The organism is Ruegeria sp. CH11 (genome assembly GCF_056537105.1).
Genome location: NZ_JBQFQX010000009.1, coordinates 55430 through 113100, shown reverse-complemented (window position 1 = coordinate 113100; position 57671 = coordinate 55430). Strand labels below are relative to the sequence as shown.

The window sequence follows — 57671 nt, the reverse complement described above, 5'->3', positions numbered from 1 at the left end:
ACAAGCGCTATCTCGAACAGCTTTACCCCGGGAAAACGGGTCATGGTCACCAGCCATGCCGCCCCGACGCCAATCGAAAACGTGCCGATCGACACCAGCGCCACCAGGATCATGGTGGTTACGGTGTATTCGGGCAGAACCGTTGCCAGCAGGTGCGAGATGGTATCCGTTCCACCGGTCACCGCCGCCAGAACCACGGCCACCATCGGCAACAGACAGGCGGCCGCCACCGCATAGGCGATGCCACCCACCAGCCGGGTGCCCAGCGCGCCGCGATTGCGTGTTCCGTGTTCCGCGTATTCGATTTCGGCCATTGACCCGGCTTTTGACAGATACTCTGTAAAGGTCCGTCTTTAATCGACCAAAATGCTCGGAAACGCCAGTGGGCAGACAAACAAATCCGACAACCTGATGCCGCAGGTCATTCGTAGACGCGCTGATCCTCGATTACCAATCCGTCCTTTGGCAAAGACCCGGGGGCGACCACTTCGATCGCGCCTTTCAGTTTCAGCACCTCGACCACGGATTTGGCATAGGCGGTTTCGTCCCCGCCCGGGCTTTCGATTTGTACCGTCATGGTGTCCATCTCGCCCTGTCGCGCGGCGATGACCCGCGCTTTGACGATTTCCGAGTGTTTATCGACCAGAACCGCCACCTGCTCGGGGCGCACGAACATACCCTTGATCTTGGTGGTCTGATCGGCGCGTCCCATCCAGCCCTTTATCCGCATATTGGTGCGCCCACAGGGGGATTGGCCCGGCATCACCGCCGACAGATCCCCGGTTGCAAAGCGGATCAGCGGATAGTCGGGATTCAGCGATGTGACCACGACCTCGCCCACATCCCCTTCGGCCACGGGCGATCCGGTGCCGGGGGTTACAATCTCGACGATCACGTGTTCGTCGATGATCATCCCCTCCATCGCGGGGCTTTCATAAGCGATGTTGCCCAGATCAGCGGTGGCATAGCATTGCAGGCAGGCGATGCCCCGATCCGCATATTCCTGCCGCAAGGACGGGAACAAAGCACCGCCGCCAACCACGGCCTTCGAGAAATCCAGGTCCACGCCCATCTCGTCGGCTTTGTCCAGAATGATCTTCAGATAATCCGGCGTGCCCGCATAGGCGGTACAGCCCACATCACGAGCGGCGGTCACCTGCAGTTCTGTTTGCCCGGTTCCCGCGGGCAGAACGGCAGCCCCAACGGCGCGTGCGCCGTTCTCAAAGATCATACCCGCGGGCGTCAGGTGATAGCCAAAGCAGTTCTGCACGATGTCACCCGGTCCGACCCCGGCCGCATGGACAAAGCGCCCCATCCGCCACCAGTCGCGATCTGTGCTGCCGGGTTCATAGATCGGCCCCGGCGATTGAAACACGTGATGGAAATGCCGAGCCGGTTTTACGGTGAACCCGCCAAAGGGCGGACGCTCGGCCTGGGCGCGGATCAGGTCCGATTTGCGCAGTACCGGCAAATTCACCAGATCCTCGACCGATTTCACGGCACTGGTATCCGCGCCAGCAAGATGGGCGGCAAAACCCGGCGCGGCTTTGGCCTGCTCGATCTGAACACGCAGGGCTTCGGCCTGATCGGCAGCGCGTTCGTCCGCTGATCGGATCTCGAGCGTATCGTAATGTTTTGACATCGTCAGATCCTCCATCCCGTTACAGCCACCGCTTACGGCGGCGATACGAACGCACGTCACGGAAACTCTTGCGCCCCTCGTCCGACATGCCGAGGTAGAATTCCTTTACATCCGGGTTTTCGCGAAGCTCGGCGGCGGGCCCATCCATCACCACGCGACCGGATTCCAGAATATAGCCATAATGCGCGAACCTCAGGGCCACGTTGGTGTTCTGCTCGGCCAGCAGAAATGACACGCCCTCTTTCTCGTTGAGGTCCTTCACGATGCCAAAAATCTCTTCGACCAGCTGCGGCGCCAGCCCCATTGACGGTTCGTCTAACAAAATCGTCTCGGGCCGCGACATCAGCGCCCGGCCCATCGCCACCATCTGCTGCTCTCCGCCCGAGGTGTAACCCGCTTGCGATTTGCGGCGTTCCTTGAGGCGGGGGAAATAGGAATACACAAGCTCAAGATCCTGCTGAATCGCAGCCGATCCGTCCTTGCGGGTATAGGCGCCTGTCAGCAGGTTTTCCTCGACCGTCAGGTGTTCGAAACAATGGCGGCCTTCCATCACCTGGATGACGCCCTTTTCCACCAGAGCGGCCGGATCGCTGGCGTGGATGCTTTGGCCGCGATATTCGATCGTGCCCTTTGTGACCTCGCCGCGTTCCGAATGCAGCAGGTTTGAAACCGCTTTGAGCGTTGTCGTCTTGCCCGCACCATTGCCCCCCAGCAACGCCGTGATGCCACCCTTGGGCACAGTGAGGCTGACGCCCTTCAGAACGAGAATGACGTGGTTGTAGATCACCTCGATATTGTTGACCTCAAGCAGGGTTTCTTGCGTCTTGCCGGCGTCCAGCATCAATCCGTCTTTCTTTTTTCAGAAATCGACCTCCCGGCGGACGATCCGCCGGGAGAGTAAATTGTTGATTACGAGCAATCCTCGTTCGTCGGCCAAGGTGCGTTCTCCTCGGCATAGGCCGCTGCCTTTTCGGTCTCGAGCGGCTGGATCGACGCGCGATCAGGGCTGAGGTGGTCAGAGGCCTGGACAAACTGATTGCCATCCCATTCCAGAATCCATCCGCCCGAATGACCGGTGTGGTCTGAACACGACGTGCTGAACGGGGCGACCATTCCGGTCATACCCAGCTCTTCCAGCCGCGCCTCGCTGATGTCGAGATTTTCAAGACCCCAGCGGAGTTGTTCCGCGTTGATATCGGCTTCTCCGAAATGGTCCTGCGCTGCCTTGATCCCTTCGGCCAGTATCATCGAGATGACAAGGCCGCGGTTATAGAAGACGCCCTGCATCTCTTCTTCGTTCGACTTGGTTTTGCCGGTGTCGACGACATGCTTCTTGATATCCGCAAGCAGAGGCGCGTCCAGAACCGGGCGCGAATAGCTGATGGACTTATAGCCCTTGCCCTGATCGCCAACCAGTTTCAGGTCAGCATCATGTCCGGACCACCAGACACCGACGAACTGGTCCATCGGATACTTCGTCTTGACCGCTTCGGTGATGGCGCCCGCATTCATCGCGCCCCAGCCCCACATGATGACATAGTCGGGGCGTTCTCGGCGAATCTGCAACCATTGCGCCGACTGGTTCTGCATTTCCTTCAGACCAACAGGAATTGGCAGAAACTCGAACCCATGCTCGGCAGCTTGCGCTTCGTAATAGGGGATCGGCTCTTTCCCGTAGGGGTGATCGAGGTGCAGAAATGCGACTTTCTTACCGTTGAGGTTACTCAGATCGCCGTCCGACACATATTGCAGGATCATCGAAGCCGCATCCCAATAAGACCCGGGCGCGTTGAAAGCCCACTGGAATACCTTGCCATCGGCCATCGGCGAAAAGCCATATCCCGGGGCAAGGATCGGTATCTTGTCGACATTGGTTTTTGGCAGAACCTGAAGGGTGATCCCTGTCGACCAGGGCTGCGTTACAACCGCAGATCCTTTGGTTTTTTCATAGCATTCGACGCCCTTTTCGGTCGAATACCCAGTTTCGCATTCCTCGAAATTGATCGGAACGCCTCCGATACCGCCATCACGTTCGTTCAACATGATGAAGTAATCCCGCTGGCCATTCATCAACGGGATACCCGTTGCCGCAAAAGGTCCGGTTCTATAGCTGAGGTTCGGCGCATAGATCTCTGCCGCCGAAGACCCCGCAGTCAGCGCCGCGACAAGCGACGCGGCAGCAAGGTTGACAAAGTGTTTCATTATTCTCCTCCCATTGATTATTCAGATTTATTGTCGTCTTCGCTCAGTGCGGGAAAGGCCAGGTGACAAGCTTTTCCCGTATCAACCCCCATAGCCGTGCCAGTCCGTGCGGTTCGATGATCAGGAAGAATATGATCAGAGAACCGACGATCATGATATTGAGATGCTCGACCGTGGCGGAACTGATGTGAATGCCCAATGCCGATGGCACGGTATTGAGGACAACCGGCAAGCCGACGATCAGGATTGCGCCCAGATAATTGCCAAGGATCGATCCCAATCCGCCGATGATCGCGATAAACAGGATGCGAAAACTCAACGGGATATCGAACAGGTTCGGTTCCGCGGCACCGCGCCACATGAACACAAACAGCGCGCCTGCGACGCCCACGATGTATGATGACACCGCAAAGGCCGTCAGTTTTGACTTCATCAGGTTGATACCGATCAGCTCGGCAGCAAAATCCATGTCGCGGGTTGCTTTCCAGGTCCGGCCCAGTTTGCCTCGGGTCAGATTGATCGCGATGATCGTGATCAAGGTCACGATGCCAAGCACGACATAATACTGCACCACCGACGAGGCCTGCGGCCCGGCCACAAAAACGCCGAAGACGTCCAGGTTTGGCACCTGAATCGCGCCGGAAGCGTTGTAGTTGTAGAGCCAACCCCACTTTTCAAACAACCACACCAGAAAGAACTGAGCCGCCAGCGTTGCGATTGCCAGATAAAACCCTTTGATACGCAGGCTGGGAATTCCAAAGACGACGCCGATACCGGCACTGAACACACCAGACAGCATGATGGCCACAATCGGGTTCATCCACGGCATGAGGGTGATCATCTTGTAGCAGGCATAGGCCCCGACACCCATGAATGCTGCCGTTCCCAGGCTAAGCTGTCCCGCATACCCGGTCAGGATATTCAGTCCCAATGCAGCCAGCGAATAGATCAGGATGGGTATCAGCAGGGTCTGAAGCGAGAACTCATTGGCGGTCAGCGGAAAGATGACCCAGGCACACAGCAGGACGATCCCCAGCAAAAATGCGTCCTGACGGATCGGAAACAGGGATTGATCAGAGCTGTAGGACGTCTTGAATTGCCCTGCGATCTTGTAGAACATCTGTTGGTTTCCTTCGGGTCGGCGGTCAGTATCCGCGGCAGTGATCAGGTCGAGATGGATTGGCAGCGCGCACCGCGCCGCCTCAGACCCTTTCGATGATTTTCTCTCCGAACAGGCCCTGAGGACGGAAAAGCAGCACAATCAGCGCAAAGACAAAGGCGAACCAGGTCTCGGTATTGCCGCCCATCAGCGGTTGACCCCAATAGATCTCGAATACCTTCTCAAGCAGGCCGATCATCAAGCCACCGATGATTGCGCCAGTTATGCTCTCAAGGCCGCCCAACATCAGCACCGGCAGCGCCTTGTAGGCGATCACCTCCAGCGCAAACGACACTCCTGCGCGCGCACCCCAGGCGATGCCGGTGACCAGGGCAATGATACCGGCGATGAACCAGACCAGAACCCAGATCGTCTGTGGCGAGATCCCGACCGACAACGCGGCCTGTGAATCGTCTCCCAGCGCGCGGATCGCCCGGCCCATGCGGGTCCCGTTCAGGAAGGCGAGCAAACCCACGACCAGCAGGCCGGCCACGACAACCGCCGTTACGTCCTTCTGCTCCAGTATCAGCAGCCCACCAAACGGTTCCAACGTCCATGAGCCGGTTGGAATGCCAAGCTCGCTTGTGATCATGACCTTGTTTTCGCCGCCAAAGATGGTCTCACCCAGCCCGATCAGAAACAGCGTAATTCCGATGGTTGCCATGAACAGGATGATGTCCGGCTGCCCGACCAGCGGTCGCAGTACGATGCGTTCAATGGCCGCCGCTAGGATATACATGACCCCAAGCGTCAAAAGCAGGCAGATCCAGGCCGGCACGCCCATCGCGTGCAAGCCGACAAGGGTCAGGGCCGCAAAAACAACCATGATCCCCTGAGCAAAGTTGAAGATGCGGCTGGACCGGAAGATCAGAACGAAACCAAGCGCAATGAGCGCGTAGAGGATGCCCGAAACCAGACCCTCCCACAGCACCTGCAGCAAAAAGTCAGGGGCCGCGATCATGTCTGCGAACGGAGCGATAAAGATATCGTGGAACATGTTGGTCAGGCCCTAATGCTGAACGCCCAGGTAGGCGTCGATGACTTCTTGGTTGTTGCGCACCTCGTCGGGGGTGCCGTCGCCGATCTTTTGGCCGTAATCCATCACGACCACCCGGTCGCTCAGATCCATCACCACGCCCATGTCATGTTCGATCAGGGCGATGGTGGTGCCGAACTCGTCATTCACGTCTAGGATAAAGCGGCTCATGTCCTCTTTCTCTTCGACATTCATCCCCGCCATCGGCTCATCCAGCAGCAGCAGCTTGGGCTCGGCGGCTAAGGCACGCGCCAGTTCGACCCGTTTCTTCAAGCCGTAAGGCAGGCGCGAAACGGGCGTCTTGCGGATGTGCTGGATCTCAAGGAAGTCGATGATCCTCTCGACCGCCTCGCGGTTCTCGGTCTCTTCCGCCTCGGCCCTGCCCTTCCAGATCGCTTGCTGGAAGATGTTGGTTTTCATGAAATTCAGCCGCCCGGTCATCACGTTGTCCAGCACACTCATACCTTCGAACAGGGCGATGTTCTGGAACGTCCGCGCGATCCCTTGCCGCGCCACCTCAAAGGGCCGCATCTGCGGGCGTCTGGCCCCGTGGAACCAGACCTCGCCTTCCTGCGGTACATAAAAGCCCGAGATCACGTTCAGCATCGAGGACTTGCCCGCCCCGTTCGGCCCGATGATGGCGCGAATCTCGCCCTCGCGAATATCGAACGAGATATCCTTGATTGCCACGACGCCGCCAAAACGCAGGGTGATGTTCTTCATCTCCATCACCACACCACCGATCTTGCGACCATCTTCGGTGACGTATCCTTCGGAATTATCCAGCATCAGTCACTCCCTGACTTACGCAAAAACGGGATGGCGGGCGGGGCGATGACCGCAGGTCGAGCGGCGCTCGGCGACCCCTCATTCCGCTGCCACCTTGTGCTGGGCGACCGGCACAACCGGTGCATCCACGATCTCAAGCGTTGCCGAAATCGAGCCCTTGCGGCCATCCTCATAGGTCACTTCGGTCGTGGTCGAGATATTCGGAGATCCATCATAAAGCGCTGCAATAATGTCGCTGAACTTGTCTTCGACAAACCCGCGCCGCACCTTGCGGGTTCGAGTCATCTCACCATCATCGGCGTCCAACTCCTTGTGCAGAACCACAAACCGATGCACCTGGCAGCCCGATAGCATCTCATCGGCCGCTACCGACTTGTTGACCTCTTCCACATGGCCTCGAATCGTCTCTAACACACGCGGATGTCCCGCCAATTCCTGGTAGGAAGCGTAGGCGACATTGTTGCGTTCAGCCCAGTTTCCGACCGCCGTAAGGTCGATATTGATGAAGGCCACGCAGCGGTCCTTACCGTTACCGAACAACACAACCTCAAGAATATCGGGATAGAACTTCAGCTTGTTCTCGACGTATTTGGGCGCGAACATCGATCCATCGGCCATCTTGCCCACATCCTTGGCGCGGTCGATGATCCGCAGATGGCCCGAGTTCTCTTCGATGAACCCGGCATCACCAGTGGCCACCCAGCCCTCGGCGTCCTTGGTCGAGGCCGTGGAATCAGGGTTGTTGTAATACTCGACGAATACTCCCGGCGAGCGGTAATGAATCTCGCCTTTGTCGTCGATCTTCAACTCGACCGCCGGTGCGGGTACGCCAACCGTATCGGCACGCACTTCGCCATCAGGCTGCTGCGTGATGAACACGGTCGCTTCGGTCTGCCCGTAAAGCTGTTTCAGGTTGATCCCAAGCGAGCGGTAAAAGTCGAAAATCTCCGGCCCGATCGCCTCGCCCGCGGTATAGCCCACGCGGAAACGGCCATAGCCCAGCGTGTCCTTGAGCGGCCCATAGACCAGCAGATTGCCCAATGCATATTTCAGCTTGTCGCCAACGCCCACCGGCTTGCCGTCCAACAGCAGGCCGCCGACCTTCTTGGCATGGGCCATGAAGTGGTGGAACATGCGCTGCTTCAGCTTGCCCGCATCCTCCATCCGGATCATCACATTGGTCAGCTGCGTTTCGAACACCCGCGGCGGGGCAAAGAAATAGGTCGGCCCAATCTCGCGCAGGTCGGTCATCATCGTGTCGGCGCTTTCGGGGCAGTTCACGCAAAATCCGCACCAATAGGCCTGGCCAATGGAAAAGATGAAATCACCTACCCAGGCCATCGGCAGGTAGGACAGGATGTCTTCGTTGCGGGTCAGATGATCGAAATCGGCGGAATTCTTGGCGCTTTCAATGACATTGCGGTTCGACAGCACCACGCCCTTGGGCTTTCCCGTGGTGCCCGAAGTATAGAGCATCACACAGGTATCGTCATAGGAGATCGCGGCGATGCGTTTGTCCAACTCGGCGTCGAACCGCGCGTGACCGGCGCTGCCCTCGGCCATAATGTCCTCGAGCGCGTTCATCTGGGAATGGTCGTATTTCCGCATCCCGCGCTTGTCGGTATAGAGGATGTGCTTGACCTGATGCAGGTTCTGCTGAATCTCGATGACCTTGTCGACCTGTTCCTGATCGCCGCAGACCACGTATTTCGCGCCGCAATGCTCAAGCACATAGGCCATCTCTTCGGCAACCGAATCCTGATACAGAGGCACCGGAACAGCGCCCACCATCTGCGCCGCAACCATCGACCAATAATGGGCCGGGCGGTTGCGGCCTATGACGGCGATATGGTCGCCCTTCTCAATACCAAGCTCCAGAAACCCCAGCGCGATGGCGCGGATTTCCTGTGCCGCTTCGGCCCAGGTCCAGCATTGCCAGATCCCGAATTCTTTTTCCCGATAGGCCGGGGCATCCCCGAACTGCGTCACATTGCGGTGTAGCAGCGCCGGAAGAGAGGTCATCCCTTCAGCGCCCGACTGCATCTGAGCCAATCTTCTTCTCCTCCCCATCCGGTCACGTCATTGACCGGAAATGGCGGACCCGGGTCATTGCCCGAACGCCATGGTCCCGATAAGGGACGCAAGCAGGATCAGCGTCAACTTTTTCCTGATGTTTTCTCAATTCTTACGAATTGTAACAGGCATGGCGGGCCGAGGGCTTTGCCGGTCTTTTTCGACGGCATCACACAGATCGCTTGTCCCATTGTAAAACAATGCAAAAGAACGAAAATCTCAGTTTACCCACAAATCATCCACAGAAATTACTGAGTATATTCAATGCGTTATCCACAAGAAATTTGAGATTCCCTCACATTTTCTGTTGCCCGACTCGGTATGAATTCCTAGCGTGTACTTACCGCAGCAGATGATTTCGATCAGACACTGTGGACGCAAAAGCCCCGGTTGTTTACGGGCATTCAAGGACGGATCTCTGATTTAGCTTTGAGTGTAACTGGCAATCGGATGCGGACCGGATCGTGTGGGGGTGAAAGCCTCGTGGCGAATGGGTTCGGGTAGGTCGATAGGCTTCTTACTGCGTGGGCGCGTCAGCGTCGTGGTGGACGAAGCAGATTGGCAGGGTTGAGCGAAGAGCGGCGGGTCTTAGGACACAATGCTCTGGCATCGGAGGGTAACGTCCGAATGCAAGCTGGGCCTGCTGTCGCCCTCTGGGGGGATGATGAGGTTCAACAAGGCGTCAGAAAGTGAGGACGTAAGTTCTAACTCTCTGGCGCCTTTTTAATTCCTGCGCAATGATCATCTAATTTACCGGCGAATATCGGTCGTTCCAGGAGCGATTCTGCGCCAATAGTTCGGCCGAGACCAGCCGCCAGATTGCCGGTACCAAACTTACAACCAATCCCGCAGAATCGGAATCAAGGGCACATCGGCCGCAGGCATCGGATAGTTGCGCAGATCATTCGCACGGACCCATTTCAGAGCCTGCCCTTCCTTTGACTGCGGGATACCTTCCCATTTGCGGCAGGCAAACAGCGGCATCAGCAAGTGGAAATCGTCATAGCTGTGGCTGGCGAAGATCAGCGGAGCGAGGCACGAGGCCCAGGTGTCGATGCCCAGTTCCTCGTGCAATTCGCGGATCAGGGCTGCCTCGGGGGTCTCGCCGGGTTCGATTTTGCCGCCGGGAAATTCCCAGAGACCGGCCATCGACTTGCCTTCGGGGCGTTGGGCCAGCAAGACGCGGCCCTCGATGTCGATCAGGGCGACAGCAGATACTAACACGGTCTTCACGAGCGGTAATCCGCGTTGATCTCGATATAGCCGTGGGTCAGATCGCAGGTCCAGACGGTTGATGCGCCCTCGCCCAGCCCCAAATCGACCGCGATCACGAGGTTCTGGCCTTTCATATAGGCGGCGGCGTCTTCTTCGCGGTAATCAGGGCTGACCCAGCCTTTTTCGGCCACAAGGATGTCTCCGAACGAGATGCTCAGACGGTCGCGGTCAGCGGCAGCGCCGGATTTGCCAATGGCCATGACGATACGGCCCCAGTTCGGGTCTTCGCCCGCGATGGCAGTCTTCACCAAGGGCGAGTTGGCAATCGCCAGCCCGTGGGTCTTGGCATCCGCATCCGAGGCGGCGCCGGTCACACGGATCTCCACGAATTTCGTCGCCCCTTCCCCATCGCGTACCACCTGCTGCGCGAGGTCCAGCATCACCGTTTCCAGAGCTTCCGCAAAGGCGGCGTTGCCGGTGGCATCGACGCCCGAGGCCCCGGTGGCGCACAGAAGCAGGCTATCCGAGGTCGAGGTGTCGCTGTCGACGGTGATGCAATTGAAGGTCCGGTCAGTCTGTGCGCTTAGCATCGCTTGCAAGGCCGATTGCTCGATCTGGGCGTCGGTGAAGATGTAAACCAGCATCGTTGCCATATCCGGAGCGATCATGCCCGACCCCTTGGCAATCCCCGCAATAGAGACTGTTTTGCCGTCTATCTCGACCTGCGCCGATGCACCTTTGGGGAAGGTATCCGTGGTCATGATGGCCCGCGCCGCGTCTTCGATCGCATGGCGGCTGAGGCCCGTTTTCAGCGTCTCAAGTTGGGCCACAATACGATCATGGGGCAGAGGTTCACCGATCACTCCGGTCGATGAGGTAAAGACCCGTTCGACCGGGACGCCGGTTGCGCTGGATACCGCCTGCGTCACCTCAGCCACCGAGGTCTGGCCGTAATGCCCGGTAAAGGCGTTGGCGTTGCCCGAATTAACCAAAATCGCCGCCGGACCATCGTTGGGTCCGCCGATCTTGTCCTGACAATCCAGCACCGGGGCCGCGCGCGTGGCAGAACGGGTAAAAACCCCGGCCACCGAGGTGCCTGGATCAAGCACCGCCAGCATGACGTCAGTGCGGCCCTGATAGCGCACGCCGGCCTCGACGGTGGCAAAGCGCACACCGTCAATCGCGGGCAGATCGGGAAAGCCCGCCGGGGCCAGAGGAGAGACCTTGGTAATCGTCGCCACGAAAATTACTCCTGAATCAGATCCAGTTGGCGGATGATTTCCGGGCCAGCCCCTTCCATCTCGGGGCGGTCGATCTGCGCTTGTTCTGTCAGTTCGTCGATCCGGGCCTGGATCGCCTCTTGCTGCAAGGTCTGGGCCAGATCCCCCCGGACCGCTTCAAGCGCGGGCGCTTCGGATTTGCGCGTATCGTTGAGTGTCACCAGATGCCAGCCGAACTGGGTTTGGACCGGCTCGGACACATCACCTTTCGACAGTTCCAGCACGGCTGCTTCAAATTCAGGCACCATGCGGCCCTTTCCAAACCAGCCCAGCGCGCCGCCATTCGGACCTGACGGGCCGGTGGATTTTTCTTTGGCAAGCTCGGCAAAGTCGGCACCGTCATCCAATTGCGCCTTGATCGCCTTCGCCTCGTCTTCGGTCTCGACCAGAATATGGCTGGCGTCGAACTCGTCCTCGCCTTCAAAATTCGCATATTGCGCGTCATAAGCGGCCTGAATCGCCTCGTCTGTGATCTCGGCATCGGTCAGCGCGTTCACCGTCTGCACCGCGCGCAGAGACCGGGCCTCATTTTCCAATGCCAGAGCGTTCAGTTTTGACAGGTCATCCTGCTGCTGGCCCAACAGCTGCTGTTGCACCAGTTGTTCAAGGATGAAGTCATACAGAACCTCATCTTCCAGTTGCTGATATTGCTGCGGCAAGCTGGCGACGGTGGCGATAACGTGACCCAATGTGATCTCGTCCCCATTCACGCGCGCCACAACGGTTGCAGCGTCAGGCTTGGTTTCGGCGGCCAGTGGCAGGGCCATCACAGCGGTCAGGGCCAGCGATGGCAAAAAAGTGAGGCCTTTGGGCATGGAATTATCCTATTTTCTTGCCGCGACAGGGCGCGGCGTTGACACTTCAGAACCTGCCGCTTACATCGCTTTGAAGCCTTGGACAGGGCCGCCTTTCACCCCCCGTATCTATGGGTTGCGCGCAAGGTGGGCAAGCCTGTCGCAACCAAGACAAGAACAGATCCGCTGGAGTGAACATGCTGGGACTCGGAACGCTCGCCAAAAAGGTGTTCGGAACACCGAACGACCGCAAGATCAAGGCGACCCGCCCCCTGATCGAAAAGATCAACGCGCTGGAACCCGAGTTCGAGAAACTGTCCGATGAGGGCCTGATCGAAAAGACCGCCGAGCTGCGCAAACGCGCGCTGGACGGTGAGGCGCTGGATGACCTGCTGCCCGAAGCCTTTGCCAACGTCCGCGAAGGGGCCAAACGTGCGCTGGGCCTGCGCGCTTTTGACGTGCAGCTGATGGGCGGCGCGTTTCTGCATCAGGGCAACATCGCAGAGATGAAAACCGGCGAGGGCAAGACCCTTGTCGCCACCTTCCCCGCCTATCTGAACGCGTTGACCGGCAAGGGCGTGCATGTGGTTACGGTGAACGAATACCTGGCCAAGCGCGACTCGGAATGGATGGGCAAGGTCTTTGGCGCCGTGGGCATGACCACCGGTGTGATCTGGTCCGGCCAGCCCGATGCCGAGAAAATGGCCGCCTATAAGTGCGACGTCACTTACGCCACCAACAACGAGCTGGGCTTTGACTATCTGCGCGACAACATGAAGGCCGATCTGGATCAGGTCTATCAGAAACACCACAACTTCGCGATTGTGGACGAGGTCGATTCGATCCTGATTGACGAGGCGCGGACGCCGCTGATCATCTCCGGCCCATCGCAGGACCGCTCGGACCTGTATACCGCTATCGATGCGCTGATCCCCTCGTTGCAGGACGACCACTTCACGCTGGATGAAAAGGCGCGCAACGTGACCTTCACCGACGAGGGTAACGAGTTCCTGGAGCAGCAACTGATCACCGCCGGGCTGATCCCCGAAGGGCATTCGCTGTATGACCCGGAAAGCACCACGGTCGTGCACCATGTCAATCAGGGCCTGCGCGCGCATAAGCTGTTCACACGTGACAAGGACTATATCGTCCGCGATGGCAACGTGGTGCTGATCGACGAGTTCACCGGCCGCATGATGCCCGGTCGTCGCCTGTCCGAAGGGCTGCATCAGGCGATCGAGGCGAAAGAGTCGGTGACGATCCAGCCGGAAAACGTGACGCTGGCCAGTGTAACCTTCCAGAACTACTTCCGCCTGTACGACAAGTTGGGCGGCATGACCGGCACCGCCGCGACCGAGGCCGAGGAATTCGCCGAAATCTACGGTCTGGGCGTGGTCGAGGTTCCGACCAACAAGCCCATCGCGCGCGAGGATCGCGACGATCAGGTCTATCGCACAGCGATGGAAAAGTATCAGGCCATGATCGGTCAGACCAAAGAGGCCACCAAGAAAGGCCAGCCGGTTCTGCTGGGCACGACCTCGATCGAAAAGTCCGAAGTGCTGAGCCAGATGCTGACCAAGGAAGGCATCGAACACAACGTTTTGAACGCCCGCCAGCACGAGCAAGAGGCACAGATCGTCGCGGATGCAGGACGTCTGGGCGCGGTGACGATCGCCACCAACATGGCCGGTCGCGGCACCGACATTCAGTTGGGCGGCAATGTCGAGATGAAGGTCCTGCAAGCACTGGCCGAAAACCCCGAGGCCGATCCAAACGAATTGCGCGCCGCGGAAGAAGCCAAGCATGCCGAAGAAAAGCAGAAAGTGCTTGAGGCCGGTGGGCTTTATGTGATGGCGTCCGAACGGCACGAAAGCCGGCGGATCGACAACCAGCTGCGGGGCCGCTCGGGCCGTCAGGGTGACCCGGGCCGCACGGTGTTTTATCTGAGCCTCGAAGACGACTTGATGCGTATCTTCGGTTCGGAACGGTTGGACAAGGTGCTGACCACGCTGGGCATGAAAGAAGGCGAGGCGATCATCCACCCTTGGGTCAACAAATCGCTGGAACGCGCCCAGTCGAAGGTCGAAGGCCGCAACTTTGACATTCGCAAGACTGTTCTGAAGTTCGACGATGTGATGAATGACCAGCGCAAAGTGGTCTTTAGCCAGCGTCGCGAAATCATGTCAGCCGACGACCTGTCCGAGATCGTCTCAGACATGCGTGAACAGGTGATCGACGATCTGATCGACGAATACATGCCCCCCAAATCCTATGCGGATCAATGGGACACCGAAGGTCTGCACGAGGCAATCAAAGACAAGCTGAGCATTGACGCCCCGGTCCAGGACTGGGCCGCCGAAGAAGGTGTCGATGACGAACAGGTGCGCGAACGTCTGGTCAAATCCGCCGATGAAATGATGGCACAAAAGGCCGTGGCCTTTGGGCCTGAGAACATGCGCAACATCGAAAAACAGGTGCTGCTGCAAACCATTGACGCCAAATGGCGCGAGCATCTGCTGACGCTCGAACATCTGCGCTCGGTCGTTGGGTTCCGTGGCTACGCCCAGCGCGATCCGCTGAACGAATACAAAAACGAGAGTTTCCAACTGTTCGAAGGGATGCTGGATTCTCTGCGCGAAACCGTCAGCCAGCAGCTGTCCCGCGTCCGGCCTCTGACCGAGGAAGAGCAAAAGGAAATGCTGGCGCAGATGGCGGCGCAACAGGCTCAGTCGCAGCAGGCTGTTGATCAGGCCACGAATCGCGCCGAAGCTGTCGCCGAGGCCGGAGCATCCGGCGACCCGCGCCCCGGCTTTGTCGAGGACGACCCGTCGACCTGGGGCAACCCGTCGCGCAACGATCCCTGCCCCTGCGGGTCCGGCAAGAAATTCAAGCATTGTCACGGCCGCCTGACCTGAGGCGGCCCGATTCCGGTCACAATGACTCCGTTGCGCGGCCACATATAAGCCGCGATTGTTAACGAGAGTACGACTCGCTCCTTCAACTGGGGAGAGTGATGTGTTTGTTGTAAGAAACTACGTGACCATGGGCGGCACTGTCGCTTGCGCCCTTGCGATCGGGTATTTGATGCAGAACGGGTCGACGCGCCCGTCGGACCCCGCCCCTGCTGCCGGTCAGGTGGCGTCAACCGGTCAGGCTTCGGTCCTGGCGGGGCTGGAGGCCGTGACGCTGACATCTTCCCGGACCTCGGGATCGGCCGAGACCACGCCGCAGCCGACTGAGCCGCTGCGCCTGCAACCGTCAAAGCCCGCGAATTGTGCCCTGACCGCACGTGCGTTTTCCGCATCGCAAGCGATGGCCCGGCTGATGGTCAAAGCCCCTTGCGCAGCGCAGGAACAGGTTCAGATCCGTCACAGCGGGCTGTCCTTCACCGCCGTGACCGACGCTCAGGGCAAACTGGACCTGACGGTCCCAGCCCTGTCGGAATACGCGATTTTCCTGATTTCGCTGGAAGACGACACCGGCACTGTGGCTACAACCCATATCCCCGACCTGAAGAACTTTGAACGGGTGGCTTTGCAATGGCAGGGCGACACCGAACTGCAATTGCACGCGTTGGAATTTGGCGCCAGCTACGGCGAGGACGGGCATGTCTGGGCCAGCCCCGACGCATCCGGAGCCGGTTCGGTCATACATCTGGGTGCGCAGCACGCGCGTCAGGTGCAGATATATTCGGTCCCGAACCGCGCCGATGCGCAGACAGGCGACATCGCTTTGAGCGTCGAGGCCGAAGTGACCGCCGCCAATTGCGGCGCGGACCTGAGCGTGCAGGCGCTGGAAATCCGTGGCGACCGGCGTTTGCGTTCGCGTGATCTGACGGTGACATTACCGGGCTGCGACGCGGCCGAAGATTTTCTGGTGTTGAATAATCTGCTCGAAGACCTGACAATCGCCGCAAGGTAAGAGCAGTCAAATCAACGGTCCCCAATGGCATTTCTTCGTGCGGCGATGGCTGCGCTGATCGGCGTGTTTGCCCCATTTGGCGCATACGCGCAGGACATCACCCTCACGTCACATGACGGCAGCGTCGAAGTTGTCGGGACCCTTTTGGGCTATGATGGCGAGTTTTACCGTCTGGACACACAGTTTGGCGAGCTGACAATCGACGGCTCGGGCGTGACCTGTGACGGGCCAGCCTGCCCCAACCTGATCGATTTCGTGGCCGAGATTCGATTCTCGGGCTCATCGGTCATGGCCGACACGTTGTTGCCCGCCCTGATCCACGGCTTTGCTCGGCATGAGGGGCTGATTGCCGCTCAAGAGGACGAAGCGGGCCCCGAAACCGTCTACTCCCTGTCCCAGCCGGACCGCTCGGCCCCACTCGCGCGCCTACGGCTGCACGGCACCGATACAAGCGCCGGGTTTGCCGATCTGATCTTGGACGCGACGGACATTGTCATGGCCCAGCGAGAGATTCGTCCGTCTGAACATGACGCCGCCCAAGCCGCGGGTCTGGGCGACCTGACGGATCCACGGCGTTCGCGCGTTCTGGCGCTGGACGCGATTGTGCCTTTTGTGTCCCCGGACAGCCCGATCAATCAGATTTCGCCCGCCGATCTGGTGCGGATACTGGCGGGCGAAGTGTCGAATTGGGTGGAACTCGGCGGGCCGGACGCGCCCATCGCGCTGCACCTGCCCGAAACCGGATCGGGTCTGGCGCAGGCGATCGAGGATCAGTTGCCGCACGCGACCGATGCCGCGCTGAATGGGCACATCACCCGGCACCAACGGGGCCATGACATGGTTCTGGCGGTCGCCCGCGATCCTTTCGCTTTGGGAATTGGCAGCCACGCGGGTCTGGGCTCGGCGCAGGCCCTGCCGCTGGCCGGCGGATGCGGGCATGCCCTGACCGCCACGCGGCATTCGGTCAAGACCGAGGATTATCCGCTGACCGCGCCGATGTTTCTGTATCTGCCGCCGCACCGTCTGCCGCGGATTGCCCGTCAGTTTCTGGCCTATGCCCAAAGCCCGGACGCACAGATGGTGATCCGCGAGGCCGGGCTGGTCGATCAGGCCCTGGAAACGACGCGGATCGGGCTTCAGGGCGACCGGCTGGCCAATGCAATCTCCACCGGAGGGGTCGAGGTCGGGATCGAGGAACTGCAGCGAATGATCGAAACCTTGCGCCCGATGTCCCGCCTGTCGCTGTCCTTCAGGTTTCAGGCTGGATCGTCGCGCCCGGACGCCCAGTCGCGCGCGAATATCCTGCTGCTGGCGCAGGCGCTTGAGGGTGGTTCGTTCGACGCCCGCAAATTGGCTTTTGTGGGCTTCAGCGATGGCGAAGGTCCTGCCGCCGCGAATGCCCGCATTGCGAAACTGCGCGCCAATACTGTGCGAAACGCAGTTCTGGCTGCGGTCGAAACCACGGTTCCGGACAGCGTGGAATTGACGGTCGAAGGGTTTGGCGAGGCTATGCCGATGGCCTGCGACGACCCGGAATGGGGCAAAAAGGTCAACCGCAGGGTCGAAGTTTGGGTTCAGTAATCCTGCATCGGCGCTGTCTTTACAGATAACCTTGCGCCCGAAAGCTAAGCTCGGTCGACTTTCCAATGATCAGATGGTCATGCAGGGTCAGGCCCAGCGCCGTGCAGGCATCCTGAATTCGGTTGGTCATGTCGATATCCGATTGCGACGGGGTCGGGTCACCCGAGGGGTGGTTGTGTACCAGTATCAGCGCCGATGCATTGAGTTCGAGCGCCCGTTTGGCGACCTCACGCGGATAGACCGGAACGTGATCAACGGTACCCTTGGCCTGCTCTTCATCCGCAATCAGCACGTTCTTGCGGTCCAGAAAGAACACCCGAAACTGCTCTGTTTCACCATGCGCCATGGTGGTGTGGCAATAGTCCAGCAACGCGTCCCAGCCTGAAATCACATGCCGCTGCATCACCCGCGCCCGGGCCATGCGATGGGCGCAGGCCTCAAGTATTTTCAGGTCGGTGATGACCGTATCGCCAACGCCCTTGATCTGGCGCAAGCGCTCCTCGGGCGCGGTCAGCACGCGATTGAAATCGCCGAACGTGTCCATCAGCGCCCGCGCCAATGGTTTCACATCCTGCCGTGGGATGGATCGGAACAGCGCCAGTTCCAGCAATTCATAATCCGGCATTGCCGCCGACCCACCGGACATGAACCGTTCGCGCAGCCGCTTGCGGTGGTCCTTGATGTAGGAGGGTAACCGACCACTCGGCAGCGGCTGCGCTGGGGCTTCGTCCGTTTCAAAAAGCATCGGGGCTTCGGCAAAGGCGTCCTGAGTCATACTGGCACACTGACGCAGAATCAGTTTCTGATTGGTTAACGCGTCTCGCCTGCCATGCGCGCCGTCGCCCGGCGAACGATCATGTGCAGCAGGATCGAGAACACCCCAAGTGTCAGCATCGCCGCAAACATCAGATCGGTCTTGGCACGCCCGTTTGCCAACAGCATCAGATAGCCCAGCCCCTGCGAGGATCCGACCCATTCGCCGATCACCGCTCCGATCGGCGCGTAGACAGCCGCCAACCGCATCCCCGAGGCCAGCGACGGCAGCGCGGCGGGGATCCGAATGTGCCACAACACCGCGCGCTTTCCAGCCTGCATCGTGCGGGCCAGATCCAGATACCCCGCCGGCGTCCGCATCAGCCCGTCGAAGAAGGATGAGGTGATGGGGAAATAGATAATCAGAACGGCCATAGCCACCTTGGACCAAAGGCCATAGCCCAGCCAAAGGGTTAACAGCGGGGCCAGCGCAAAGACCGGCAGCGCCTGCGTGAACACCAGCATCGGCTGAACCAATACTCTTGCAGCGCGGGAGTTCGCCAGTTGCAAGGCGGTGATGACCCCCAGAACCGTACCGCAGGCAAAACCGATGACGACCTCGACCGCTGTGATCCAGGTGTGCTCGGCGATCAGCCAGCGGTTCTGCCACCAGGTGTCGGCGACCAGAGCTGGTCCCGGCAGGATGAATTTGGGCAAGTCGGTCAGCGACACGATCCCTTGCCAGATCGCAACCGCGAACAGGGTAGCAGCCAGGGCTGAGAGGGCTTTCACGCGGCCTCCTCACGCAGAAGCCGCAACAATGCGCCCTGCGTTTCCAGCGTCTCAAGATCATCGACCCTGCGCGGTGCTGCGGCGTGGGGCGGTTGGCACGGGGTCAAGCCGTGCTGGGTCATCACGACAATCGACTGGCCAAGCCGGGCGGCTTCACCCGGATCATGCGTCACCAACAGGACGGTCCGACCCTGCAACGCCTCGGCGGCCAAATCCTGCATGTCTGCCCGGGTTCGCGCATCAAGAGCCGAGAACGGTTCGTCCAGCAGAACAATCGGTCGATCCTCCATCAGCGTTCGGGCCAGAGCCACGCGCTGTCGTTGTCCACCCGACAATTCCGTCGGTTTCTTCGTCATGTGATCCTGCAGCCGCATCCGTTCGATCAGGCGGTCGCGACGCGCAAGATCAGGCTTTTCCCCGCGCAACCGCGCACCCAGCGAGACGTTTTGGGCAACCGTAGCCCAGGGCAACAGCAAATCGTTCTGCGCCATATAGGCCACGCGTTCGGGCACTGCGGTGCCATCGCTTGCAGTGATGTCGCCGGTAAACTGCGCCCCTGTTTCAAGCCCGGCGATCAACCGCAGCACGGTGGTTTTTCCAACGCCCGATCCGCCCAACAAACATGTCCACTGCCCCGCCCCAAGCGTCAGGGTAAGCGGCGCAAACAAAGTCGCACCGTCAATCGTGGCCGTTCCGCTGATGGTTAGATCGGGCGCTTGCGTCACGGGGTCAGCCCCATTTGCCAGAAATTGACCTCGAGCTCGGTGGCAGTGCGAAAGGTCTGGCACAACCTCTCCCACCGGGGTGAGGCCTGAAAATCCGCCCCAATGCGCCGCGTTAGAGCCTGATCCAGCAATTCGCCCACTGCGACGCAGGCATCCTGATAATCCTGCCCCGCATAGGTGTCGATCCAGTCGCGATAGGTGTCCGAGGTCGCCTCGGGCGCCAGACGCGCGCCGATTTCGCCATAGCCCATCACGCAGGGAACAAGCGCCGCCAGAAGATCCAGCAGATCCCCGCTATACCCGGCCTCGAGGACAAAGCGGGTATAGGCGAGGTTCTCGAGCCGTTCGGGTGTTGCAAACAGTTCCTCCTGCGAAATCCCCGCGGCCTCGCAGACGCCGATATGCAGCTTCATCTCTTCGCTGATCAGCCCGTTCACGGTGCGCGACGCGGCCAGCATTTCCTCGTGCGTCTCTGACTTGACCACCGCCAGCGCCCAGGCACGAGCGAAATGGATCAGGAACACGTAGTCCTGCCGCAGATAGTGCAGGAACGCTGCGCGCGACAATGTCCCGTCCTTCAAACCTTCGACAAAGGCGTGGCGGGTGTATTCCCGCCACGGACCCGGCGACGCATCGCGCATCAGTGCGAAGGCTTTGCCATACCCGCTCATTTCGCGGTCACATCGATGGCGATATCGCTGACAGGGTTGATGCTATCGATCATGCCGCTGTTTTTGAGGAATTCCTCGTAATGCGAGTACCGACCTGCATCAAAGGCCGCCGGGCGCAGCGCAAACCGGGGCAGGGTATCGACCCAGGCACGCGCATTCAGCTCATCCTGAAGCTCGGTTGAGGTGGCGGCAAAGATCTCCCAGCTCTTTTCGGGGTTGTTGACGATGTAATGGGTCGCCTTCTCGGTCGCGGCCAGGAATCGCGCAACTTTGTCGATGTCCATGGTTTCAGGGTTGGCAACATAGATCAGCTCATCATAGGGGGGCACGCCCTCTTCCTCGATGTAGAAACAGGTTCCGGGTGCGCCTTCGATATCCATCTGGTTCAGTTCAAAGTTGCGATAGGCGCCAATGACCGCGTCCACCTGACCCGACATCAGCGACGGAGACAGCGAGAAGTTGACGTTAATCAACTCGACCTCATCCAGTTTGACATCGTACTTGCCCAGAACAGTGCCCAGAACGGCCTCTTCCACGCCCGCAACCGAAAAACCGATCTTTTTGCCCTTCAGGTCCATAGGTGACTTGATCGGCCCATCCTTGAGAACCAGCAGACAGTTCAGCGGCGTTGCAACCAGCGTGCCGACACGTTTCAGCGGCAGCCCTTCGTGGATCTGCAAGTGCAGCTGCGGCTGATAGGACACCGCCAGATCGGCCTGACCGGCTGCGACCAGACGGGGTGGAGCAGACGGGTCCGCAGGTGGGACGATTTCGACCTCAAGGCCCTGTTCGGCAAAATATCCGTTTTCCTGCGCTATGATGATCGGGCCGTGATCGGGGTTGATGAACCAGTCCAACAGTACCGTCATCTTGTCTTCGGCCCAGGCTGGCGCGGCGGCCAAAAGCGCAATCGCTGTCATCAGCTTTTTCATGTCTCGCGGTTCCTTTTTTCACGAGGTTGCGGCCGCGACGAGGACAATCTCGCCGGACCAATCCGGTTGAATGCGTTCGGCTGCGCGCCAGGCCCGCAGTCCTGTTGCACAGCACAAGGCCAGTCTTTGACCTAAGTTAGACTCTGTTTTCAGGGATTCCGGCGCGGTTCGGCGCGCGCGCGGATGTATGGCTACAGGCGCTTCATCAACGTCACGTAGCTCGACAATCATGTCGTCCGACCTCAGCTGCGACGGCGCGACAAATCGGAAATGACCGTCGGGCTCCGGTGCATCGTCAAAGCGAAAGGTCGAACTGCGGCATGTCCGGCCGTCATATTGTGTCACCTGACCCAATGGTGTGGGATCGAGCCCCAAAATCACGTTCAACGCCATCTGCGCCTGCATCGCGCCGACCACACCGACAACTGGCCCCAATACGCCTGCTGTCGCGCAGCTGGCACCGCTGTCAGGTGCATCCGGGAACACTGCGCGCAGCGAAGGTGCACCGCCGCAGAACCCGCCAACATACCCCGTCATCCCCAGCACCGAGGCACTGATCAGCGGGGTGCCGGTGGCAAGACAGGTATCCGAAAGGGTGTAGCTGGCGGCATAGCTGTCCGCACAATCCAGAACCAGATCGAACTGTTCGACCATCTCCGGCGCATTTTCGGGAGTCAAAGCGCATTCGACCGCGTCGATACGCACATCGCTGTTCAATGCGCGGCACCTTTGCGCGGCAATTTCGGCCTTGGGCTGGCCGCAATCCTGTTCAGCAAACAGGGTTTGCCGATGCAAATTAGACAGCGAAACGGTATCACCATCCATGATCGCCAGCGCACCGACGCCAGCGCCCGCCAGCAAGGGAAGCGAAGGCGCAGCCAAGCCGCCCGATCCGACCACAAGAATGCGTGCGTCCGACAGGCGTGACTGACCGTGTGGCCCAACTTCGGGCAGGGTTATCTGGCGCGCGTAGCGACTCATCGTGTGGCCTCGACCCATTGGCGGACGCGCGTTTCGGGGTCGCTGTTCAGCGTAATGTCGGTGACCGCCGAGACGATGTCGGCCCCCGCTGCCAAAACGCCGGGCGCACGTTCGACGCTCATCCCGCCGATCCCGACCAATGGGATCGCGCCGACACGGCGTTTCCATTCGGTCACGCGCGGCAGACCCTGCTGGTGCCACTTCATCTTTTTCAGGATCGTCGGATAGACCGGACCAAGCGCCACATAGTCGGGATCCATCGCCAGAACCCGCTCCAGCTCATCATCGTCATGGGTCGAAACACCCAGCTTTAGACCCGCTTTTCGGATCGACTTGAGGTCCGCATCGTCCAGATCTTCCTGTCCCAGATGAACCCAGTCGCAGCCTGCATCGATCGCCTGTTGCCAATAGTCATTGACCACCAGAACCGCACCATGTTCGCGGCACAGGTTGCGTGATTGGACGATCTGGTCTTCGACATCCTCAGCCGGTTGATCCTTGATGCGCAGCTGCACCAGTTTCACGCCCAAAGGCAGCATCCGACGCAGCCAGTCCGAGTGATCGAAAATGGGATAAAAACGATCCAGAGTCATGACAGAAACGCCTTTCCGATTACCGGTGTCGAGGGCTCGGCCATGTCGCGCGGTTCAATCGGGTCGGCCTGGTTTGCCAGTTGCCCTGCCTCGATGGCCAACGCCATCGCGCGGGCCATCTCGACCGGGTCCCCGGCGCGTGCCACGGCGGTGTTCAGTAGCACTGCGTCGTAGCCAAGTTCCATTGCCTGTGCGGCATGGCTGGGCAGACCGATCCCGGCATCGACCACCAGCGGGACATCGGGAAACTCGGCCCGCATCGCCCGCAACGCATAGGTGTTCGACAGCCCGCGGCCAGACCCGATGGGGGCCCCCCAGGGCATCAGAACCTCGCATCCCGCGTCAAGCAACCGCTCGCCCACGATCAGGTCATCGGTGGTGTAAGGGAACACCTGAAACCCGTCATCGGTTAGAATGCGCGCCGCTTCGACCAGTTGGAACACATCCGGTTGTAAGCTGTCGGTATGGCCGATGAGTTCCAGCTTGATCCATCGCGTGTCAAACACCTCGCGCGCCATATGCGCGGTGGTCACAGCCTCTTTGACCGTGTGGCACCCGGCGGTGTTGGGCAGGATCGTTACGCCCAAATCGCGGATCATTTGCCAAAAGGTCTGGCCCGCACCGGACTCGCGGCGCAAGGATACGGTTGCAACAGCGGCGCCGCTCGCCCGGAACGCCTGTTCCAGAATGGCCGGGCTGGGATATTGCGCGGTGCCGAGCATCAGCGGGTTGGGAAGTCGGAAGCCATAGAATTCTTTCATCGTCAGCCCCCCTGCATGGGTGACAGAACCTCGATCCGGTCGCCGTCGTTCAATTGGCAGGCTATGCGTAGGCTGGAGGGCACGAACTCCTCGTTCACAGCCGTAGCAACGCGGCCGGTAAGACCGCATTCGGCCAACAACTCGGCCAGCGTCGTCGCCGCAACCGTGCGCGGTTCGCCGTTAAGTATGATCTTCATCGACCAACTCCGAATGTTTGTTTTCAAGCGCCAGGTCGGCCACCCCCTGCGCAAGCGCAGGTGCCAGCAGATAGCCATGGCGATAGAGTCCATTTGCGTAGATCACCTGTCCGCGCCGCCGGATACGCGGCAGGTTGTCGGGAAAGGCCGGGCGCAGATCGACGCCAATCTCCAACACCTCGGCCTCACCAAAAGCGGGGTTCAGCGCATAGGCGGCACTGAGCATTTCCAGCATCGACCGGGCGGTGATCCGTGTCCGATCCTCGGATTCGATCATCGTCGCCCCCAGCATGTAAACACCGTCGCCCCGCGGTACGACATACAGAGGCATACGCGGATGCAGCAGCCGTACGGGGCGGGTCAGCGTCACATCGGGGCAGCGGATCACCAGCATCTCGCCCTTGACGCCGCGCAGGTCTGACAACACGTCACGCGCAGCCAGCCCGCGGCAATCGATGGTGTTGCCAAGACCGGTTGGAGCGGGCTGGCGGACGATTTCCACCCCGTGTTCACCCAGTCCTCGGCACAGATCATGCAGCGCCTTTCGCGGGTTCAGGTGCGCCTCGTTCCGGAAATACAGCCCCTTGGCGAATCCGATCAGATCAGGCTCTAAATTGGCTATTTCCGTAGATTCTGTCTCGCAAAACCCCTCGGTTCTGCGGGCAAAGCGGCGCAGATCTGGGAGGTCGCGCTTGTTGGCGACAACCAACGTGCCATGATGCAAAACTTCGGTCTTCTCGGCCCACCAGGCAATGGCCTGCTGACCGAGGCGCAGAACCGGTTCTTCGGCATTTTCGTACTCACACCACGGAGCCAACATGCCGCCCGCCCACCAGGAACATCCGTGCGCGCCGGGTAAACCCTCGGTATCATACACAGTGACCGAGGCACCACGCTGAACCAGCTCGGTGGCCACAGCCAGACCGGCAACTCCGGCGCCTATGACGGACCAGTCGCTCATGCGGACCAGACCTGATGGAAATGATGTACCGGGCCGTGACCGCTGCCGATGTCAAGCTCATCCGCCCGTCTGATGGCCCCCTGCAGATATTCATGCGCCTGCGCGACTGCCGCCAACAGGTCCAAGCCGCTGGCCAAGCCGGCCGCGATCGCCGAGGATAGTGTGCAGCCTGTGCCATGGGTGTTCCTGGTGTCGCTGCGCGGCGCTTTGAAATCGCCAATTTCACCAGAGGTGTCGATCAGCAGATCATGGCACACCGCGCCGCTTGCATGACCGCCTTTCATAAGAACAGCCTGGGCACCAAGCGCGCACAGCGCGCGTCCCTGTTCGGCCATTTCCGAAGCTGTACCCGCTGTTTGCCCCCCAAGCAGGCAAGCCGCTTCGGGCAAGTTTGGGGTCAGAACCGTTGCGCGGGGCAATAGCACGTCGCGCAGGGTCTGGATGGCATCCTGTTGCAGCAGGGCGTCACCGGATTTTGCAACCATCACCGGATCAAGCACAACAGGTCCATCAAAGCCATTCAGACTTTCCGCAACTGTCTGAATGATCTCTGGCGTCGCCAGCATACCGATCTTGGTGGCGCCGACATTCAGATCCGTCAGAACCGCATCGATCTGCGCTGCAATCACCTCTGTCGGTATTCCATGTACCGCTGTCACTGCCCGCGTGTTCTGCGCGGTCACAGCCGTGATGACACTGGCGCCAAAAACACCCAGCGCAGACATCGCCTTGAGATCGGCCTGAATACCGGCGCCGCCGCCGCTGTCGGATCCCGCAATCGTCAAGGCGATATGAGTCATCTGGTTGCTCCAACTGTTTTGGGCAACGCGGGACTGGAAAACGTTTGTGTGTCAAACACCGTTCCCTCCGCCGGAATTGCCCGGATCAGGTTCGATGGGTTAGCGCGTCCGCGCCTCTCAGCCCTTGATCTAGGCACCCCAACGGTTGCGGCGCACAATCTCAGAGGCAGGATCAGAAATCAAGAAAGAAACATGACCAGATAAAGCCAGTCTTGGTCTCGAAATAGCGCCAGATCGCGCATGCGCTTTCTGGGTATTAGCGAGGCTTTGTCTCACGTTCAGGGCTGTATTTAGCCAGATGAAGGGCGGATCCTCTGCTTCATCTGGCCAGAGATATCCTTGGGGGAAGTCGCCGCTTGCTGAAGTGGGGGCAGTGCCCCCAGCCTGCGAGGTCAATCAGCCCTTCATGCCATCCCAGAAGGATTTGACCGAGGAGAAAAAGCTTTTTGATTCCGGATGGTTATCCTCACCCAGATCTTCAAACTCTTTCAACAGCTCTTTCTGACGGCTGGTCAGATTAACCGGGGTTTCCACCGCCAGTTCTATGAACATGTCCCCGATGCCACCACCGCGCAGGGCGGGCATGCCTTTGCCACGCAGACGCATCTGACGGCCGGACTGGCTGCCTGCGGGGATCTGAATGCGCCCACGGCCACCATCAATGGTTGGAACTTCAATCGACCCACCCAGCGCGGCTTTGGCCATGCTGACCGGCACCCGGCAGTAGAGGTTCACGCTGTCGCGCTCGAACAGCTTGTGTTCCGAGACCTCAACAAAGATATAGAGATCGCCCGGAGGGCCACCGCGCATGCCAGCCTCGCCTTCGCCCGCCAGACGAATTCGGGTTCCGGTTTCGACGCCGGCGGGAATGTTCACCGACAGAGCGCGCTCTTTTTCGACACGGCCCGAACCCTGGCAGGATTTGCACGGGTTTTTGATGATCTGGCCGAGGCCCGAACAGGTCGGGCAGGTACGCTCAACGGTGAAAAATCCTTGCTGCGCGCGGACCTTACCCATGCCGGAACAGGTTGGGCAGGTTGTGGGTTCAACCCCGCCTTCGGCCCCGGTGCCCTCGCAAGACGAGCAAGCAACGGCAGTTGGGACGTTGATGGCTTTTTGTAACCCGCCAAAGGCTTCTTCCAGGGATACCCGCAGGTTATAGCGCAGATCCGATCCGCGCGCGGCGCGGCGCCCGCCGCCACCCCCGCGCTGGCCACCCATGAAATCGCCGAACAGATCGTCAAACACATCCGAGAACGCGCTTGAGAAATCACCCTGACCGCCAAAACCGCTACCGGGGCGTCCACCGCCACCCATGCCGTTTTCAAACGCGGCATGACCAAACCGGTCATATGCGGCCTTTTTGTCGGCATCGCGCAGGACGTCATAGGCTTCATTGGCCTCTTTGAACTGCGCCTCGGCATCCGGATTGTCCTTGTTGCGATCGGGATGCAGTTCCTTGGCTTTCTTGCGAAAACCCTTCTTGATCTCATCCGCCGAAGCGCCCTTGGACACGCCGAGCACTTCGTAATAGTCGCGTTTTGACATCCGTATTTCCTTATGCCTCAACGTGTTCGGGCCGGCCCGGCAACCGGACCGGCCCGAATTGGCCCGGTTACCCGTTAGTTACGCTTGTCGTCGTCCAGATCTTCGAACTCGGCGTCGACGATGTCATCTTCACCCGGCGCTTCATCCGCGGCTGCGGGCTCTTCTTCACCCTCTTCCGCTTGCGCCTTGTAGATGGCTTCGCCCAGCTTCATGGCTGCCTCGGTCACGTTCTGGATACCCGACTTGATCTTGTCGGCATTGTCCGATTCCAGCTCATCCTTGAGCGCGGCAACGGCCAGTTCGATCGCTTCGACGGTCGACGGGTCGACCTTGTCGCCATGTTCCTCGATCGATTTCTCGGTCGCGTGAACAAGGCTTTCGGCCTGGTTTTTGGCTTCTACCAGCTCTTTGCGGGCCTTGTCTGCCTCGGCGTTTTCCTCGGCATCCTTGACCATCTTTTCGATGTCGTCATCCGACAGACCGCCCGATGCCTGGATGGTGATCTTCTGCTCTTTGCCGGTGCCTTTGTCCTTGGCCGAAACCGAGACAATGCCGTTGGCGTCGATGTCAAAAGTCACCTCGATCTGAGGCATGCCGCGCGGTGCGGGCGGGATGTCTTCGAGGTTGAACTGACCCAGGATCTTGTTGTCCGCAGCCATTTCACGCTCACCCTGGAACACGCGGATGGTTACGGCGTTCTGGTTGTCTTCGGCGGTCGAGAAGACCTGAGACTTTTTCGTCGGAATGGTCGTGTTGCGGTCGATCAAACGGGTGAACACGCCACCCAGCGTCTCGATGCCCAAGCTGAGCGGGGTCACGTCCAGCAGAACCACGTCTTTGACGTCGCCCTGCAGAACACCTGCCTGAATGGCGGCGCCCATGGCAACCACTTCGTCCGGGTTCACACCTTTGTGCGGCTCTTTGCCGAAGAACTTTGTGACCTCTTCGATCACTTTCGGCATCCGGGTCATACCGCCGACCAGAACAACCTCATCCACGTCGCCAGCCGACAGGCCCGCGTCTTTCAGAGCGGCCTGGCAGGGCTTCATCGACTTTTTGATCAGGTCCGCAACCAGCGATTCCAGCTTGGCACGGGTCAGCTTCATGACCATGTGCAGCGGCTGGCCGTTCGAACCCATCGAGATGAACGGCTGGTTGATTTCGGTCTGCGAGGTCGAGCTGAGTTCGATCTTGGCTTTTTCAGCAGCTTCTTTCAGACGCTGCAGGGCCATCTTGTCCGCAGACAGATCGACACCGTGTTCCTTTTTGAACTCATCCGCCAGGTAGTTGACGATGCGCATGTCAAAGTCTTCACCACCCAGGAAGGTGTCGCCGTTGGTCGACTTAACCTCGAACAGGCCGTCGTCGATTTCCAGAATGGTCACGTCGAAGGTACCACCACCAAGGTCATAAACCGCGATGGTTTGGGTTTCTTCTTTGTCCAGACCATAGGCCAAAGCGGCCGCTGTCGGTTCGTTGATGATCCGCAGCACTTCGAGACCGGCGATTTTACCGGCGTCTTTGGTGGCCTGACGCTGCGCGTCATTGAAGTATGCCGGAACGGTAATGACCGCCTGCGTGACGTCCTCACCCAAATAGCTCTCGGCAGTTTCCTTCATCTTGCCCAGAGTGAAGGCCGAGATCTGGCTTGGGGAGTACTTTTCACCGCGGGCTTCAACCCACGCGTCGCCATTGCCGCCATCAACGATGGCGTATGGCACCATTTTCTTGTCTTTTTCGACTTCGGCATCATCCACACGACGACCAATCAGACGCTTGACGCCAAAGATCGTGTTGTCGGGGTTGGTGACCGCCTGACGTTTTGCAGGCTGACCGACCAGACGCTCATCTTCGGTGAAGGCGACGATCGAGGGCGTGGTCCGCGCCCCTTCGGCGTTTTCGATGACCTTCGGCTGCGAGCCGTCCATGATGGCCACACACGAGTTTGTGGTTCCGAGGTCAATCCCGATTACTTTTCCCATTTTTGCAATCCCTTTCTCTTCAAGGCGATGTCCCGAGGCCGGGACCCGTTATGGCATCCCTGCCCCGATCTGTTGTGCACGAATGGCTCTACACCATCGCGCGTCGAGGCGTATATAAGGGCGTGACCAGAGGCCTGCAAGCGTTCAGAAATGCAGGTTTTCAGGATTCTGAGACCTTTTTTGGCAAGGATTTGGTAAGGAATGGGGATTCCGCGATGACACGGCTGCTTTTGCGCGGTTTCGATATCCGCAAAGCCTATCTTGATGCGGATGCTCAGGCAGCTGTGATCGAGGGTCTGCGCCCGATTCTGAAATCAGCGCCCCTGTTCCATCCAACCACACCGTCGGGAAAGAAGATGTCGGTGCGCATGACCTCTGCCGGGGATTTGGGTTGGGTATCGGACAAGGCGGGGTATCGGTATCAAGCAAGACAACCAAAGGGCGGGGTCTGGCCTGCGATTCCGGGCGAGATCCTGACCATCTGGCGTGATCTGACAGGCGCTGACCGGGCGCCGGATTGCTGTTTGATCAATTATTATGGTGAAGGCACTAAAATGGGCCTGCACCAGGACAAGGATGAGGCGGATTTTTCGTGGCCTGTCGTCTCGGTCTCATTGGGCGATGACGCGTTGTTTCGCATCGGCAATACGACACGTGGTGGTAAGACCGAGTCGATCTGGCTGGGGTCTGGCGATGTGGTGGTCATGGGCGGACCCGCCCGACTGGCCTATCATGGTGTTGACCGCATCCGGTTCGGGTCCTCGCGACTGCTGCCCAAAGGTGGACGCATCAACCTGACGCTGCGGGTTGCAACCTAGCGACGGGCGCCCCAACTTTTCGACACCTGCTTGCGGGTATAGAACTCGGCCATCAGTCCGATCATGGTCAGGATAATGCCAACCCAAAGCGCATATTCCCAACTTGTGTTGCGCGGGAAATAGTTGCGGAACACAAAGCCCCGGCATTGATCGATGATGTGAAACAACGGGTTCCAGGCGAACATCGTCAACATGAAACCGCCCAACGCATTGGCAACGAACATTTTTCCGGAAAAGATCATGTTCAACCGGCGATAGACAAGGCTAAGAACCGAGGCCAGGCGCGGAAACCAGGGCTGAATCGCCAAAAACACCAACCCGACCGAGCAGCCGGTGAACCACGATAGAGCCAGCATTGCAAAAGCTCCACCTGGCTGCTGAATCACCAGCGGCGACACCGTAACGCTGTAGACGAACAGGATCACGAGGATCGAAACCAGCTGGGTGTAAAAGATCCCGAAGGCAGCTGCCACCAGCATAACAATCCGGTTCATCGGCGAATGCAGCATCATCGGGTTGTTCCCGGACCCCGCGCCAGCGATGGCACCAACCGATTTGATGTGGGTCAGAAACAGAAAAACGCCGGACAGCAGAAACAGTACAAACTCACCCCTGATCTTGGCGACGCGCGTGCCCATCAGGGAAAGAAGAAAGTAGAACACCGACACGATCAGGATGACCTGAATAATGTTGATGAAGATCGCGACCACCGCGTTGGCATGCTGCGACCGGATGTTTCGCACCACAGCATGAAAGATCAGTTCCGCGGTGGTGAAAGCCCCGCCCAGCAAGGTCTGATTTCGTTTATACTGGAACACGCGTTCGCTCTTTCCTGCTGCATCACCGTCAATCTGACACGAAATTCTTGCCGTTCCGTATCCGGCGCAGCATAAGGCCGTCAGGAATTTGGATCAACAAACCACAAGATCGGATCATTTTTGTGACCTACGACGCGCTTATCCCCGTCCTTCGACGCCTGGCCCTGCAGGCTGGCGACAAGATCATGCAGATTTACGATGCAGATGATTTTGAGGTGAAGGTCAAATCCGATGCCAGCCCGGTGACCGAAGCGGACGAAGCCGCTGACGCCCTGATTTCCGAAGGACTGCGTGCGGCTTTTCCCGATATATTGCTCGTGACCGAGGAACAGGCGGCTTCGCACTCCGAAAAGGGCGATACTTTCCTGATCGTCGATCCGCTGGACGGAACCAAGGAATTCGTCAACCGGCGCGGGGATTTTACGGTCAACATCGCGCTGGTCGAGAACGGCGTACCAACGCGTGGCGTGGTTTATGCGCCGGCGCGGGGACGTATGTTCTATACGCTGCCCGATGGCCAATCGGTCGAAGAGACCGGCGCGCTGGACAAGGACCAGACCGGAGATTTGACGTCGATATCAGTCTCTAAACCAGACAATTCCGCATTAATGATTGTCGCCTCCAAGTCGCATCGGGATCAGGCGACCGAGGATTACATCAACAAATATCAACAGCGTGACAGCAAAAGCGCCGGGTCATCGTTGAAATTCTGTCTCGTCGCCACCGGCGAAGCCGACCTGTATCCGCGCGTCGGCCGCACAATGGAATGGGACACTGCCGCCGGGCACGCGGTTCTGGCTGGTGCTGGCGGCAAGGTGGTGCGTTTTGATGACCATACGCCGCTGAAATACGGCAAGGATGGCTATGCAAATCCGTTCTTTATCGCCTACGCTCCGGGTGTTGAGTTGAAGGAAGCCTGATGTCCGTACTGATCGCCATTCCAGCCCGATACGCCTCGACCCGCTATCCGGGCAAACCGCTTGTACCGCTGACCGGGGCAACGGGAAAAACGATGACATTGATCGAACGGTCCTGGCGCGCCGCGATGTCCGTGTCCGGCGTTGATCGCGTGGTGGTCGCAACCGATGACGACCGCATCCGCGACATGTCCGAAGGGTTCGGGGCAGAGGTCGTCATGACCTCGGACACCTGCCGAAATGGCACCGAACGTTGCGCCGAAACCCACGCCGCACTGGGCGGCGGGCACGACATTGTAGTGAATCTTCAAGGCGATGCGCCGCTGACCCCGCATTGGTTTATCGAAGACCTGATCGCGGGCTTGCGCGCCGCACCTGACGCCGGTGTCGCCACGCCGGTTCTGCGTTGCGACGGTGATGCGCTAAACGGGCTGCTGAACGATCGTAAACATGGCCGCGTCGGGGGGACAACGGCGGTGTTCGGCAACGATCACAGCGCGCTTTATTTCTCGAAAGAGGTGATCCCGTTCACGGCTGAAACCTATGACAGTGCCGCTCAGACACCGGTCTTTCATCATGTTGGCGTCTATGCCTATCGGCCCGACGCCCTTGCTGCCTATCCCGATTGGACTATTGGTCCGCTGGAAACCCTGGAGGGGCTGGAGCAGCTTCGGTTCATGGAGAACGGTCGCAAGGTCTTGTGCGTCGAAGTCGAAGCCAAGGGCCGCCAGTTCTGGGAGCTGAACAACCCGCAGGATGTCGACAAGATCGAAGAGATGATGGCCGCGATGGGGCTGGAATGACCACCGTTCTTGTTACCGGAGGCGCAGGCTATATCGGCTCGCATGCCTGTAAGGCTCTGGCCCAGGCCGGGTACACGCCAGTTACCTATGACAATCTGGTCACCGGTTGGCGTGATGCGGTGAAATTCGGCCCGTTCGAACAGGGCGATTTGCGAAATCGGGCGCGGCTGGACGCGGTTTTTGCCAAATACCAGCCTGCCGCTGTGATGCATTTCGCTGCGCTCAGCCAGGTTGGCGAGGCGATGGCCGAACCCGGCAGCTATTGGTCGAACAATGTCACCGGGTCGCTGACGCTGATAGAAGCCGCCGTCGCGGCGGGGTGTTTGAACTTTGTGTTTTCCTCGACCTGCGCAACCTATGGCGAACATGACAATGTGGTGCTGGACGAGGACACACCGCAATTGCCCCTGAATGCCTATGGCGCTTCGAAACGCGCCATCGAGGACATTTTGCGCGACTTCGACGCGGCGCATGGGTTGAAGCACGTGATCTTCCGATATTTCAACGTTGCCGGAGCCGACCCCGACAGCGAAGTGGGTGAGTTTCACCAGCCCGAGACCCATCTTGTGCCGCTGATGCTGGACGCAATCGACGGCAAACGCGACGGGCTGACGGTTTTCGGCACCGACTACGACACGCCCGATGGCACCTGCATTCGCGACTATGTCCATGTCTGCGATCTGGTGGACGCGCATCTCCTCGGCCTGAACTGGCTGGAACAAGACAAGGGTAGCCGCGTGTTCAACCTTGGCACCGGCTCGGGATTTTCGGTGATGGAGGTCATCGAGAAGTCGCGCACCGTAACCAACCGGGCGGTTCCCTACGACATCGGGCCACGCCGGGCGGGGGATTGCACCCGTCTGGTGTCCGGGTCCACCCGGGCCGGGCGCGAGCTGGGTTGGGCGCCGGAAAAGTCAACGTTAGAGACTATGATCGCCGATGCCTGGCGCTGGCATCAATCCGGCGGGTATCAGAAGTGATCGCGCGGTGACGCCGCCCAGTCAAAGCCCGCCGCCACTGGGTTTGACGCAGAAATACAAGCTGCGCCTCAAGCGTAAACGGCTGCTGTGGCGATCTTTCCGCAGCCGCCGCCGACTTACGTGTCTGCACGACCGCACCGATCAGATCACCACCGACGCCATTCTTGCCTTTTCGACGATGCGGAACGAAATAACCCGATTGCCGTGGTTCTTTCGCCATTACCGGCGCTTGGGCGTGTCGCATTTTCTGATCGTCGATAATGACAGCGACGACGGAACAGCCCAGTATCTGCAAGACCAACCGGATGTGTCTCTGTGGCAAACCGGAGCCAGCTATCGTGCAGCACGCTTTGGACTGGATTGGATAACCTGGCTGCAAATGCGCTATGGAAGCGGGCACTGGACCTTGATGGTCGATGCAGATGAACTGTTGATCTACGCCGATCACGAAAGCCGATCACTCACCGATCTGACGCGAAAGCTGGACGCGTACGGGCAGCAGGCATTTGGTGCGCTGATGCTGGATATGTATCCGAAGGGTCCGCTGGGGTCTCAATCCTACGATCCAGAAACAGACCCGACGGAACTGTGTTGCTGGTTCGACAGCGGACCATACCGCGCGCAAAGGCAGCAGCCTTTAGGCAACCTCTGGGTGCAGGGCGGCGTGCGGGAGCGGGTCTTTTTCCAGGACAGCCCGGTCCGCTCGCCAACTCTGAACAAAATCCCGCTTGCGCGGTGGTCAGCTGGCTTTGCTTATGTGAATTCGTGCCATTCAGCGCTGCCTCGTCACCTGAACTATTGTTATGACGGACCTGGGGGCAGCGCGCTGTCAGGCGTGTTACTGCACACAAAGTTCCTGCCCGAAGTCACCGAAAAATCCCGCGTCGAAAAGACACGAAGACAGCATTTTCACGACCCCGAAAGGTTCCGGTCATATTACGACGGCATCATAGACGCGCCCGATCTTTGGACGCCTAACTCGGTTCGGTTCGAAGGCTGGGCGCAACTGGTCGAATTGGGCCTGATGCAAGCGGGTGACGTTGACTCTGTCTGATGCCAAAGCGCCGCAGGGGGGAAGTATACCGGATTTAAACCCGTTGCCTCGCAAAGTGCAAAGATGTCATAAAACGTTAATTGTCCGGCACCACTCAGCTATCAGCCACTTTCCGGGCAAGCTCGCGTAAAAAGGGTAGGGCAGTCGCGTGAGCCTTTTGGATTCCTATCGCATGAGATTGCGGCGCAAGCGCCGTCTTTTGCGTTGTATCCGAAAACGGCGCGAACTGGTGTCGGTCAGAAACAATACATCTGCAATCCGCCGAAATGACGTGCTTTTGACCAGCGTCATTCGCAACGAGAAAATCCGCCTGCCCCATTTTCTGGACTATTACCGCAAGCTGGGGGTCAGGCATTTTCTGTTCGTCGACAACAACAGCGATGACGGCTCTGCCGAGTTTCTGGCGCAGCAGACGGATGTCTCGCTCTGGCGGGCCAGGGCAAGCTACAAGCGAGCCACATTCGGGGTTGATTGGGTCAACTATCTTTTGCGCAGCCATGCCCATGGTCATTGGGTTCTGACCGTCGACCCGGACGAGTTCTTTGTCTACCCGTTCTGCGACACCCGACCCATCGGGGCGCTGACAGATTGGCTGGACGATACCGGCGTTCGCAGCTTCGGCACCATGCTGATTGATATGTACCCCCGCGGCCCGATCGAGGAGACGCCTTATCACGAGGGGCAGGACCCGTTCGAGATTGCGCCGTGGTTCGATGCCGGGAACTACATGATTTCGCGCAATCCGGCCTACGGCAATCTTTGGATACAAGGCGGCCCGCGCAGTCGCGTGTTTTTCCAGGACTCTCCGAAAACCGCTCCGGCGCTTAACAAGATCCCATTGGTCAAGTGGAACCGGCGCTACACCTATGTCAGTTCGACCCACGCGCTGCTGCCGCGAGGGTTGAATCAGGTCTATGAACAGAAGGGTGGCGAAAAAACGAGCGGCGCGCTGTTACACGCCAAGCTAATCGACACCCTGGGCGACAAGGCCCAAGAAGAGATGGCGCGCGGTCAGCATTACCGCGCATCGGGCGAATATCGCGCCTATGCCCAGCAGCTTGAGACGCGGCCGGTATTCTGGAACAAGTGGTCCGAGAAATACATCAACTGGCGACAGCTTGAAATTCTGGGGCTTATGTCCAAGGGAAACTGGGCATGAGCAGCCTGGGCATCGTCATGCTGGTTCATACGGCGCTGGACCGGGTCGAGCAGGTAGCCCGCCACTGGACCGCATCCGGATGCCCCGTTGTGATCCATGTGGATCGCAAGGTGCCCAGACCCGATTTTGCCCGCTTCGTGAACAGCTGCGGGGATGATCCACTCATCCAGTTTTCGGAACGTCATGTCTGCGATTGGGGGCGGTGGGGCATCGTCGCGGCCTCACAGTCGGCTGCTGGTCTGTTGCTGGACCGGTTTCCTGACGTGCGCCATGTCTTTCTGTCTTCGGGCGCGTGTCTGCCCTTGCGGCCTGTCGAGGATCTGATCCGGTACCTGGCCGATCGGGAACGCGTCGATTTCATCGAAAGCGCAACCACCCGCGACGTGACCTGGACTATCGGCGGGCTGGATCTTGAACGCTTTACCCTTCGGTTTCCATTTTCATGGCGCAAACACCGCAGGCTGTTTGATACCTATGTGCGACTGCAACGGGCGCTGGGCATCCGCCGCTCGATCCCCGAGGGGCTGGTTCCTCATATGGGCAGCCAATGGTGGTGCCTGACGCGGCAGACCCTGTCGGCAATCCTGCAGGATCCCAAGCGCAAGGTTTACGATCGCTATTTTCAGAAGGTCTGGATACCCGATGAAAGCTATTTTCAAACGCTGGCGCGGTTGTATTCCACCCATATCGAAAGTCGGTCACTGACCCTGTCGAAATTCGACTATCAGGGGCGGCCGCATATGTTCTACGACGATCACCTGCAGGTGCTGCGCCGCTCGGATTGTTTTGTCGCACGCAAGGTTTGGCCGGGTGCTGACAGGTTGTATCAGGCGTTCTTAACAACACAGGCCGGTGCCATGAAGCCAGCCGAACCCAATCCGGGCAAAATCGACCGGCTGTTCGCCAAGGCCGTCGAGCGGCGCATTCGCGGGCGGGACGGATTGTACAATCAAAGCCGGTTTCCCCATACAAATACCGGTTGCGGCCTGACGGCCCACCCCTACTCGGTTCTTCAGGGATTCTCGGAACTGTTCGAGGATTTTGAGCCGTGGCTGACCAACGCCACCGGCGCCCGCGTCCATGGTCACCTTTTTGCACCGGATCGTGCGATGTTTGCCAGCAATGAAACCATGCTGAACGGTGCGCTAAGCGATTGTGCCACCTTGCGCGACTATAATCCGCAAGCGTTCCTGACCAACCTGATCTGGAACACCCGGGGCGAGCGTCAGTGTTTCCAGTACGGACCGGCGGATTGTCAGAAGATCAACACGTTTTTTGCGCGTGACAAGAATGCTCAGATCTCGGTCATTACCGGTGCCTGGGCGGTTTCGTTGTTCCGGTCGAACCTGAACTTTGCCGACATCCGCGCCGAAGCCGCGCGTTTGCAACAGATTGAAACCAAGCAGATAAAGACGCTCAGCACGCTCAGCGACAAGGCTGACATCCGTATTTGGTCAATGGCGGAATTTGTCGAAGCTCCTATGGAGCCTTTGCAGGCCGTGATCGACGATATCGGTACGTCACAGCCCAGCCATGTGACCGAAGCGCCGACAATGGTGGATTTGACCGGGTTCGGTAAATTTTTGCAAAACCTGAAGAACCAGGGGATGCACCCCTATCTGATGGGGGACTTTCCGGTTGATGATGTGTTTGGCGCGCAGAGCAAACCGTTCCGCAAACCCTATCTTGTGAAATAAGGCGCGATGACACCGGATTTCGACTATTTCATCGTGCTGGCGGATATGCGCACAGGCTCGAACCTGTTGGAACAGCACCTGAATGCGCTGAACGGTGTCACCTGCTATGGCGAGGCGTTCAATCCTTACTTCGTCGGCCTGCCAAAACTGTCCGAGATGCTGGGCTTTACCCCCGAAACCCGCGACCCCGATCCGATTGCGCTGATCGACGCGATCCGCGACGCACCGGGTGAGTTGAACGGTTTCCGGTTCTTCAGCACCCATGATCCAAGGGTCTTGGAGCCCGCATTGGAAAACCCTCGCTGTGCTAAGATCATTCTGACGCGCAATCCGCTGGACAGCTACATTTCGTGGAAGATCGCCGTTGCGACGAAACAATGGCGTCTGGTGAATATCAAACAGCGGCGCGATGAAAAGATCACCTTCGACGCCGATGAGTTCGCAGATGAGGTCAACCACCGCACCGCGTTCCTTCTGCGGGTCCAGAACCATATGCAAAAGACCGGGCAGACACCGTTCTACATCAGCTATGACGACCTGAACGATCTGGATATCCTCAACGGCTTGGCCAAATGGCTGGGGGTCAGCGCGCGACTGAAGGGGTTGGAACAACATCTGCGGCGTCAGAACCCCGCGCCTGCCTTGTCCAAAGTCAGCAACCCCGAGGATGTCGAAACAGCAGTCTCAGGGCTTGACCGGTTCAATCTGCACCGGGTCCCGAACTTCGAGCCCCGCCGGGGCCCCGCCGTGGCGCGCCATGTCTGCGCGCCCAGATCGCCGCTGATGTATCTGCCAGTTCGGGGCGGGCCAGAGGCGTCGGTTACGCAATGGCTTGCGGAGCTGGACGGGGCAAAACCCACTGATCTGTTGACCGAGCGTAGCCAGAAACAGGTGCGACGCTGGATGCAGTCCAATTCCGGGCACCGAAAGTTCACCGTGCTACGGCATCCGTTGGCGCGTGCGCACAGTGTTTTCTGCACGAAGATTCTAAGCACAGGTCCCGGCGCTTACGTCAAGATTCGCAACATGATGCGCAACCGGTACAAGTTGCCGATCCCTGCCGAGGTCGAAGAAGGAAGCTATACGCGGGACCAGCACTATGCTGCTTTTTCGGCCTTTGTGGAGTTTCTGCAAAGCATCCTCAGCGGCCAGACCCCGATCCGGGTGGACGGGTTGTGGTGTGCGCAGGCGCAGATGCTTGAGGGGATGGCCTCTTTTGCGTTGCCCGATCTGATCCTGCGCGAGCAGGACCTTGCAACGGCCCTACCCGATCTGGCGCGGCTGATCGGGCATAGCCATCCGCCGCAACCGATACCCGAAGACCCCGATACACCTTTTACGCTGGCGCAGATCTACGACGCCAAGCTTGAAGCGCTGGCGCGAAAAACCTACCAGCGCGACTATGTTCAGTTCGGGTTTGACGATTGGGAGCCGCCTATGGACGAAGGGTGATAACTGTGCCTTCGTTGACCATGGAATAAATCTCTTCCATCTCGTCATTCTTGACCGCAATGCACCCGGCCGTCCAATCCGAGGTCTTTTTGGCGCGCTTGCGTTCCGAACGGCGATTGGGCTGACCGTGGATAAATATATCCCCACCGGGATCGACGCCCGCGGCCTTGGCATTGGCGCGGTCTTCCATATTTGGGTAGGAAATGCCCAGCGACAGGTGATACCTGCTGCGCGGGTTGCGGCGGTCGATCAGGTAAGTGCCTTCGGGCGTCCGGCCATCGCCCTTGCGGGTCTTGGTACCAGCCGGGGCAAAGCCCAGATCAACCTTGTATTCCTTCAGTATCTTCTCGTTATGCAGAAGATACATTTTACGCGCGCCCTTGTTGATGACCAACGAGGTCACCTCGGGCCCGTTATAGCTGAGAAATCTGGGGTTTGCTGAGGCACATGCCGAAAGGCTCAGCGTGGCCATTGCCCCTAATCCAAATGCTCGACGATCCATGTTTTCACTGCCTGCTTCTTTTTTTCTGCATTATGCCAAAAATCAGAAAAACTGAAATCACTTTTTGCTGTGCTCCAGCTGGACGATGCGGCGTTCGATGCTTTCCAGCCGCTCCAGCACCTCATCACGGTAGGCATCGGTCTTGACCTCATCCTCGGCATGGTGCGCGTCTTGCATCGAATTAACGATCAGGCCAACCAACAGGTTCACGACCGCAAAGGTGGTTACCATGATGAACGGAACAAAGAACAACCAGGCGTAGGGGTAGACCTCCATCACCGGGCGTACGATGCCCATTGACCAGCTTTCCAGCGTCATGATCTGGAACAGCGTGTAAGCCGACAGGCCCAGATCGCCGAACCAGTCGGGAAAGGAATACGAGAACAGCTTGGTCGAGATCACCGCGCCGATATAGAACAGGATCGCCATCAGCAGGAACACGCTGGCCATGCCCGGCAAGGCCGAGATGAAACCTTCGACCACCCGGCGCAGCCGCGGTGCGACCGAAATGACGCGCAAAACCCGCAGGATACGCAGCGCCCGCAGAACCGACAGCCCTCCTCCACCCGGGATCAGCGCGATACCAACGATGATGAAATCAAAGACATTCCAACCATTGGTGAAAAACCGGTGTCTGGTCGCAAACAGCTTCATCACGATCTCGGCCACGAAGATAGCAAGACAAATGCCGTCGAGAAAGACAATGGCCGGGCCGAAACGCTCCATCAGACTGGGCGCGGTTTCCATGCCCAAAAGCACGGCGTTGACCAGAATCACGCCCGTGATGAAACGAGCAAAACCCGGATGTTCCACAAATCCCTGCACCCGTTGCCTGAACCCCATTCCGGCCCCTTCCCGTTCGATCATTGTTTTTTCGCCAGCCGGAAACTGGCTGCCAGTTCCGTGTGCGACGACCACCGAAATTGGTCAACCACCTGTACCCATTCAAGTGTGTAACCTGCACTAACCAGAGTTTTTGCGTCTCGCGCGAAAGTGACCGGATTGCACGAGACATATGCGATGACTGGCGGTTTGGCCTGGGCAAGCTCGGTCACCTGCGCCTCGGCCCCGGCACGTGGCGGGTCCAGCACCACCGCGTCAAAGCGTTTGAGTTCATCCGGCATCAGCGGACGGCGGAACAGGTCACGGGCCTCGGTCGTCACCCGCTTCAACCCCTGCGCCATGCGCCAGCCCTGATCCAGCGCCTGCGTCATCTCGGCCTCGCCCTCAACAGCGTGTACCTCGGCGGATTGCGCCAGCGGCAGCGAGAACGTGCCGCTGCCCGCAAACAGATCAACGACCTGTTTACGACCCTGGACGATCTCCAAAACAGCTTGTGTTAGAGCCTGTTCACCGTCCTTTGTGGCCTGTAAAAACGCGCCAGGCGGCGGGGTGACTTTTGCGGGTCCAAACTGCTGTAGTGGAGCGTGACGCATGGCGATAACCTCTCGGTCCCAGGTCAGCCGCGCCAGCCCGTATTGCTCGGTTGCCTGGGCCAATGCCAATTCCAGAGGCCCGTCCAATGGCTTGCCGCCTTTGACCGACACATCCAGTCCGGTCTCGGACAGGGTCAATGTTACGGCCAAAACGCCCTTGCGGCTGCCGCCAAGCAGGGCCAGCGCCTCGGCCACGGGGATTGCGTCAATCAGAGCAGGGTGCAGAAGATGGCAATCCGGGATCTCGGTGATCGTATCGGACGCGCGCCCGTGAAACCCGGCCAATGTGCCCTTTTTGGTGCGCCGCACCGCGATCGTGGCACGGCGGCGCGACTTTGTGGGTGAGGTGTGGATCGGACGCATGGGCGCATCAAGCCCTTGTGCCGACAGCGCGGTCCGCACCACCCCGACCTTCCAGTTCGCGACAAACTCGTCCGAGGCATGCTGCAACTGGCAGCCGCCGCAGGCCTTGTAGTGTCGGCACGGTGCTGTGACCCGATGGTCCGAGGGCGTTTGAACCCGAATTTCGGTCAACAAGTTGCCGACAACCGTACCACTAACCACCTCACCGGGCAGGGTCCGGGGCGCATAGATGGGTCCGTCGGCAATGCCGTCGCCTTGATGGCCGAGGCGAAGAATGGTGATGTCCTGCGTCATGGCTGGCCTGATAACGGGCCGGGCGCAGTAACAAAACCCTTATTCGGCGGCCTCGGTTTGAATGAAACCACCGGACTGGCGATGCCAGAACCGGGCATATAGCCCGTTTTGTGCCAGCAATTCGTTATGCGGACCATTCTCGACGATCCGCCCCTGTTCCAGAACGATGATCCGGTCCATCTCACTGAGCGTCGACAATCGGTGTGCGATGGCCAGCACCGTCTTGCCTTCCATCACCCGATGCAGCGCTGTCTGAATCGCCGCCTCAACTTCGGAATCCAGCGCCGAGGTCGCCTCGTCCAGCACCAGAATCGGCGCGTCCTTAAGGATCGCGCGTGCCAAAGCTATGCGCTGCCGCTGACCGCCGCTCAGCTTGACGCCGCGCTCGCCCAGATGCGCGTCATACCCCTTGCGCCCGTGCGCGTCCTGCAAGTCGGTGATGAATTCATGCGCCTCGGCCTTGTGGGCGGCGGCGATCATTTCTTCCACAGTCGCGTTCGGGTCTCCGTATAGGATATTGTCCCGCGCCGAGCGGTTGAACATCGCGGTTTCCTGCGTGACCATGCCGATCTGCGCGCGCAGACTGTCCTGCGAGACCGCGGCCACATCCTGACCGTCGATCAGAATAGCGCCTTTTTCCCTGTCATAGAGCCGCAACAGCAACGAAACCAACGTCGATTTACCGGCACCGGACGCGCCGACAATGCCCAGCTTTTCGCCCGGTTGTATCGTCAGAGTCAGATCGGCCACGCCGCCCACATCCCGCCCGTATGCGAAGCTGACATTCTGAAACGCGATACTTCCGTCGGGTACGGTCAGGGTCGGCGCGCCCGGCGTATCTTCGACGCGATCGCGTCTGGTCAACGTCTTCATGCCGTTTTCGATCTCACCCACATTGGCGTAAAGCCCCATCAGCGTGAAACTGACCCAGCCGGTCATCTGCGAGATACGGACAGCAACGGCTCCGGCGGCCACGATATCGCCCGCGGTCGCGCTTCCAGCCTGCCACAGCAACAGGGTCGCGCCCAGCAGCAGCACCGGCAGGACACCGGCCAGGGTCATCAGGATGAACCGGAAACTGGCCGACAGCTTGCCAAAGTCCAGCGACCTTTCGCGCAGCTCGACCATTGAATCCCGGGCCGCCTGATCCTCGAACGCAGAATGCGCAAACAGCTTGACCGTCTTAATATTGGTGATCGTATCCACCACCTGCCCCGTGACCATCGCCCGCGCCCCCGCGCGCGCGGCCGAGCGCAGCCTGATACGCGGCAGATACCACCGCACCAGAAGGAAATAGACGACAAGCCAGGCAGCGAAAGGCAACATCACCAGAGGGTGAATAGACCCTAACAAAAGCAATGATCCGGCTAGCGAGGCCAGAGCAAAAACGATCGCGCTGATCGTCTCGGACACAACCTGCGTCATCGCGCTTGAAGTTTGCATCTGCTTTTGTGCGATCCGCCCGGCAAAATCGTCGTCGAAATATGTCACCGACTGACCCATGGTCCAGCGGTTCAACTTGGCCAACACCAGCGGCGGGATATTGGGCATGACGATATAGTTGTTCGATACCGAGGACAGCCCGAACAAGAGCGGGCGCAGCAGCATGAAAAATGCGACCGCGCCCAGGATCTTCCAAAGGTTGCTGACGGTCAGGAAATGCTCGGGCCCGCTGGCTGTGGCGATGTCAATCACGCGGCCCAAAATCCAGGCGGTACCTGCCTCCATCGCACCGGCAATGGCTGAAAAACATGCCGCTGCAAACAGCATGGGCCACGCCCCCGACAGGCACCAGAGGATAAACGCCCCCAGCGTTTGCGGCGGGGGCGTTTCGGTGGATCTGAAAGGTTGGATCAGATCGGCAAGTCTCATTCAGCGGCCTCCGGGTTCATAAAGCCACCTGATTGCCGCGCCCAGAACTGCGCGTATAGGCCGCCCTGCGCCAAAAGGTCGGCATGTGCCCCTTCCTCGACGATGCGACCGCTATCCATCACGAGGATACGATCCATCTGCGCGATGGTGCTCAGGCGGTGAGCGATGGCGATAACGGTCTTGCCCTGCATCATGCCGTAGAGCGTCTCCTGAATCGAAGCTTCGACCTCGGAGTCTAGCGCAGACGTCGCCTCATCCAAGAGCAGGATCGGCGCATCTTTCAGAATGACCCGCGCCAGCGTGACCCGCTGCCGCTGACCACCGCTCAGCTTGACGCCCCGTTCACCGACATGCGCGTTGTACCCGGTGCGGCCCTGCGGGTCCTGCAGGTCAAGGATAAATTCATGCGCCTCGGCCTGCTTCGCGGCGGCGATCATCTGCTCTTCGGTGGCATCCGGACGCCCGTACAGGATGTTGTCGCGGACCGAGCGGTGCAGCAACGCGCTGTCCTGCTGAACCATACCGATACAGCTGCGCAAACTGTCCTGCGTGACGCTTTCGATGTTCTGACCATCGATCAAGATCGCGCCCTGTTCGACGTCGTAGAACCGCAAAAGCAGCTTAACCAGAGTCGATTTTCCCGCCCCCGAACGCCCGATCAGGCCAATCTTTTCGCCGGGGTGAATGGTCATATCGATATGATCCAGTCCACCGGTCTTTCGCCCATAGTGATGCGACAGATCGCGAATTTCGATACGGCCCTCACCAAGTTGCAGGGGTTTGGAGGCAGGGGCATCCAGCAGGTCGATCGGTTGGGCAATCGTTTGCATCCCCTCGGCGACCACGCCAAGCTCGCGGAAGAAGCTGGTAAGCGCCCACATGATCCACCCGGTCATGGCATTCAGGCGCAGCGTCAGCGCCGTCGCAGCAGCGACCACACCGACCGAGGCGCTGCCCTGCATCCACAGAACAATCGCCCAGCCGACCACGCCGACGATCAGAAGGCCATTCAAGCTGACCAGGGCCGCATCCATGATCGTGAAAATCCGCATTTCAACCTGAAACGTGCGCCGGGTCTCCTCGATCGCCTCACGGGCATAGTCCAGCTCTTGCTCGGCGTGAGCGAACATTTTGACGGAATGAATGTTGGTATAGCTGTCCACAACCCGGCCTGTTACCGCGCTGCGCGCGTCAGAAGCCGCCTGCGAGGCTGGCCCGACACGCTGCACGGTCCACCGCACCAACAGCCCATAGAGCGCAAACCAGATCAGCAACGGCAACAGCAGACGCGGGTCCGCCGCCATCAGCAGGATCGCCGCGCCGATCATATAGGCAATCGAGAACGAGATCGCGTCAAACACCTGAAACACGGCCTCGCCCGCCGCCGGCGGTGTCTGCATGATCCGGTTGGCAATCCGCCCGGCAAAGTCGTTTTCGAACCAGCCAACCGATTGACGCAGCACATGTTTATGCGCCCGCCAGCGGATCAGCGTGCCGAAGTTCGGCAGAATTGTATTGTTCAGCAGCAGCACGTCCACGATGTGCAGCAAGGGGCGTAGCAACAGAACAAACGCGGCAACCCACAGCAACTCGGTGCCATGCGCCTGCCAAACCTCGGCCGGAGGGCCGGTCAGCAGGTCAACGACACGGCCCATATAGTAGATCAGGCCAACCTCGACAGCCGCGACCACGATGGAAATGAGCCCCGCCCAGAAGAACACCCGAAAGAACGGACGGGAGTAATCCAGCATGAATGGCCACAGTTGTGTCGGCGGCGTATCGGTTTCACGATAGGCGACAAATGGGTCAACGAGGTTTTCGAAATAGCGAAACATGGAGTTTGCTCCGATTGAGCGGAAAATAGACATGCGAAGAAGAATGGCGCCAAAACACCACCCTTTACGGGGAAAGTGCCCTGGCTTTAGCCGAACCAGATCCCGTAATACATTCGCATTCCTCCATCCATGTGACAGGCGCAGACTAGCCATAAAAAATCAGCTTTGTCATCCCCTTTTGAGACTTCGACTTATTCCGCCAGCAATTCGTCGCGCGTCAGCGAAAAATCCGACGCGATCCAACGCGCCTCAAGTTCGGCCAGTTTCCTGCCCAGCGCCGGACCGGTGAATTCGGGGATCAGATCCTGCGCCTTGATCGGAAACCGCGCAGCGGCGCCGGTTTTCAGTGACTTGGCCATCTGAGGCGACCACGGCTGTTCCAGAAAGGCACATCGCAGCAACGTCTCGTGCAATCCGCCCTCGGCCCCGTAGCGAAAGCCCAGTTCGGCGATATTCGCTGTTCCGGCAGCCTCGTCGCGCATCCGCGTAAGACGCTGCATTTGTGCCCGGCTCAGGCGTAGGGTCGCGGCCACCCCGGGTGGAGCGATGGCGGCCAAGCGGCGCACCGGGTCGGGGGCGGCGCCTGCATCACCTTCGAGCTTGATCAGGATGGCCAGCGCCCGGTCATCCGCGCCGGGCAGGATTTGCGCCAGAACCCCGGCCTGCCGCATCGCCGCGACTGATGGCGCGGGGTCGGGGGCACCCAGCAGCTTTATCAGCTCGGCCCCAACCCGTTCGCGTGACAGCCCGGTCAACCCGTCCAAATGCGATGCAATAGCTGAAAGCGCATCCGCATCGAACCCCGCCTCAGCGTCCCCGTACCAGGCGTGAAAACGGAAATACCTCAGCGAGCGTAGATAGTCTTCGCGAATACGGTCCTGGGCTGATCCGATAAAGCGGACCCGCCGCGCTTGCAAATCCGGCAGACCGCCCAGCGGGTCCAGAACTTCGCCGTCTGCGCGGGCATAAAGCGCGTTCATCGTGAAATCGCGGCGGGCGGCGTCCTCTTCGACCCGATGGGAAAAGGCGACAACCGCTCGGCGGCCGTCGGTTTCAACATCACGGCGGAAGGTTGTGACCTCGTGCGGGATGCCATCACTGACCACCGTGATCGTCCCATGGTCGATCCCGGTTGGAATCGCCTTCAGCCCCGCATCCTCGGCCAGAGAAATGACCTGATCCGGGTGCGCATCCGTTGCGATATCGATATCTGACACAGGGGCGCTCAACAGCGCGTTGCGCACGCATCCACCGACGAACAACGCTTGCGCGCCCGCAGTCGTCAGCGCGGTGCAAACGGCCTGCGTGGCGGGTTTGCCGATCCAGTCTTCGGTGATCCGTGTCATTCCCTTACCCGTGCAGCCAGCCCCCGCAGAATTCGCGCCGTTGCGCCCCAAATGTAATAGGGACCGTACGGAACAGCATAATAGTAACGCCTTTCGCCACGCCACCGGCGCGACTCGACCACATAATTCGCCGGGTCCAGAACATGTGCAAGCGGGACGGAAAAGACCTCGTCGACTTCGCCCGGTTCCGGGACAGGATCAAAGGGGCGGTCCAACACCGCAAGAACTGGCGTCACCGAAAATGAGGTGACGGTTTCATGTGTCGGCAGATGGCCGAGAATTTGGGGCATCTCGAGAGGCAGGCCGATCTCTTCCTGCGCTTCCCTCAACGCCGTGGCGGAAACATCCGCGTCGCCCTCGTCCTGCTTGCCGCCGGGAAAGGCGATCTGGCCCGGATGGTGTTTCAAGGCCGAAGACCGTTTGGTCAGAACAAGCTGCGGCGTCGCGCCGGTCAGCTGGATCGGGACAAGAACACCGGCAGGGCGCAGCTTGCGCCCTGCGGGCAGAACCACCCGGGGGTTGAGGTCAAAATCGCTTGACCCATCGCCGGGGCGGTTCAATGCCGCCGTCAGAACCGAAACCGTATCAGGCACTGTCCGTATCTTCAGCCTCGAACCCGACGGTGCTGGGGTCCAGCACATAATGCGCGCCACAGAACTGGCAATCTGCGGTAACAGTGCCCTCCTCGGTGGTCATCTTCGCGATGTCCTGTGCGGAATAGATCGACAGGCTTTGGCGCACGCGTTCCTCGGAACAGGTGCAGCCGAACTGCACCGATTGCGCATCGTAAACGCGGGGCTGTTCCTCGTGAAACAGACGCACCAGCAGATCTGTGGGCGCAATCGAAGGCCCGATCAGCTCCAGATCATCCACCGTATCCAACAGGATATTCACGCGACCCCAGTTTTCGCCTTCTTCGCCGTCGACCAGATCGGCGGCGGTCAGGATCTCGCCAGACCCCTCACCCGACGCCGCAAACGGCGAGGCTTTGGGCATGTGCTGCAGCATGACACCACCCGCGCGCCAGTGCTCACCCACACCGGGTTCGGTCGATTTTCCGAAACTCAGCGAGAACCGGGTCGGCAATTGCTCGGACTGCGCAAAGTAGGCCTCGGCACAGGCGCTGAGCGAACCACCGGCCAGCGGCGTGATCCCCTGATAGGGCTGGGTGCCCTCGCCCTGATCGATCATGATCGCAAAATACCCCTCGCCCACCTGATCAAAAGGGGCGGCGTCGGTCAGGCGGTCCCGGTCAAAGCTGGCATAGGCGCGAATCTTTGCGGGCTGCCCGTCTTCTTGCGGCGCATAGTAATCGGTCGCGATCATCCGCACCGCACCTTTGGACTGAACCTGCAGGGACAGTTTCCAGCGCAGCGAAATGGTCTGGCCGATCAATGCGGTCAGCAGGGCCATCTCGGCCACAAGCGCCTCGACCTTCTCGGGATAGTCGTGTTGCTTGAGGATGCCGTCCAGCACACCGTCCAAGCGGGCCACGCGGCCACGCATGTCCGATACATCCAGTTGAAAGGGCAGGACGGTGTCGTCCCACGCGATTTTCGTTCCAAGAGACATGGGGTTTCCTTACACGCCACAGGTTGGCATACCGCCACCATATAGGTCGAACAATCCGGGTTGAAAGGGGCCATACATGATCAGGCGTTTTGGGGAAAGCCCCGTTCCGGGCCAGACATATACGCGCCGCGCCGGAGCTTACGCCCTGTTGCCGCAGGGCCATCGTCTGCTACTCACTTGTCAGATGGAACCCGGCCCTGATCTGCAATTGCCCGGCGGAGGGATTGATCCCGGGGAATCGCCGATCACCGCGCTGCATCGCGAAGTGTTCGAGGAAACCGGCTGGCTGATCGCCACACCCCGCCGTGTCGGAGCATTCCGCCGATTCGCCTATATGCCCGAATACGATCTCTGGGCCGAGAAAATCTGCCTGATTTATCAGGCCCGGCCGATACGTCGGCTCAGCGCCCCGTCCGAGCCGTTTCACGAAGCGCTGTGGATGGATGCCTGCGACGCCGCGCAGATGCTCGGCAATTCCGGAGACCGTCATTTCGCCATGCGGTACCTGCAAGGCTGCTAAGTGCCGTTGTATTCGAAGAACACGGCGGATACATCGTCATCCATAGCGCCTTTGGGCGACATCGCCTGAGACAGACGCCAGAACAGATCGTCCAGAAACTCGGACCCGTCCCGCGTGCCCGATGCACAGTCCACGGCCATGTCCCGCAGGCCATCTTCGTCAAGGAACGATCCATCGGTCAAGCGGCATTCCGTGAACCCGTCCGAATACAAAAGCAGCCGGTCCCCCGGGTCCAGATAGGTCTCGGTCTGCTGAAACTGCACGTCCGGCAACAGACCGATCGGCAGGCCGCCCTCTCCCAGAAACTCGGTGCGACCGTCCCGGCGCAACACCAGAGGGTGCGGATGTCCGGCTTGTACCATTTTCATATGGCCGTTGCGCAAATCCACGATGGCGTAAACCATGGTAAAATATTCCTCGACCCCTGTGTCGGCCATCAGGCGCGAGTTCAGCTGCGCGGCAACCTCGGCCGGGGGCAGCAAGGCGTAGAATTTGTTGAACCGCCGCTCCATGGCGAGGTTCTGGTCGAAATGTTTGCTGGACAGGTACCCACCCAACCGGGCTGTCATCATCGCCGAGGTGATCCCGTGGCCCGACACATCGATGCTGTAAAACCCCAGCCGGTTTACCCCGGGTGAGAACATGCCCACCAGATCGCCACCGATATGACCGCAGGGTTTCAGCAACAGGCTGACCTGAGATTTTCCGAACGTCTTTTTCAGCTCGGGCACCAGTGATTCCTGGATCTTGCGCGCCTGCATCAGGTCCTTGTCGATGGCGTCATGCACCACCCGCAGCTCGGCCAGGGCGGATTCGATCATCCGGTTCTTTTCGGACAACTCACGCTGCATAAGCAGGATCCGCGCGCCGGCGGCGATACGTGCACGCAGCTCGTCCGCCTCAAGCGGTTTGATCAGAAAGTCATCTGCCCCGGCGTCCAGACCGCGCGCGACTTCCTGCTTTTCGCTCTTGGACGTCAACAGGATGAAATAGCTGTATTGGTCCGTGTCCAGCGCCCGAAACGCCTGGCAGAATTCCAGCCCGCTCATTCCCGGCATGACCCAGTCGCTGAGAACCAGATCGGGCGGTTCAGCCTTGCAGATTGCAATCGCATCCTCGCCGCTGTCGGCCTCAAGTACCTCGAAGCCCCATTTCTTGAGCGACGCCACCAGAATGCGACGCTGCAGGCGGCTGTCATCGACGATCAGTACCTTCTGAATCGCGCCGAAATCGGGATCAACCCTGGTTTCGGCTTGGCTGCTTTGTGACACTCTGACTATCCTGATCGGCCGCGATGCCGCCAGACTAGGTGCGGGCCACTTAACATCGGGTGAAAGCCCGATTGCTTTCCGCTTAACCGACTGTTTACGCGGGCTGGCATAACAATGACCCATCGCGCATCAAGGCGGAGGCGGGCCATGATTGACTGGCCAAGAGTCAAACAATTGCGGCACGAAGTGGGCGCGGAAGAATTCGACGAGGTCGTGCAGATTTTTCTGGATGAGGTGCAAGAGGTCCTGTCCCGGTTGCCGCGGGAAACCGGCGATACCCAGATGGAACAGAACCTGCACTTTCTGAAAGGCAGCGCGTTGAGTCTGGGTTTCGATCGGTTTTCTAAGCTGTGTCAGGACGGAGAACGTCGCGCCGCCGAGGGCGCTGGCAAGGAAGTTGATATCCCCGGAATCATCGCCAGCTTTGATCAGTCCAAGGCTGTCTTCGATGCCGAGCTAACGCAAAATCTGGACTGACACGGCCTAGATTACGAATTGCGCCAGCGTCTCATCTTCGGTGATATCCGTGTAGGTGAAACCAGCCTCGTCCAGATGGGCAAACAGGCGCATGAAATTCTCGGGTTTACGGGTTTCGATCCCGATCAGGACCGAGCCGAAATTGCGCGCTGATTTCTTCATGTATTCGAACCGGGCAATGTCGTCTTCGGGGCCGAGGATATTCAGGAACTCTTTCAGCGCACCGGGGCGCTGCGGCAGGCGCAGGATGAAATACTTCTTCACGCCAGAATAGCGCTGCGCGCGTTCCTTGACTTCGGGCAGGCGCTCGAAATCAAAATTGCCGCCCGAGGTGACACAAACGACCGTCTTGCCACGGACAAAGCTCTGCACATCACCAATGGCCTCGACGGCCAGGGCACCGGCGGGTTCAAGAACGATGCCCTCGACATTCAGCATCTCGATCATCGTGGCGCAGATGCGATCTTCGGACAGGGTCAAGACGTCCGACAGGTGGCGCGTTTTCAGCAGTTCGAATGGTTTCTCACCGATCCGGCCCACGGCAGCCCCATCAACAAAGGTATCCACGTGATCCAGAGCCACCGGATGCCCGGCCGCCAAAGCTGCGCGCAGACAGGCCCCGCCCGCTGGTTCGACAAACAGACAGTGGGTCCGGTCCCCGAACCAGGTCGCCACGCCCGAGGACATGCCGCCGCCGCCAACCGGCAGCACCACATGATCCGGCACGCGGCCCAACTGTTCTTCGATCTCGGCCGCCAACGAGGCTTGCCCCTCGATCACGTCATCGTCGTCGAAAGGCGACAGGAAATACCCGCCCTGTTCGGCGCACCATTTCTGTGCGGCAGCCAGAGTGTCATCGAAATAGTCTCCGGTCAGATGAATCTCGACATTCTCGCCGCCAAAAATCCGCGTCTTCTGAATCTTCTGCTGCGGCGTGGTGACGGGCATGAAGATCACACCTTTCACATCCAGATGCTTGCACATATAGGCCACGCCCTGCGCGTGGTTGCCCGCGCTGGCGCAGACGAACAACTCCTGACCCTGCTGCTTGCGCATGGCGTTGAACGCGCCCCGGATCTTATATGAGCGCACCGGGCTGAGGTCCTCGCGCTTGAGCCAAATATCGGCCCCGTAACGGTCGGACAAATGGGCATTCCGCTGCAACGGCGTCGCCGGAAAGACAGAGCGCATCGCCTGTTCGGCTGCGCGTGCGCGGGTCATGAAACTACTCATGACCGTGTCAGTGGCTTATCCTGAGCAAAAGGGCAAGGAATACATATGTGTACGGGTCAGGAGAGTTGGCGCTTTTCGATGAAGACGCCATAGATCGTCGTCAAAATGCTGACGTTTATCAGCGGAACGATCACCATACTCGCGAACAGAACTATCAATACACCGATGATCGGGATGAAAAGCAATATGGAAGCCAGCAACTGAAGAAGTATTTGGAACATCACAGACAAGACAACCAGCAGCGCGATTGCGCCACTTGCACCCGATGTGGCCTGCCAAGCCTCGGAAAGCTTTACTGATTTACCAATCGCAGCGCCAGGCAATATCGGTGACGCGCGATAAAACGCCAGGGTCAAAACAATGACCAAACCGACCCAGAAAATGCTCCCTAATACTGCCGAGGATTGCGCCAACATACTCATGATCAGCGCTGCCGGAATCATAATGACAAAAGCCAACAGGAAAAGCATCAGAAGACGCCCAAAATAGGCGAGAACCCGGTCAAATCTGAAAGGTGGCACCAGCCCGGTTGGATACTCCTCCAGCAGGACAAAGCGGTGCCAGGAGACGACGATCCAAAGCATGACTCCAAAAACAACCACCACGATGTTCAGCAGAAATCCGGTGAAAGATCCGGCATTGACACCTTCCGGGAACCCGGTGGTTTCGCTGTTGAATTCTTCAAACGGGATACCGAACAAAAAGAACAGACCAACCACCAATGCGCCGCCAATAAACGCAGGTACAACAGATATTTGCAAAGCCTGTGTCAGATTCCTAAGAACCATCTTCACCGAATGTACGAAAATCTCCAATCCCAGCACGAAAACCGCCCTCTCAACCAACCCTTGTTCTCTATCGCTTCGTTTCACCCCAATTCCTGACCTGCGTCAATCCACACAGCTTGCCCCCACGTCCAAAACCCGTTAGGGGCCAGTCGTTCTACGCATAAAGGGAAGTCAGATGTCCGCGCCCAAGAAAGTTGTTCTGGCCTATTCCGGTGGCCTTGATACCTCGATCATTCTGAAATGGCTGCAGACCGAGTATGGTTGTGAGGTCGTGACCTTCACCGCCGATCTGGGTCAGGGTGAAGAGCTTGAGCCCGCCCGCCAAAAAGCCGAGCTGCTGGGGATCAAGCCCGAGAACATCTATATCGAGGACATCCGCGAAGAATTCGTCCGCGATTTCGTCTTCCCGATGTTCCGCGCCAATGCGCAGTATGAAGGTCTGTATCTGCTGGGCACGTCGATCGCGCGGCCGCTGATCTCGAAACGTCTGGTTGAGATTGCCGAGGCAACCGGTGCTGACGCCGTCGCCCATGGCGCGACCGGCAAGGGCAACGATCAGGTCCGGTTCGAACTGGCCGCTTACGCGCTGAACCCCGACATTAAGGTTATTGCTCCGTGGCGCGAGTGGGACCTGACCAGCCGCACCAAACTGCTGGAATTTGCCGAGGCGAACCAGATCCCGATTGCCAAAGACAAACGCGGCGAAGCTCCGTTTTCGGTCGATGCCAACCTGCTGCACACCTCGTCGGAAGGTAAGGTTCTGGAAGACCCCGCCGATATGGCGCCCGATTACGTCTATCAGCGCACCGTCCACCCCGAGGATGCGCCGAATGAGCCCGAGTTCATCGAAATCGGCTTTGAAAAAGGCGACGCGGTCAGCATCAATGGCGAGGCGATGAGCCCCGCGACCATCCTGACCAAGTTGAACGAATATGGCGGCAAGCACGGTATCGGTCGCCTCGACCTGGTCGAAGGCCGGTTCGTTGGCATGAAGTCGCGCGGCATCTACGAAACTCCCGGCGGTACCATCCTGCTTGAGGCGCATCGTGGCATCGAATCCATCACCATGGACCGCGGCGCAATGCACCTGAAAGACCAGCTGATGCCGCAATATGCGGAACTGATCTATAACGGCTTCTGGTACTCGCCCGAGCGGGAAATGCTGCAGGCGGCGATCGACAAATCCCAGGAGCACGTGACCGGCACAGTCCGCGTGAAGCTGTATAAGGGTCTTGCCTCGACTGTGGGCCGCTGGTCGGATCACTCGCTCTATTCCGAGGCGCATGTGACCTTTGAAGAAGATGCTGGAGCCTACGATCAGACTGATGCGGCTGGCTTCATTCAACTGAACGCGCTGCGCCTGAAACTGCTGGCCGCGCGAGACAAACGGGTCAAGTAACTCAAGGTAAAGTTGCAGTTCATTGATGCGACGCAACTTTGCCTAAATAATGCCCGGTTGATTGATCACCGATAAAGGGCCGTCCCAAGCGTGGGTCGGCCTTTTTTGATCAATCCAATTGAGGCATCCATGCAGACAGAAGCGCAACAAGGCATCCCGACAGATTTCGAGTTCCGGGGGTCAGCCGGTGAATTTTTCGGAATCTGGATCGTCAACCTGTTGCTGTCGATCGTGACACTGGGCATTTACAGCGCCTGGGCAAAGGTCCGGACCAAGAAATACTTCTATCAGAACACCTATGTCGCTGGACGCAGCTTTGATTATCACGCAACCGGAAAACAGATTCTGATCGGCCGCCTGATCGTGGTGGCCGGGATTATTGCCTATTCGGTTCTGGCCGTCATTCCGTTGCTGAACCTGCTAATGCTACTGGGCCTGCTGGGCCTGATTCCATATCTGCTGGTTCGGTCGCTGCGGTTCAATGCGCGGATGTCCAGCTGGTCGAATGTGCGATTTGTATTTCATGGAACAACCGGGAATGCGGCGATGAACTATTTCCTCTACCCGATTATCGCGGCCCTGACGCTTTACACGACCTGGCCGTTTGTGACACGCGCGGTTCAGCGGTTTCACGTGAATGGCCACACCTTTGGCAAGACACCGATGTTTTTCGACGCGCCGATCGGACCATTTTACAAGGCGTTGTTGGCCGCCTTTGTCTGGGTTCTTTTCGCCACGATTCTTGCGATCAGTTTCGCTGGGAACGGCACCGACGTGCTAGAAGCCTTTCGGGCTATTGAGGACAATCCAGAGAACATCATGGCTGTAGTCACGATCTTCTCGATCTACGGAGCCATGTTTCTGATCCTGATCCCGGCCGCAATCATATATCACACTATGGTTCGGAACGTCGTCTACAACTACACGGTTCTGGGCGACAACCATCGGTTCTATTCGGATGTCTCTCCGCTGCGGATGCTTTGGATTTCTGTTTCAAACTTTGTTGTCGTCGTCATGACACTTGGCCTGATGCTGCCCTGGGCACATGTGCGCCGGGTGCGCTATCTGGCCAGCCACACCACGTTCATCCCCGGCGGGCCGCTGGATGAGTTCATCGACGATGTGACTGCGAATGTCAGCGCCATTGGCGATGCTTACGGCGATATTGAGGGTTTCGATATCGGCCTCGCAGTCTGACGTGGCACCAGCGCCCAAAGACATCGGCACGTCCGTCACCGGGCGCGCCTATCCTCCGCTCAGCTCGCGCGAGGTGCCGGTGCGTTTTGCCATCGGTACCAATACGGCCTGGCTGATTGACGGAAATGAACGGGTCATGGCCCGCTCGAACCCGGCCGAATTGAAGATCGAACCTCGTGTTGGCAAAACCGAACGGCGCGTGATCTTTCCGGACGGAACCCTGTTCCTGACCAACAACCACGACGCGCTCGAGCACGTGATCGGGGATACCAGCGGCTCGATCCTGCATGGGTTCGAGCGGCTTCATCCCCGGCTGATCGTTGTAACTCTGGCTTGTATTGTCGGCATCTGGGGTGTCTGGAAATACGGACTGACCGTTTTGGTGTCGCTGGCGGTGTGGATGACTCCGCCCACCCTGACAGCAGCGATAGACAGCAGCGCGTTGCAGACCATCGATACCCTTATCGCCGAGCCCAGCGCCCTGCCCGCCGACAAACGGGACGAGGTTCAGGCTAGTTTCGACCAGATTCTGGCGGCGCTGGGTCCCGAGGCCGAGCGCCATGCATACAAGCTGGAGTTCCGGCACCTGCCAGGCATGGGCCCAAATGCATTGGCGCTGCCAAACGGGACGATTGTGATAACGGACGACCTGGTCAAGGTTGCCTCAAGGGATGCAGTAGCGGGTGTTATCGGGCACGAAATTGGTCATGTGGCCGAAAAGCACGGGCTGCACCAGATCTACCGCTCGGTCGGTGGGTTCGTTCTGATCAGCCTGCTTGCGGGCGATACCGGACCGATTCTGGAAGACGTGTTGCTGGAAGGCAATCTGATCCTGTCACTGTCCTATTCGCGCCAGCACGAATTGGCTGCCGACCGCTTTGGCGTCGCCCTTGCGGATCGCGCTGGGTTTGACCCCGATGGGTTGGGCGAGTTCTTTGACCTTATGGCCGAAGAATATGGCGATCACGAGGATGACTGGTTCAGCACCCATCCAGGTTTCAGCGATCGGCAGAACAACCTGCAAGATCTGACCCAAGGTCACTAGAAATACGCCCTTGTCCGCCTATGACGCGCTGCCTAATGGTCCCCCGACAGGAGGACCCAAATGACACTCAGCACCATAGCCGGAGACATTCAGAAGAACCTTATGGGCAAGACCTTCGACGGAACGCTTAAATTCGATTGTGGCGACGAAGGCGTTATCGTTCTGGCCGACAACTCCGCCACCACCGTTGACCGCGATACCGACTGCACCATCCGTATCTCGCGTGACAATCTGACCAAGCTGTTGACCGGCAAGCTGAACCCGATGACTGGCGTTGCTTTAGGCAAGCTGAAAATCTCGGGCAATATGGGGGTGGCGATGAAATTGGGGCAGCTTCTGGGATAAATTCGTTTCACCAGCCCGTGACCAACGATGACAACGGATTGCATGACCCGGAAACACACGGCAGCCTGAGTGTCGAAGGAGACACGCCATGACCCGGACTGCCCATTTTGCCGATCTAAAACCCGCGCTGCTGTTCGCTCTGATTGCCCTTGTCGCAACCCTGCGCGCGCTGCCTGCCCCGGCGGCCGGCGCTGAAACGCTGACCGTGGCCGGTGGCTGTTTCTGGTGCGTTGAATCCGATTTTGAATCCGTTCCCGGTGTGATCGGGGCCGTTTCTGGTTACACCGGCGGCACGTCGGCCAACCCGACTTATGATCAGGTGTCCAGCGGCGGAAGCGGACATTATGAAGCGGTCCAGATCACCTTTGACCCGGCCCGAGTTAGCCGAGAAACCCTGTTGAACATGTTTTTCCGATCCGTTGATCCCACTGATGCGGGCGGTCAGTTCTGCGACCGCGGAGAGAGCTACAGAACTGCGATTTTTGTCTCTAATTCAGGCGAAAAAGCCGCTGCTCAAGCTGCCAAAACAGATGCACAAAAGGCGCTAGGGCAGAAAGTTGTTACGCCCATCCTGCAGGCAAGCACGTTCTACCCGGCCGAGGCGTACCATCAGGATTACTACAAGGGCGACAAGCTGGTTTTAACCCGGTTCGGCCCCAAGCGTCAGAAAAATGCTTATAAGGCCTATCGCAAAGCCTGCGGCCGTGACGCGCGCGTCAAACAGCTTTGGGGCACGAGCGCACCCTTCGCCGGATCCTAATCCAGCCGTGCCTCGCGCACTTCTTTCAGGTCGGGAATGACATCTGCTGTTCCGTGCCGCGTAACCATCAGGGCCGCGGCACGCATCGCTTGTGAAATCGCCTGCGACATTGGCATCCCGTGATCCATTGCCGCCAGTACATAGCCGGTAAAGGTGTCACCTGCTCCGGTCGTGTCGACGGGATCAACTTTGTAGGCGGCAAAATCGACCGGATCGTGGCCGCGCTGGAAGTACCGCGCGCCTTTTGCGCCAAGGGTGACGACAACATCGTCAACGGGCAAAGCATCAAGGGCAATACCTGTTGCCTGCTGCAACTGTTCCGCCTCAATC

At 59.1% G+C, this 57671-nt stretch carries 55 protein-coding genes and 1 riboswitch (2 of these 56 running past the window's edge); of the genes, 18 read left to right on the top strand and 37 right to left on the bottom strand.

Annotated features, from left to right (window positions below; genetic code table 11):
• From ACR0LX_RS15010 to ACR0LX_RS14960, 11 genes are all read right to left on the bottom strand, one after another.
• A protein-coding gene (locus ACR0LX_RS15010) for an ABC transporter permease (RefSeq protein WP_480784405.1) crosses the window boundary here: on the bottom strand, positions 1 to 314 show its 5' portion. Its footprint begins 1351 nt before the window's first position; the window shows 314 of its 1665 coding nt (coding positions 1–314); its start codon is at positions 312 to 314; its stop codon lies off the left edge, out of view.
• A 107-nt stretch (positions 315 to 421) separates the two neighbouring features.
• The gene (locus ACR0LX_RS15005) at positions 422 to 1642 is read right to left on the bottom strand and encodes a phenylacetate--CoA ligase family protein (protein ID WP_480784404.1); all 1221 of its coding nucleotides are present in this window, start codon (positions 1640 to 1642) and stop codon (positions 422 to 424) included.
• Between the two features lie 19 nt (positions 1643 to 1661).
• On the bottom strand, positions 1662 to 2483 hold the full coding sequence (locus ACR0LX_RS15000; RefSeq protein ID WP_480784403.1) for an ABC transporter ATP-binding protein: 822 nt from the start codon (positions 2481 to 2483) through the stop codon (positions 1662 to 1664).
• 68 nt (positions 2484 to 2551) lie between these two features.
• The gene (locus ACR0LX_RS14995; RefSeq protein ID WP_480577265.1) at positions 2552 to 3844 is read right to left on the bottom strand and encodes an ABC transporter substrate-binding protein; all 1293 of its coding nucleotides are present in this window, start codon (positions 3842 to 3844) and stop codon (positions 2552 to 2554) included.
• Between the two features lie 43 nt (positions 3845 to 3887).
• Complete coding sequence (locus tag ACR0LX_RS14990; RefSeq protein ID WP_480784402.1) at positions 3888 to 4964, bottom strand: branched-chain amino acid ABC transporter permease; 1077 nt, start codon at positions 4962 to 4964, stop codon at positions 3888 to 3890.
• A gap of 82 nt (positions 4965 to 5046) precedes the next feature.
• Positions 5047 to 6000 carry a branched-chain amino acid ABC transporter permease gene (locus tag ACR0LX_RS14985; RefSeq protein ID WP_480577259.1) on the bottom strand — a complete coding sequence of 318 codons (954 nt, stop codon included), beginning with the start codon at positions 5998 to 6000 and terminating at the stop codon, positions 5047 to 5049.
• A 12-nt stretch (positions 6001 to 6012) separates the two neighbouring features.
• Positions 6013 to 6828 (bottom strand): ABC transporter ATP-binding protein, encoded by an 816-nt coding sequence (locus tag ACR0LX_RS14980; protein ID WP_480784401.1) that lies wholly within the window; start codon positions 6826 to 6828, stop codon positions 6013 to 6015.
• Positions 6829 to 6906: 78 nt separating this feature from the next.
• A complete protein-coding gene (locus ACR0LX_RS14975) occupies positions 6907 to 8871 on the bottom strand; it encodes an AMP-binding protein (protein WP_480784435.1) in 1965 nt (654 codons plus the stop codon).
• 864 nt (positions 8872 to 9735) lie between these two features.
• Positions 9736 to 10134, bottom strand: a complete 399-nt coding sequence (mutT, locus tag ACR0LX_RS14970; RefSeq protein ID WP_480784400.1) for an 8-oxo-dGTP diphosphatase MutT — start codon at positions 10132 to 10134, stop codon at positions 9736 to 9738.
• Positions 10131 to 11357, bottom strand: a complete 1227-nt coding sequence (gene argJ, locus ACR0LX_RS14965; RefSeq protein ID WP_480784399.1) for a bifunctional glutamate N-acetyltransferase/amino-acid acetyltransferase ArgJ — start codon at positions 11355 to 11357, stop codon at positions 10131 to 10133. Before argJ ends, mutT begins: the two co-directional genes overlap by 4 nt.
• 5 nt (positions 11358 to 11362) lie before the next feature.
• Complete coding sequence (locus ACR0LX_RS14960; RefSeq protein ID WP_480784398.1) at positions 11363 to 12211, bottom strand: peptidylprolyl isomerase; 849 nt, start codon at positions 12209 to 12211, stop codon at positions 11363 to 11365.
• Positions 12212 to 12387: 176 nt separating this feature from the next.
• On the opposite strand from ACR0LX_RS14960, the gene secA reads away from it, so the two are divergent.
• The 3 genes from secA to ACR0LX_RS14945 all read left to right on the top strand — a co-directional run bounded on the left by secA (position 12388) and on the right by ACR0LX_RS14945 (position 17692).
• Complete coding sequence (gene secA, locus ACR0LX_RS14955; protein ID WP_480784397.1) at positions 12388 to 15105, top strand: preprotein translocase subunit SecA; 2718 nt, start codon at positions 12388 to 12390, stop codon at positions 15103 to 15105.
• 100 nt (positions 15106 to 15205) lie between these two features.
• Positions 15206 to 16111, top strand: coding sequence for a hypothetical protein (locus ACR0LX_RS14950; RefSeq protein WP_480784396.1), 906 nt, complete (start codon positions 15206 to 15208; stop codon positions 16109 to 16111).
• A gap of 24 nt (positions 16112 to 16135) precedes the next feature.
• Positions 16136 to 17692 (top strand): phosphate ABC transporter substrate-binding/OmpA family protein, encoded by a 1557-nt coding sequence (locus tag ACR0LX_RS14945; RefSeq protein WP_480784395.1) that lies wholly within the window; start codon positions 16136 to 16138, stop codon positions 17690 to 17692.
• A 19-nt stretch (positions 17693 to 17711) separates the two neighbouring features.
• Here ACR0LX_RS14945 and radC read toward each other — a convergent pair whose 3' ends face one another.
• The 13 genes from radC to dnaK form a co-directional block, all read right to left on the bottom strand.
• Positions 17712 to 18467, bottom strand: a complete 756-nt coding sequence (gene radC / locus ACR0LX_RS14940) for a RadC family protein (protein ID WP_480577238.1) — start codon at positions 18465 to 18467, stop codon at positions 17712 to 17714.
• A gap of 35 nt (positions 18468 to 18502) precedes the next feature.
• Positions 18503 to 19237 (bottom strand): ABC transporter permease, encoded by a 735-nt coding sequence (locus tag ACR0LX_RS14935; protein WP_480784394.1) that lies wholly within the window; start codon positions 19235 to 19237, stop codon positions 18503 to 18505.
• Entirely contained in the window at positions 19234 to 19962 is a 729-nt protein-coding gene (locus ACR0LX_RS14930; protein ID WP_480784393.1) for an ABC transporter ATP-binding protein, read from the bottom strand. Before ACR0LX_RS14930 ends, ACR0LX_RS14935 begins: the two co-directional genes overlap by 4 nt.
• Positions 19959 to 20633 carry a thiaminase II gene (gene tenA / locus ACR0LX_RS14925; RefSeq protein ID WP_480784392.1) on the bottom strand — a complete coding sequence of 225 codons (675 nt, stop codon included), beginning with the start codon at positions 20631 to 20633 and terminating at the stop codon, positions 19959 to 19961. Before tenA ends, ACR0LX_RS14930 begins: the two co-directional genes overlap by 4 nt.
• Complete coding sequence (locus ACR0LX_RS14920; protein WP_480784391.1) at positions 20630 to 21565, bottom strand: ABC transporter substrate-binding protein; 936 nt, start codon at positions 21563 to 21565, stop codon at positions 20630 to 20632. Before ACR0LX_RS14920 ends, tenA begins: the two co-directional genes overlap by 4 nt.
• A gap of 18 nt (positions 21566 to 21583) precedes the next feature.
• On the bottom strand, positions 21584 to 22546 hold the full coding sequence (locus tag ACR0LX_RS14915) for a HesA/MoeB/ThiF family protein (protein WP_480784390.1): 963 nt from the start codon (positions 22544 to 22546) through the stop codon (positions 21584 to 21586).
• Positions 22543 to 23139, bottom strand: a complete 597-nt coding sequence (locus tag ACR0LX_RS14910; protein WP_480784389.1) for a thiamine phosphate synthase — start codon at positions 23137 to 23139, stop codon at positions 22543 to 22545. The genes ACR0LX_RS14915 and ACR0LX_RS14910 overlap by 4 nt, the downstream gene beginning before the upstream one ends.
• The gene (locus ACR0LX_RS14905) at positions 23136 to 23900 is read right to left on the bottom strand and encodes a thiazole synthase (RefSeq protein WP_480784388.1); all 765 of its coding nucleotides are present in this window, start codon (positions 23898 to 23900) and stop codon (positions 23136 to 23138) included. Before ACR0LX_RS14905 ends, ACR0LX_RS14910 begins: the two co-directional genes overlap by 4 nt.
• Positions 23901 to 23902: 2 nt before the next feature.
• On the bottom strand, positions 23903 to 24097 hold the full coding sequence (thiS, locus tag ACR0LX_RS14900; RefSeq protein ID WP_480784387.1) for a sulfur carrier protein ThiS: 195 nt from the start codon (positions 24095 to 24097) through the stop codon (positions 23903 to 23905).
• Positions 24081 to 25058, bottom strand: a complete 978-nt coding sequence (locus ACR0LX_RS14895; protein ID WP_480784386.1) for an FAD-dependent oxidoreductase — start codon at positions 25056 to 25058, stop codon at positions 24081 to 24083. The genes thiS and ACR0LX_RS14895 overlap by 17 nt, the downstream gene beginning before the upstream one ends.
• The gene (thiD, locus tag ACR0LX_RS14890) at positions 25055 to 25858 is read right to left on the bottom strand and encodes a bifunctional hydroxymethylpyrimidine kinase/phosphomethylpyrimidine kinase (protein ID WP_480784385.1); all 804 of its coding nucleotides are present in this window, start codon (positions 25856 to 25858) and stop codon (positions 25055 to 25057) included. The genes ACR0LX_RS14895 and thiD overlap by 4 nt, the downstream gene beginning before the upstream one ends.
• Positions 25859 to 25903: 45 nt before the next feature.
• Positions 25904 to 26009, bottom strand: a riboswitch (TPP riboswitch).
• A gap of 245 nt (positions 26010 to 26254) precedes the next feature.
• Positions 26255 to 27406, bottom strand: coding sequence for a molecular chaperone DnaJ (gene dnaJ / locus ACR0LX_RS14885; protein WP_480784384.1), 1152 nt, complete (start codon positions 27404 to 27406; stop codon positions 26255 to 26257).
• 74 nt (positions 27407 to 27480) lie between these two features.
• Positions 27481 to 29388 (bottom strand): molecular chaperone DnaK, encoded by a 1908-nt coding sequence (gene dnaK / locus ACR0LX_RS14880; RefSeq protein WP_480784383.1) that lies wholly within the window; start codon positions 29386 to 29388, stop codon positions 27481 to 27483.
• A 215-nt stretch (positions 29389 to 29603) separates the two neighbouring features.
• Here dnaK and ACR0LX_RS14875 point away from each other — a divergent pair, with 215 nt between their 5' ends.
• A complete protein-coding gene (locus tag ACR0LX_RS14875) occupies positions 29604 to 30206 on the top strand; it encodes an alpha-ketoglutarate-dependent dioxygenase AlkB family protein (protein WP_480784382.1) in 603 nt (200 codons plus the stop codon).
• Here the strand turns inward: ACR0LX_RS14875 and ACR0LX_RS14870 are convergent.
• Positions 30203 to 31024: an ABC transporter permease gene (locus ACR0LX_RS14870; RefSeq protein WP_480784381.1), complete on the bottom strand. Its 822-nt coding sequence runs from the start codon at positions 31022 to 31024 to the stop codon at positions 30203 to 30205. The genes ACR0LX_RS14875 and ACR0LX_RS14870 overlap by 4 nt on opposite strands.
• Positions 31025 to 31146: 122 nt before the next feature.
• Between ACR0LX_RS14870 and cysQ the strand changes: the two genes are divergently transcribed.
• From cysQ to ACR0LX_RS14835, 7 genes are all read left to right on the top strand, one after another.
• Complete coding sequence (cysQ, locus tag ACR0LX_RS14865; RefSeq protein ID WP_480784380.1) at positions 31147 to 31944, top strand: 3'(2'),5'-bisphosphate nucleotidase CysQ; 798 nt, start codon at positions 31147 to 31149, stop codon at positions 31942 to 31944.
• Positions 31944 to 32744, top strand: a complete 801-nt coding sequence (locus ACR0LX_RS14860) for a 3-deoxy-manno-octulosonate cytidylyltransferase family protein (RefSeq protein WP_480784379.1) — start codon at positions 31944 to 31946, stop codon at positions 32742 to 32744. Before cysQ ends, ACR0LX_RS14860 begins: the two co-directional genes overlap by 1 nt.
• Positions 32741 to 33724 carry a UDP-glucose 4-epimerase GalE gene (gene galE / locus ACR0LX_RS14855; protein WP_480784378.1) on the top strand — a complete coding sequence of 328 codons (984 nt, stop codon included), beginning with the start codon at positions 32741 to 32743 and terminating at the stop codon, positions 33722 to 33724. Before ACR0LX_RS14860 ends, galE begins: the two co-directional genes overlap by 4 nt.
• Positions 33684 to 34778, top strand: coding sequence for a glycosyltransferase family 2 protein (locus tag ACR0LX_RS14850; RefSeq protein WP_480784377.1), 1095 nt, complete (start codon positions 33684 to 33686; stop codon positions 34776 to 34778). Before galE ends, ACR0LX_RS14850 begins: the two co-directional genes overlap by 41 nt.
• A 172-nt stretch (positions 34779 to 34950) precedes the next feature.
• Positions 34951 to 35937 (top strand): glycosyltransferase family 2 protein, encoded by a 987-nt coding sequence (locus tag ACR0LX_RS14845; RefSeq protein ID WP_480784434.1) that lies wholly within the window; start codon positions 34951 to 34953, stop codon positions 35935 to 35937.
• The gene (locus tag ACR0LX_RS14840; RefSeq protein WP_480784376.1) at positions 35934 to 37634 is read left to right on the top strand and encodes a DUF5927 domain-containing protein; all 1701 of its coding nucleotides are present in this window, start codon (positions 35934 to 35936) and stop codon (positions 37632 to 37634) included. Before ACR0LX_RS14845 ends, ACR0LX_RS14840 begins: the two co-directional genes overlap by 4 nt.
• Positions 37635 to 37640: 6 nt before the next feature.
• Positions 37641 to 39086 (top strand): sulfotransferase family 2 domain-containing protein, encoded by a 1446-nt coding sequence (locus ACR0LX_RS14835; RefSeq protein ID WP_480784375.1) that lies wholly within the window; start codon positions 37641 to 37643, stop codon positions 39084 to 39086.
• Here ACR0LX_RS14835 and ACR0LX_RS14830 read toward each other — a convergent pair.
• The 8 genes from ACR0LX_RS14830 to hslO form a co-directional block, all read right to left on the bottom strand.
• Positions 39070 to 39588, bottom strand: coding sequence for a L,D-transpeptidase family protein (locus ACR0LX_RS14830; protein ID WP_480784374.1), 519 nt, complete (start codon positions 39586 to 39588; stop codon positions 39070 to 39072). The genes ACR0LX_RS14835 and ACR0LX_RS14830 overlap by 17 nt on opposite strands.
• A gap of 57 nt (positions 39589 to 39645) precedes the next feature.
• Positions 39646 to 40431, bottom strand: a complete 786-nt coding sequence (locus ACR0LX_RS14825) for an ion transporter (RefSeq protein ID WP_480784433.1) — start codon at positions 40429 to 40431, stop codon at positions 39646 to 39648.
• A gap of 20 nt (positions 40432 to 40451) precedes the next feature.
• Entirely contained in the window at positions 40452 to 41681 is a 1230-nt protein-coding gene (locus ACR0LX_RS14820; protein WP_480784373.1) for a class I SAM-dependent RNA methyltransferase, read from the bottom strand.
• A 39-nt stretch (positions 41682 to 41720) separates the two neighbouring features.
• The gene (locus ACR0LX_RS14815; protein WP_480784372.1) at positions 41721 to 43553 is read right to left on the bottom strand and encodes an ABC transporter ATP-binding protein; all 1833 of its coding nucleotides are present in this window, start codon (positions 43551 to 43553) and stop codon (positions 41721 to 41723) included.
• Complete coding sequence (locus ACR0LX_RS14810; protein ID WP_480784371.1) at positions 43550 to 45388, bottom strand: ABC transporter ATP-binding protein; 1839 nt, start codon at positions 45386 to 45388, stop codon at positions 43550 to 43552. Before ACR0LX_RS14810 ends, ACR0LX_RS14815 begins: the two co-directional genes overlap by 4 nt.
• Before the next feature lie 191 nt (positions 45389 to 45579).
• The gene (locus ACR0LX_RS14805; protein ID WP_480784370.1) at positions 45580 to 46734 is read right to left on the bottom strand and encodes a CCA tRNA nucleotidyltransferase; all 1155 of its coding nucleotides are present in this window, start codon (positions 46732 to 46734) and stop codon (positions 45580 to 45582) included.
• Positions 46731 to 47375, bottom strand: coding sequence for a CoA pyrophosphatase (locus tag ACR0LX_RS14800; RefSeq protein ID WP_480784369.1), 645 nt, complete (start codon positions 47373 to 47375; stop codon positions 46731 to 46733). The genes ACR0LX_RS14805 and ACR0LX_RS14800 overlap by 4 nt, the downstream gene beginning before the upstream one ends.
• Positions 47320 to 48306 carry an Hsp33 family molecular chaperone HslO gene (gene hslO, locus ACR0LX_RS14795; RefSeq protein ID WP_480784368.1) on the bottom strand — a complete coding sequence of 329 codons (987 nt, stop codon included), beginning with the start codon at positions 48304 to 48306 and terminating at the stop codon, positions 47320 to 47322. Before hslO ends, ACR0LX_RS14800 begins: the two co-directional genes overlap by 56 nt.
• Before the next feature lie 76 nt (positions 48307 to 48382).
• Here hslO and ACR0LX_RS14790 point away from each other — a divergent pair, with 76 nt between their 5' ends.
• On the top strand, positions 48383 to 48826 hold the full coding sequence (locus ACR0LX_RS14790; protein WP_480784367.1) for an NUDIX hydrolase: 444 nt from the start codon (positions 48383 to 48385) through the stop codon (positions 48824 to 48826).
• On the opposite strand, the gene ACR0LX_RS14785 is transcribed toward ACR0LX_RS14790, so the two are convergent.
• Entirely contained in the window at positions 48823 to 50097 is a 1275-nt protein-coding gene (locus ACR0LX_RS14785) for a PP2C family protein-serine/threonine phosphatase (protein WP_480784366.1), read from the bottom strand. The two genes, ACR0LX_RS14790 and ACR0LX_RS14785, sit on opposite strands and share 4 nt — an antisense overlap.
• A gap of 147 nt (positions 50098 to 50244) precedes the next feature.
• On the opposite strand from ACR0LX_RS14785, the gene ACR0LX_RS14780 reads away from it, so the two are divergent.
• Complete coding sequence (locus ACR0LX_RS14780) at positions 50245 to 50574, top strand: Hpt domain-containing protein (protein ID WP_480784365.1); 330 nt, start codon at positions 50245 to 50247, stop codon at positions 50572 to 50574.
• Between the two features lie 6 nt (positions 50575 to 50580).
• On the opposite strand, the gene ilvA is transcribed toward ACR0LX_RS14780, so the two are convergent.
• Together ilvA and ACR0LX_RS14770 are read right to left on the bottom strand one after the other, a co-directional pair.
• Positions 50581 to 51807: a threonine ammonia-lyase IlvA gene (gene ilvA, locus ACR0LX_RS14775; RefSeq protein ID WP_480784364.1), complete on the bottom strand. Its 1227-nt coding sequence runs from the start codon at positions 51805 to 51807 to the stop codon at positions 50581 to 50583.
• 56 nt (positions 51808 to 51863) lie between these two features.
• Positions 51864 to 52679, bottom strand: a complete 816-nt coding sequence (locus ACR0LX_RS14770; RefSeq protein ID WP_480784363.1) for a hypothetical protein — start codon at positions 52677 to 52679, stop codon at positions 51864 to 51866.
• 91 nt (positions 52680 to 52770) lie between these two features.
• Here ACR0LX_RS14770 and ACR0LX_RS14765 point away from each other — a divergent pair, with 91 nt between their 5' ends.
• The 5 genes from ACR0LX_RS14765 to msrA all read left to right on the top strand — a co-directional run bounded on the left by ACR0LX_RS14765 (position 52771) and on the right by msrA (position 57341).
• Entirely contained in the window at positions 52771 to 53994 is a 1224-nt protein-coding gene (locus ACR0LX_RS14765) for an argininosuccinate synthase (protein WP_480784362.1), read from the top strand.
• Positions 53995 to 54123: 129 nt separating this feature from the next.
• Positions 54124 to 55191 carry a YjgN family protein gene (locus tag ACR0LX_RS14760; RefSeq protein ID WP_480784361.1) on the top strand — a complete coding sequence of 356 codons (1068 nt, stop codon included), beginning with the start codon at positions 54124 to 54126 and terminating at the stop codon, positions 55189 to 55191.
• Between the two features lies 1 nt (position 55192).
• On the top strand, positions 55193 to 56236 hold the full coding sequence (locus tag ACR0LX_RS14755) for a M48 family metallopeptidase (RefSeq protein ID WP_480784360.1): 1044 nt from the start codon (positions 55193 to 55195) through the stop codon (positions 56234 to 56236).
• Positions 56237 to 56296: 60 nt separating this feature from the next.
• Complete coding sequence (locus ACR0LX_RS14750) at positions 56297 to 56581, top strand: SCP2 sterol-binding domain-containing protein (protein WP_480784359.1); 285 nt, start codon at positions 56297 to 56299, stop codon at positions 56579 to 56581.
• 88 nt (positions 56582 to 56669) lie between these two features.
• Positions 56670 to 57341, top strand: a complete 672-nt coding sequence (msrA, locus tag ACR0LX_RS14745; RefSeq protein ID WP_480784358.1) for a peptide-methionine (S)-S-oxide reductase MsrA — start codon at positions 56670 to 56672, stop codon at positions 57339 to 57341.
• Here the strand turns inward: msrA and ACR0LX_RS14740 are convergent.
• On the bottom strand, positions 57338 to 57671 hold the final stretch of the coding sequence (locus ACR0LX_RS14740; protein WP_480784357.1) for a ribokinase. Its footprint extends 539 nt past the window's final position; the window shows 334 of its 873 coding nt (coding positions 540–873); its start codon lies off the right edge, out of view; it ends in the stop codon at positions 57338 to 57340. The two genes, msrA and ACR0LX_RS14740, sit on opposite strands and share 4 nt — an antisense overlap.

Coding starts and splice junctions, on each gene's coding strand:
- ACR0LX_RS14980 (WP_480784401.1), bottom strand. CDS start 6,828: ATGCTGGATAATTCCGAAGGATACGTCACCGAAGATGGTCGCAAGATC.
- ACR0LX_RS14905 (WP_480784388.1), bottom strand. CDS start 23,900: ATGAAAGAATTCTATGGCTTCCGACTTCCCAACCCGCTGATGCTCGGC.
- ACR0LX_RS14780 (WP_480784365.1), top strand. CDS start 50,245: ATGATTGACTGGCCAAGAGTCAAACAATTGCGGCACGAAGTGGGCGCG.
- ACR0LX_RS14790 (WP_480784367.1), top strand. CDS start 48,383: ATGATCAGGCGTTTTGGGGAAAGCCCCGTTCCGGGCCAGACATATACG.
- secA (WP_480784397.1), top strand. CDS start 12,388: ATGCTGGGACTCGGAACGCTCGCCAAAAAGGTGTTCGGAACACCGAAC.
- ACR0LX_RS14895 (WP_480784386.1), bottom strand. CDS start 25,058: ATGAGCGACTGGTCCGTCATAGGCGCCGGAGTTGCCGGTCTGGCTGTG.
- ACR0LX_RS14765 (WP_480784362.1), top strand. CDS start 52,771: ATGTCCGCGCCCAAGAAAGTTGTTCTGGCCTATTCCGGTGGCCTTGAT.
- msrA (WP_480784358.1), top strand. CDS start 56,670: ATGACCCGGACTGCCCATTTTGCCGATCTAAAACCCGCGCTGCTGTTC.
- ACR0LX_RS14995 (WP_480577265.1), bottom strand. CDS start 3,844: ATGAAACACTTTGTCAACCTTGCTGCCGCGTCGCTTGTCGCGGCGCTG.
- ACR0LX_RS14830 (WP_480784374.1), bottom strand. CDS start 39,588: ATGGATCGTCGAGCATTTGGATTAGGGGCAATGGCCACGCTGAGCCTT.
- ACR0LX_RS14985 (WP_480577259.1), bottom strand. CDS start 6,000: ATGTTCCACGATATCTTTATCGCTCCGTTCGCAGACATGATCGCGGCC.
- ACR0LX_RS14875 (WP_480784382.1), top strand. CDS start 29,604: ATGACACGGCTGCTTTTGCGCGGTTTCGATATCCGCAAAGCCTATCTT.
- ACR0LX_RS14815 (WP_480784372.1), bottom strand. CDS start 43,553: ATGAGACTTGCCGATCTGATCCAACCTTTCAGATCCACCGAAACGCCC.
- ACR0LX_RS14810 (WP_480784371.1), bottom strand. CDS start 45,388: ATGTTTCGCTATTTCGAAAACCTCGTTGACCCATTTGTCGCCTATCGT.
- dnaK (WP_480784383.1), bottom strand. CDS start 29,388: ATGGGAAAAGTAATCGGGATTGACCTCGGAACCACAAACTCGTGTGTG.
- ACR0LX_RS14760 (WP_480784361.1), top strand. CDS start 54,124: ATGCAGACAGAAGCGCAACAAGGCATCCCGACAGATTTCGAGTTCCGG.
- ACR0LX_RS14750 (WP_480784359.1), top strand. CDS start 56,297: ATGACACTCAGCACCATAGCCGGAGACATTCAGAAGAACCTTATGGGC.
- ilvA (WP_480784364.1), bottom strand. CDS start 51,807: ATGAGTAGTTTCATGACCCGCGCACGCGCAGCCGAACAGGCGATGCGC.
- ACR0LX_RS14825 (WP_480784433.1), bottom strand. CDS start 40,431: ATGGGGTTCAGGCAACGGGTGCAGGGATTTGTGGAACATCCGGGTTTT.
- ACR0LX_RS14910 (WP_480784389.1), bottom strand. CDS start 23,139: ATGACTCTGGATCGTTTTTATCCCATTTTCGATCACTCGGACTGGCTG.
- ACR0LX_RS14840 (WP_480784376.1), top strand. CDS start 35,934: ATGAGCAGCCTGGGCATCGTCATGCTGGTTCATACGGCGCTGGACCGG.
- ACR0LX_RS14975 (WP_480784435.1), bottom strand. CDS start 8,871: ATGCAGTCGGGCGCTGAAGGGATGACCTCTCTTCCGGCGCTGCTACAC.
- ACR0LX_RS14805 (WP_480784370.1), bottom strand. CDS start 46,734: ATGACACGGATCACCGAAGACTGGATCGGCAAACCCGCCACGCAGGCC.
- ACR0LX_RS15005 (WP_480784404.1), bottom strand. CDS start 1,642: ATGTCAAAACATTACGATACGCTCGAGATCCGATCAGCGGACGAACGC.
- ACR0LX_RS14990 (WP_480784402.1), bottom strand. CDS start 4,964: ATGTTCTACAAGATCGCAGGGCAATTCAAGACGTCCTACAGCTCTGAT.
- ACR0LX_RS14945 (WP_480784395.1), top strand. CDS start 16,136: ATGGCATTTCTTCGTGCGGCGATGGCTGCGCTGATCGGCGTGTTTGCC.
- thiD (WP_480784385.1), bottom strand. CDS start 25,858: ATGACTCATATCGCCTTGACGATTGCGGGATCCGACAGCGGCGGCGGC.
- radC (WP_480577238.1), bottom strand. CDS start 18,467: ATGACTCAGGACGCCTTTGCCGAAGCCCCGATGCTTTTTGAAACGGAC.
- ACR0LX_RS14820 (WP_480784373.1), bottom strand. CDS start 41,681: ATGACGCAGGACATCACCATTCTTCGCCTCGGCCATCAAGGCGACGGC.
- ACR0LX_RS14960 (WP_480784398.1), bottom strand. CDS start 12,211: ATGCCCAAAGGCCTCACTTTTTTGCCATCGCTGGCCCTGACCGCTGTG.
- ACR0LX_RS14915 (WP_480784390.1), bottom strand. CDS start 22,546: ATGAGTCGCTACGCGCGCCAGATAACCCTGCCCGAAGTTGGGCCACAC.
- thiS (WP_480784387.1), bottom strand. CDS start 24,097: ATGAAGATCATACTTAACGGCGAACCGCGCACGGTTGCGGCGACGACG.
- ACR0LX_RS14845 (WP_480784434.1), top strand. CDS start 34,951: ATGAGATTGCGGCGCAAGCGCCGTCTTTTGCGTTGTATCCGAAAACGG.
- galE (WP_480784378.1), top strand. CDS start 32,741: ATGACCACCGTTCTTGTTACCGGAGGCGCAGGCTATATCGGCTCGCAT.
- tenA (WP_480784392.1), bottom strand. CDS start 20,633: ATGAGCGGGTATGGCAAAGCCTTCGCACTGATGCGCGATGCGTCGCCG.
- ACR0LX_RS14835 (WP_480784375.1), top strand. CDS start 37,641: ATGACACCGGATTTCGACTATTTCATCGTGCTGGCGGATATGCGCACA.
- ACR0LX_RS14850 (WP_480784377.1), top strand. CDS start 33,684: ATGCCTGGCGCTGGCATCAATCCGGCGGGTATCAGAAGTGATCGCGCG.
- ACR0LX_RS14860 (WP_480784379.1), top strand. CDS start 31,944: ATGTCCGTACTGATCGCCATTCCAGCCCGATACGCCTCGACCCGCTAT.
- dnaJ (WP_480784384.1), bottom strand. CDS start 27,406: ATGTCAAAACGCGACTATTACGAAGTGCTCGGCGTGTCCAAGGGCGCT.
- ACR0LX_RS14920 (WP_480784391.1), bottom strand. CDS start 21,565: ATGAAAAAGCTGATGACAGCGATTGCGCTTTTGGCCGCCGCGCCAGCC.
- ACR0LX_RS15000 (WP_480784403.1), bottom strand. CDS start 2,483: ATGCTGGACGCCGGCAAGACGCAAGAAACCCTGCTTGAGGTCAACAAT.
- hslO (WP_480784368.1), bottom strand. CDS start 48,306: ATGTCTCTTGGAACGAAAATCGCGTGGGACGACACCGTCCTGCCCTTT.
- ACR0LX_RS14800 (WP_480784369.1), bottom strand. CDS start 47,375: ATGTGCTGGACCCCAGCACCGTCGGGTTCGAGGCTGAAGATACGGACA.